Here is a 55,786-nt window from a genome sequence, read left to right on the forward strand (position 1 = left end):
CAAGGGAAGGTAAAAGTGTTCGCCATGAGGGTCTGCGTTCACGCATGTGAACTTATCGCATCAGCTCCCCCGCGTTGACCAGCAACGACTGCCCCGTGAGGGAGCGTGCCCGGTCCGACGCCAGGAACACCACCGCGTCCGCAACGTCCCCGTCCGTGGCGAGATCGGGCAACGCCATCCGTCCGGTCAGCCGCCTCAGTACGTCGTCCTCGGGTACGCCCTCCGTCTGTGCCGTGAACCGGACGTACGCCCGCACCGGAGGCCCCCACATCCAGCCCGGCAGCACGGTGTTCACCCGGATCCGGTGCGGGCCCAACTCCCGGGCCAGCGAGTACATCGCGCTCGTCAGCGCCCCCTTCGACGCCGCGTACGCCGCCTGCCGCACCTGCGAGGGGGCGGCGACCGAGGACTGCGTCCCGATGAAGACGACCGAGCCCCCGCGCTCCTTGAGCGCCGGCAGACAGGCCCGAGTCATCCTCAGCGACCCCAGCAGGTTCACGTCGATCACCGACTGCCAGGTGGTGAAGTCGGCGTCCTCAAGACCGCCGAAGTAGGAGTCCCGGGCGGCCACATGGACCACCCCGTCGATCCCCCCGAACCGCTCCCGCGCGAGCGCGGCCAGCGCCTCGCACTGCGCCTCGTCGGTGATGTCGGTGGCCCGGTACGCCGTGTGCGCTCCGTTCGGATCGATCTCGGCCGCGCTCTTGGCGAGGTTGGCCTCCGTGCGCGCCCCGAGGACCGCGTTCCCGCCGTCGCGCACCACCGTGGCGGCGACCTGGTGACCGAGCCCGGCGCCCACTCCCGACACGACGACGGTCTTGCCCGCGAGCAGTGACATTCCGCTGCCTCCCGACTCTGGACGCATATCTGACGGCCCGTCAGAGTATGGGTGACCGCAGGAAAGGGGAACCGCATGAGCGAGGACACCCGCAGCGAGACGTACGCCGAACTGGCCGCCGTCGGCCCGTACGGGGTCCACCCGGGCCACGCCCTGATCACCATGGTCGAACCGCACCCGGGCCACGAGTACGCCTACAACCGCTGGTACGAGGACGACCACTACTACGCCGGCGCGATGGCCATGCCCTGGATGTACGCGGGCCGCCGCTGGGTGGCGACCCGGGACCTCCAACTCCTGCGCCACCCCGAGAAGTCGGCGATCGCCCAGCCGGTCACCGCCGGCTGCTACCTCTCCACGTACTGGATCACCGCGGGCCGCTACGCCGACCACATGCGCTGGACGGTCGCCATCAACAAGCGCCTCAACCGTGACGCCCGCGTCTACCAGGACCGCACCCACGTCTTCACGGCGTTCCAGGACCACGAGGCCACGGTGTACCGCGACGGCGCGGCCGGCCCCCGCGACTTCCACGCCCTGGACCACCCCTACGCGGGCTTGGTGATGCAGGTCATCGACGCGGACTCACCGGAGCGGCGCGCCGAACTGCTGGAGTGGCTGCGCGCCCGTCACCTCCCGAAGCGCCTCGCGGGCTCCCCGACGGCCATGGTGACGATCTTCCGCCCCACACCGCTCCCGCTCGACCGCATGTCGTACGTCAAGCAGGTCGAGGGCGTGGACACCCGGCTGACGCTGCTGTGGTTCTTGGAGGCCGACCCGAGGGAGTGCTGGGAGGGCCACTTCGCGGGGCTGGACACGGCGGTGGAGGAGTCGGGGTGCGGGAGGGTGGAGCTGGTGGCGCCGTTCATCCCGACGGTCCCGGGGACGGACAGGTACGTGGACCAGCTGCGCTGACGGGCTTGCTCAGCGCAACTCCTCCGGGCAGGGCGTGCCCCGCGAGAAGTTGTACGGCGCCGCCAGCCGGTACTCGCCCGCCCGCGGAGCGACGAGCATCGTCCACTTGTCGCCCTGCGCGTCCTCCTCCGTCTCCATCAGACAGCCGTTGACGTTGGCGTACGACTTCGGCTGGTCGTCGGGACGGTCCTTGGACGCCTCCGTCTCCTTCGGCGGGTCCAGCTTCTTGCCGTCGGCGTCGACCAGGCCCAGCCAGGGCGAGTAGGGGATGCGGATGAGGACCCGGCCCGGCTTGTTCACCCGCATCGTCATCTCGCCCTGCTCGGCCCGCTCGACGACGGCGTTCGGCTCGGCGAGCGGCGCCGGGTCGGTCACCTGGAACAGCTGCCAGTTGGCGTCGCCCCACACCTGCTTCAGATACGGCATCCCGCGCCGCAGCAGCTCCCGCTCGCGCTCGGCGCCCGTGGGGTCCGGCTCGTCCTTGGGCAGGACCACGAAGTGCACCGCCCAGCGCTGGAGCCACTCGTGGTAGTTCGCGGAGTTCAGGGTGTCGTCGTAGAAGAGCGGGTTGCGCTCCATGTCGGCCTGGCGGTTCCAGCCACGGGCCAGATTGAAGTACGGCGCGAGAGCGGCGGCCTCCCGGTGGGAGCGGGCGGGCACGACCTCCACCCGGCCCTTCTCGGCGCCGACCTCCTGGAGCTCGTTGACCAGCGGGGCCAGCTCGCGCGCCCAGGACGCCTCCGGGGCGGCGTGGATGATGTCGTCGACCGTCTTGTAGCCGATCCAGCCGGCGAAGGTGAGCAGCGCCAGCACGCCCGTGTACCACTTGCGCGAGCGCGGCACCGTGAAGGGCAGCGCGGCCACCAGGGCCGTCCCGCCGAAGAGCATCGCCAGGCGCGTGATGTTGGAACCGATCTGCGAGCTGATCACCCAGACCAGGACGACCGAGAGGCCGTAGACCGCGGACACCAGCCGGATCGTCTTCCAGTCCTCGGGCACGAGCACGAAGGTGACGACGGCGATCAGCAGCGGCAGCAGCACCGAGCCGATCACCATCGGCTGCGTGCCGGAGAAGGGGAACAGCCAGGCCGAGACGGCCACGACCGCGGTCGGCGCCAGCCCCAGCGCCCAGGCGCCCGGCCGCCGCTTCTGCAGGAACAGCGCCACCGCCACGAAGCCCACGAACAGCCCCGCCACCGGCGACGCCATGGTGGCCAGCGCGGCCAGCGGGGCGGCGCACAGCGCCTTCGCCCAGCGTTTGTAGCGCCAGCGGTACGGCCAGCAGAACACCACGGCGACCGCGCCCAGCGCGAACATCGTGCCAAGCCCGAAGGTCACGCGCCCCGAGATCGCGTTGGCGATCAGCCCGAAGACCCCGGCGAGCGACGCCCACAGAGGGTTCCGCACCGAGCGGCTGCGCAGCAGGACCAGTGTCAGCAGGCCCGCGGAGATGGTCCCCGCGATCATCATCGTCGTACGGACACCGAGGACCGACATCAGATACGGCGACACCACGCTGTACGACACCGGGTGCATCCCGCCGTACCAGGCCAGGTTGTACGCCGAGTCCGGATGCCGGCCGACGAACTCGGCCCAGGCGTCCTGGGCCGCGAGGTCGCCGCCGCTGCTGGCGAAGGTGAAGAACCAGATGACGTGGAGCAGCCCGGCCAGGGTCGTGATCGACAGCACCGGGTGACGCAACAGACGCTCACGCAGGGCCTGGACGGCGGCGGTCAGACGCGACGGCGGTCTGTCCTCCGTACGGCGTCCTCCGTCTCCCTGACGTGGCGCGGGTACGCGTATTCGCGGACCGGCTCCCCGTCCCGGATCGGCGTCGTCGGCGCGTGTCGGCTCCGCAGTGGCCACGTGTGAGGCACTCCCCGTGCTGTCTTCTGTTCTGGCCGCGTCCCGTTTCCCGCGTGTTGTCGGCCCTGTCCCTGAAGGTTCTCCGGCCGCGCCTTGTGAGCGACGGCCTGCCCGTTTCGTGACGCTAGCACGCAGCCCGCCGACGAGACCTGTCGGCGGGCTGCGGTGCCGTGCTGCGTCGCCCTCCCCGGGTCAGCCGACGCGGGTCAGCTTGTCCGTGAAGCCCGGTTCGGCGAGGTCCGCCTTGAGGGCGACCGGGATCTTGACCGCGCCGCTGCTGCCGTCACCCACGGTGAGCGTGCCCACCTTGGTGCCGGCCTTCGCGGTGTGCGGCACCTCGTCGGGGGCGAAGGTCAGCTTCACCTTCAGCCCGGACCAGCCGACCGCCTTGACGTCCTTCGTGGCGACGACCGGCGTACGGCCGCCGAGACCGTCGTCGACGTACCCGACGACGGCGCCCTTCTTGAGGATCGTCGCCGACTCCAGCGCGTCCTGTGCGGCGCGGATGAGCTGGTCGCCGGAGTCGAGAGCGGCGGCGAGGATGCCGCCGCCCGCGTCCGGCTGGCGCACCACGGCGCCGACGACGGTCCGCGTCTCGCCGCCGATCTCCTTCTTCGCGGCGAACACCAGGTTGCCGAGGGCGGAGGTGGTGGTGCCGGTCTTGATGCCGACGACGTTGTTCTTGCCGACCAACTGGTTCCAGTTGCCGTGGTTGTGGCCCTTGTAGTCGTCGTACGACATCATCGCGGCGACCTCGCGGAAGGCGGGCTCCTTCATCGCCGCCTTGGCCAGCTTCACCTGGTCCACGGCCGTGCTCACGGTGGTGTTGTTCAGGCCGGAGGGGTCGGTGTACGTGGTGTTCGCCATACCGAGGTCCTCGGCGGTGGCGTTCATCTTCGCCACGAACGCCTTCTCGGAACCGGCGTCCCAACGGGCGAGGAGACGGGCGACGTTGTTCGCGGATGCGATCAGGATGCTTTCGAGGGCCTCGCGCTGGGTGATCTTGTCGCCCTTGGTCACGTTGACGGTCGACTCCTGGCCCGCGTCGGACTGGTCCTCGGCGGCCTGGTCGATCTCGATCTTCGGGCCCACGGCGCCGCTGTCGAGCCTGTGCTCGCGCAGGATGACGTACGCCGTCATGACCTTGGCGACGCTGGCGATCGGCACGGGCTTCTGGTCGCCGGAGGAGCCGAAGGTGCCGATGCCGTCGACGTCGAGCGCGGCCTGGCCCTGCGCGGGCCACGGGATGTCGACCTTGCTGCCGTCGAAGGTGTAGCTGTCCTCGGCGGTGAGGTCGAGGGTGGGGGCCGGGAGCGGGCGCATGCTCTGTACGACCGCGAAGACGATCGCGAGCAGCAGCACGAGGGGGGTCCAGATCTTGACCCGCCGCAGGGCCGTGCGGACGGGGGTGTCCGGGGGCGGGGGCGTGTTGGTCAGCTCGGCGAGCAGGTCGAGCGGGGGCCTGGGCGGCAGGGGCTGCTGCGTGGTGCGCTCGGGGCCGACCTGGGGGACGGCGGCGGTGACGTCGGGGGCGGTCGGCGGTTTGGGGGTGTCCGGCTTGATGTCGGGCTTGATGTCGGGCTTGAGCGCGACGAACTTGCTGGTGCGCTCGGAGGGGGTCTCGGCGTCGGGCTTGGGGGCCTTCAGCATGGTGGTGGGCTGGTCGACGGGGGGGTCGGCGGGGCGTACGGCCTTGAAGACGGCGGTGGGCTGGTCGACGGCCTTGGCTTCGCCGGGGGCTGCGGGTGCGGATGCGGGTGCGTCGTCGTCCGCGCCCTCGGCTTCGCCTTCGGTCTCGGTGTTCCCACCCGCACTGCCTGTGCGGCTCTCGTTGTCGGGTGCGGGTGGCCCCTGCGGGGCGTCCTCGCCGTCAGCGGCCGCGGGTGCGTCGTCGTCCGCGTCCTCGGCGGCCGCCGGTGCGTCGTCGTCCGCGTCCGCGTCCTCGGCTTCGCCTTCGGTCTCGGTGTTCCCGCCGGTACCGCCTGTGCGGCTCTCGTTGTCGGGTGCGGGTGGCCCCTGCGGGGCGTCCTCGCCGTCGGCGGCCGCCGGTGCGTCGTCGGTCTCGTCGGCGTCCGTGACGTCCTCGTCGCGCGCGTCGGCGTCCTGAGCGCCCTCTTCCGCGCCTTCCGAGCCTTCAGCGTCCTCGTCGGCGCCGTCAGCGTCCCCGGAGGCCACCCAAGCCGCCACAGCCGCCTTCAGTCGATCGTCGTCCTTGCCCTCAGCGCTCTCAGCGCTCTCGGCGCCCTCAGCGCTCTCGGCAGCACCTTCGGCGTCCTCGGCGTCGGCCTCGGCCTTCGCGTCCTCAGGGGCCTCGGCGTTCTCGGCCTCGGCGGCCTCCGCGCTTGTGTCCTCCGTGACCTCCGCCTCGGGGGACTCAGGGGCCTCGGCGTCCTCGGTGTCCCCCGCGTCGGCGTCCTCGGGCTTCTCCGTCTTCGCCCTCACCGCGTCCAGTTCCTGGCGTGACAGGACCCTCGTCGCCGTGTCCACGCCACCCCGTCGCGCGGCATCGCGGGTGACCGCCAGGCGCGGGTCGGGGCGCTCGGGGGCGTCCGCTCGGGTGGGGGTGTCGGGGTCGGGTCGGGATTCGGGAACCGGGACCGCGCTCCCCGACGTCGGTTCTGCCGACGACTCGCGCTGCTTCGACCTGTCGGGGGACTCGCCCGCCACCGATGCCTCCTCCATGTGCTGCCGCACGCCCTGCGTGCGTCTGCCGAACCGTGAGCCGTCGCCCGGACACCGTGCCCGTACGACCCCCCGTGCCGCTGTCCGAACATCTACCAGTGTCCTGTGCGCGGCCCTCATCTCATGCGGTAGACGAGAACGACATACCTACCGGTTCCCTTACGAACCGGTCACGCACCCTCGACAGATGAATGTGAGAGGGGTCACCCTGTCTTTCATCCACGCGGGGAGGCATGGATGGGCAGGAGCCGCAGAACGATTCCGGAGGAGCTTCTGCTGCTGGCGTTGGACCCGACCACGGGCACCACCGCACAGCCGCAGTCGCTCGACCTTGGTCTGGCCGGAGCGCAGCTAGTGGAGCTGGCGCTGGCCGGACGGATAGCCCCAGACGGGGATCGTATCGCCGTGGTGGCACCACGGCCGACTGGAGATCCGACATTGGACTGCGCGTTGGAGTTGCTGCGAAGGCGTGGCGCTCCCGTGCGTGCCGTCCACTGGATCGGCGGGCCCCGCCTGGGGCTGCGCCAGACCTACCTCTCGCATCTGGAACGGTGCGGCATGGTGCATGCCGTAGAGGGCCAGATGTGCGGGGTGTTGCCGACGACTCGCTACCAGGCGACGGACAACGAGATCAGCCGGGAGATCAGGGCCCGGCTGGATTCGGCGATCCGCACCGGCGTACCGCCGGACCCGCGGACCGCGGCGCTCGCCGCCCTGGCACACGCGGTAGGTCTCGGCAAGCACCTGTATCCGGGGAATGAGGGGCGTTCCTCTCGCTCCCGGCTGCGGGATCTGATCAGGCACGACCCCATGGGCGGTCTCGTCGCGCACGCCGTGATGGACGTCCAGAACGGCGCGGCGGCCCAGCCGCGTCGCAGCCCGGCCCCGGCCGGCCGTCAGGCCGCCCCCGGAGGCAGGGCCGCAGCGGAACCCGCCCGTGGTGTTCCGGTGCAGCCGCGCCGCGGATCCATGGCGCGTGTCGTGGCCCACTGAGCCGCAGTTCCACGACCCGCACCACCGGGCCCATCGCAGTGAAGGGCCTTCGCGTCATCGGGCCCGTCGCTCGACCAGCACCACCCGCACTGCACGCATCACCTGCACCGCACGCACGCACCACATGCTCCATACGCACGCCACGCGCAGCGCCGCACCGCAGTCCCCATGACCGGTTCGGGAGCCGCTGTCCGCGCGGGGTGACGGGACCGTACGTCCGGACGACGACCGGGTCCCGTCGCCCCGCGCGGCCGTATGTGCCGGGGTTTTGCCGGGGGTGTCCCCGAACTGGCGTGTATCCAGCGCATATCCACCGTTTGCCAGCGGTAGTAAGCACCTTGGTGGCAGTCTGCTCAACAGCAGATACGCAAAGTGGCAATCACAGGCAGGCAGCCGGAGGTGCACGTCCCGTGGCGTCCAATGTCAATCCCACCGTCAGGCGACGCCGGCTGGGCCAGGAGCTGCGTCGGCTCCGCGAGCTCAAGGGCATGACGGCCGAAGAGGTGGCCGAGCGTCTGCTGGTGTCGCAGTCGAAGATCAGCCGGTTGGAGAACGGGCGGCGCAGCATCAGCCAGCGCGACGTCCGCGATCTGTGCGGGGTCTACGAGGTGGAGGACCACCGGATCGTCGATTCCCTGATGCAGATGGCCAAGGACTCGCGGCAGCAAGGCTGGTGGCATTCGTTCGGCGACATCCCGTACAGCGTCTATATCGGGCTGGAGACGGATGCGGCGAGTCTGCGGGTGTACGACCCGCAGGTCGTTCCGGGGCTGTTGCAGACGAAGCAGTACGCGGAGGCCCTGATCGCCGGGGCGTTGCCGGAGACGGCGTCGACCGAGATCGAGAAGCGGGTCCAGGTGCGGATGCGCCGACAGGAACGAATCTCCACCGAGGAGAACCCGCTCCGGCTGTGGACCGTCATGGACGAGGCCGCCCTGCGCCGCGTCGTCGGCAACCGCTCCCTCATGCGTGACCAGTTGGAACAACTCGTCGAGCAGTCCCAACTGCCGCACGTCACGGTGCAGGTCATCCCCTTCGAGATGGGCGCGCACCCCGGTCTCAACGGGCAGTACGCGATCCTCGAGTTCCCGGACGCGGCCGACTCCAGCGTCGTCTACATCGAGGGCGTCACCAGCGACCTGTACCTGGAGAAGGCCAACGACGTGCAGAAATACAGCGTGATGTACGAGCACCTGAGGGCGCAGGCCCTGAACGTCGACCAGTCCCGGCAGTTCATCGCGGACATCGCCAAGGAGTACGCGCGCTGAGAAGCGCCGTACGGTACACCTTCCCCCGGCCGGGATGGAAGAGTCCACTGGAATATGCACCCACCCGAGTGAATAGTCGCTTCGTCAGCCGATGTTGGCGAGTAGCGTCGATCACGCCACCCAGCAACAGCGTTGGCGTGAATCGCCCTGCGGGATCCGGAACCGGACGCGCAGTGCGGTGACAGCAACTCACCATCTGGCAATTCGGAGCAAACATGGCAATTCGTCAGGGTGCCACGGACACGTGGACCAAGTCCTCGTACTCCACAGGGAACGGCGCGTGCGTCGAGATCAAGTCGCCGGCCGTAGCGGCCATGGCGGTGCGGGACTCCAAGGTTCCCGAGGGCCCGATCCTGGCGTTCCCCGCGAACGCGTGGAACACCTTCGTGGCGTCGGTCAAGGCGTAAGGGGCGGTTCCGGCTGATCCTCACCCGCAACCGATCGCACGAACAACAACTGCACAAGCACCACAGGAAGAGCCCTCTCGACCAGCCCGCCGTCCTTGCCGAGAGGGCTCGGCTGTGCCCAGGCCCCGGGGCCGGGCCACCCCACGGGGCAGGTCACTTCACCGGGAACGCCACGTCGCACACCGGGTCCTGTGCCCCCGCCGCCTCCCAGTCCGCGAAGTACACCTCCCGGCAGGGGCCCGTCTGCTCCAGGCCCTCCCTGGCGATCCACTCCTCCACCGCCTCGAAGGCGGCCAGGATCTGTGGATGGGCCACCTGCGCCTTGGTGATCCGGGTGTAGGCCAGCCGCTGGGCGGGCTGCACCCGGACCTTCGTCTCCCAGGTACGGCCGTGCTCCTCGGCCCACGCCCGGGCCGCCGCCTCGTCGGCCACCGGCACGCACGACTCGGCCGGACCGTCGCTCTCCATCGACACCTCGGAGTGGTACACGACGAACGGCGGCGCCGTGATCCCGCCGCACGCCTGCGCCGCCGACTCCAGCCGGCCCAGCGACGCCCCGATCCAGGCCGGCAACTCGCCCGCCAGCACATGCCGTACCTCGCTGATCACCACCTGCCCGGGCACGTCCACCGTCTCGACCACGAACTTCCCGTACATCTCGGAGCTCCTCCCCGACAGCCGTCCACGGAGGTACTCGGCCAGCGTCCGCTGCCCCGCCACCCGCGCCTCGACGTCCGCCCAGTACGCGTCGAGCCGGGCGGCGGCCGCCGCCCCGTCCGGCGCCTCGACCACCTCCGCGATCCGTGCGAGGGGCATGTCCAGCTGGCGCAGCAGCGCCACCAGACGGGCGCGTTCGATCTGGTCGGCGCGGTAGTAGCGGTAACCGCTGACCTCGTCGACATGCGTCGGGGCCAGCAGTCCCAGGCGGTCGTACAGGCGCAGGGCCTTGGCCGACAGCCTGGCCCGCGCGGCGAACGCGCCGATGGTGAGCAGTTCGTCGTCCACGGCCTCATCCTCCGTCACCAGGCGGCTCTTCCGCCCGGTGAGAAGGAGGTTCGACCCTGCCCCTGGGGCAAGGTCAACGCCGGTCAGGCGAGCGCGCCCTCGACCGCCGACACGAGCTCGGCCGACTCCGGCTCGGTCTGCGGCGAGAAGCGGGCGACGACCTCGCCGTCCCGGCCGATCAGGAACTTCTCGAAGTTCCAGCGGATGTCGCCGCTGTGCCCCTCGGCGTCCGCGAATCCGACCAGACGCTCGTAGAGCGCGTGCCGGCCCTCCCCGTTCACCTCGACCTTCTCGGTCAGCGGGAAGGTCACGCCGTACGTCGCCGAGCAGAACTCGGCGATCTCCTCGGCGCTGCCGGGCTCCTGGCCGAGGAACTGGTTGCAGGGCACGCCGAGCACGGTGAAGCCGCGCTCCGCGTACTGCTCCTGGAGCTTCTCCAGGCCCGTGTACTGCGGGGTGAGGCCGCACTTGGAGGCCACGTTGACGATGAGGACCGCCTTGCCGGCGTACTGGGCCAGGTTCGCGGGGCCGCCCTGCAGCGTGCCGATCTCGACGTCGAGGGGAGAGGTGCCGTTGTTCTCTGTGGTCGTCATGAGCGGATGCTAGCTCCGGTAGATGACGGACCCGTGGCCCGGTCCCGTCGGCCCGGCCGGTCCCGCGGCCTCCACCACGACCTCCCCGGCCGCCGTCCGCGAGTACAGCACCGACCGCCCCGCCCGCCGCCGCTCCACCAGCCCCGCGTCCAGCAGCACCCGCAGATGCCGTCCGACCGAGCCCAGCCCCTGCCCGGTCACGGCGACCAGCTGGGTGGTGGAGAGAGGGGAGTCGAGGAGGACGAGCACCGCGGCGCGCGCGGCCCCGAGCAGCGTGCCCAGGCTCGCGGGCACGGTCCGGGCCGCGGGGTCGGCGAGGGCGCCCGCGCACGCGTAGACGATCGCGTACCGGTCGGGCTCCTCCCAGGACACCCAGCCGCCCTTCGGCGTGACCGGCACGAAGACGAGCTCGGCACCGGAGATCTCGCGGGGCGGGTACTCGTGCAGGTTCACCTGGAGCCGGTTGTCGCCGAGCCAGCGCGTGCGTCCCGGCCGCAGCGAGTCCACCACGGCCGCCCAGCCGCCCCGGCTCACCTGCGCGGTCCGGGCGACCACATCGGCCTCCAGGACGCGCCGGCGCCGGTCCCAGTCCGGTCGTACGGTCTCGGTCCAGACGTAGGCGAGGAGCGCGGCGGCGCGTTCCGGCAGGTCGTCCCGGTCCAGTACGGCGGGGAGCGGGCCGGCGCGGGAGACGGTGAGGTGGGCGCGGGCCTGGCCGGGGTCGGCCGCGCGGACCCGTGACAGGCCCTCCTCGATGGTCTCCCCGTCCCTCGGGGTGGGGGTGAGGAAGTCGGCGATCCAGTCCTTGCCGAGCCCGGCGCGGACGAGGTGCGCGGTGACCGGGTCGGCGGCGAGGCGGGCCCGGTAGCCGGGGAGCCGGTCGTCCAGCCAGGCGCGTTCGCCGGGGTGGGTGGCCGTCCCCGAGTGCAGCAGCTTCAGCGCGGCGAAGGTCTCCGCGAACGGGGAGATGAGGAATCGGCTTCCGGCGAGGGTGTCGGCGTTGATCTGCCACCAGCCCATCGGCCACCGCCGCCTTTCGCGTCTCCGCGAAACAATAACGACCTCTCGCCGGTCCTCACAGACTCGGCGCATGCGCAGCTACCGACAGCTCTTCCGCACCCCTGAGTTCACCCCGCTCTTCCTCGCCTCCTCGGCCAACGTGCTGGCCCAGACGGTCAGTGGTCTGGCGCTGGCCACGCTGGTCTTCCAGGCGACGGACTCGCCCCTGCTGTCGGCGGTGAGCATGTTCGGGCCGTCGCTGACGCAGGTGATCGGGGCGACGTTCCTGCTGTCGGGCGCCGACCGCCTGCCCCCGCGGTCCACCCTCACCGGCATCGCTCTCGCCTTCGCCGCCGCCACGGCCGTACTCGCGCTGCCCGCGCTGCCCCTCTGGGCCGTCTTCGTCGTCCTCTTCGGCAAGGGGCTGGTCGCCTCGCTCGGCGGGGGAGTGCGCTGGGGGCTGGTGAACGAGATCCTCTCCAAGGACGGCTTCATGCTGGGGCGTTCGGTCTTCAACATGATGGCCGGGATCGCGCAGATCCTCGGTTTCGCCACCGGCGGCATCCTGGTGACGGTCCTCTCCCCGCGGGTGTGTCTGCTGCTCGCTGCGGCGCTGTACGTCGTGTCGGCGGTCGTGGTCCGCCTCTGCCTGACCGCGCGCCCGCCCCGCGCCCAGGGTCGCCCGTCCGTCGCGGCGACCTGGCGCGCCAACGCCCTGCTGTGGTCCTCCCGCCCCCGCCGCCACGTCCTGCTGGGCCTGTGGCTCCCCAACGGTCTCGTCGTCGGCTGCGAGTCCCTCTACGTCTCCTACGCTCCCGGGGACGCGGGCGCGCTGCTGGCCTGTGCGGCGCTGGGCATGTTCGTCGGGGACGTGACGGTGGGCCGGCTGGTGCCGCCCGCTGTGCGCGGGCGCCTCGGCACCCCGCTGCTGGTGCTGCTGGCGACGCCGTATCTGCTGTTCTTCCTGAGTCCGCCGCTCCCGCTCGCCGCCGTCGCCGTCACGGTGGCCTCGGTCGGCTTCGGGGCGAGCCTGGTCCAGCAGGAGCGGCTCATGGCCCTGACGCCCACCGAACTCAGCGGCCACGCCCTCGGACTGCACGGCTCCGGAATGCTCACCATGCAGGGCGTGAGCGCCGCCCTGGCCGGTTCGATCGCCCAACTGACCTCTCCTGCGACGGCGATGACAGTCATGGCGGTCACCTCGCTGACGGTGACCGTGACGTTGGGCGTGGTGAGCCGCGGGGATGCGCGGGCCGGCGAGAGGGCACTTCTTCCCACCGACGCCCCGCCCCGACTGTCGCCGGAATGAGGGCACCGCGAACAGCTGCGCGAGGTCATGGAATGGGTGGCCCGGGGCCGCTCCGACGCGCGGATCGCGCAGGGGCTGTTCATCACCTCCGACAGATGGCCAGAACGTTACGGTGCGTTAGATGTGTCTGCGTCATATCCACGCCAACTCGCCTATGGGCAAAGGGAGTTGGCTTAGGTTGGGTGCTTCCCCGACCTCACAGGAGCCCACCGTGTCCGACCCCCACACCCTGATCGACACCTCCACACCGCATTCGGCCCGCTTCTGGAACTACTTCGTCGGCGGCGAGGACCACTACGAGGTCGACCGGCGGCTCGGCGACGAGATCAAGGAGATCTTCCCGGGCCTGGCCGATGTGGCCGTCACCAGCCGCCACTTCCTGGGCCGCGCCGTACGCCACCTGGCCGGCGAGGCGGGCATACGGCAGTTCCTGGACGTCGGCACCGGCCTGCCGACCGCCGACAACACCCACCAGGTCGCCCAGCGCGTGGCCCCGGACGCCCGGATCGTCTACGTCGACAACGACCCCGTCGTCCTCGCCCACGCGAGCGCCCTGCTCACCAGCACCCCGCAGGGCATGACCGCGTTCCTGGACGCCGACCTCTACGCACCCGAGGCGGTCCTGGAGGCCGCCGCGGCCACGCTGGACCTCTCCCGGCCGGTCGCCCTGATGATCCTCAACACCCTCGGCCACGTCGCCGACCACGATCAGGCCTGCGACCTGGTGCGCCGCCTCCTGGCCGGCCTCCCCTCGGGCAGCCACCTGGTGATCAGCGACAGCACGGCGACGAGCGAGGGCGTGATCGCCGCGTCGGAGGCGTACAACGCGAGCGGCGCGGTGCCGTACCACGTGCGCAGCATCGGCGAGATCGCCGCCTACTTCGACGGCCTCGACCTGGTGGACCCCGGCATCGTCCAGGTACCCGAGTGGCGCCCCGCCGCCCAGGGGCCCACGGATCCGGCTACGGCGGCCGTGGACGCGTACTGCGGGGTGGGGCGCAAGGTCTGAACGGCGGCACGGCCCTGCGGGTGTCCCGGGGTCCGGGGGAGGGCCGGGGGCTGGGTGTCCGGGGGTCCGGGCGTTCCAGCGGGCTGGGAGACAGGGCGAAGGTGCCGAGCAGGACGTGACAGGTTGCATCCGCAACTGGCATGCTCACGGTCGCGATCATTGTCGACATCGGGGGAACGATGACCACAGGGTCCCAGGCTGGAGGGTTCTCGGCGAGAGCCGAGTCCGTCGACGGCAGTTCGCACCTCCTGAACGAGCTGGCCGGCCTGCTGTACGCCGGGCGCATGGACGGCGAGAACGCCACGCAGTGCCGCGTGCCGCGCTCACATCCCCAAGTGGCCGAAGCGGTCTCCGACTTCGCCCGGTACGCGCAGGACCAGTACGGGGACCTGGTGACGCTGCTGTCGGCCCTGTCGACGAAGCTCCAGGCGACGGGAAACGCCTACGTGAAGGCCGACGCCGGTGCGCAGCGGGCGATGGACGACCTGCTCGACAAGGGGCGTTACGTCGCGCCCGAGGACCGGTGAGCGAGCGCCATGGCCTACCGCGCGGACGTGGAATTCCTCGACGTGTCGAGCCCGCAGCTGATCGAACGGACCGCGGCCGAGTACGGCCGACTGCACACCCTCCTGGCCTCGTGTGACGACGACCTCCGCAAGGCCGGGAAGGTGGAGTGGGAGAGCGAGTACCGGGAGCGGTACACCAAGCGGCTGAAGGAGGCACTCGACCTGGCGGAGCACCTCTCCGCAGCCTTCAGGCGCGTACGTAAGGCGCTGGACGACTACGCCACGGCTGTCGATCGGGCGAAGGGGCACTTCACGAGCGGGCAGACCGCGGAGGGCCGTCTGGTCGAGGTGATGTCCCGTGAGGCCGACGCGATCACTCCCACGGCGCGTGCCGCGGAACCCCTGCGTCAGTGGGAGGACCTGCGAGCCACGACCGGATTCCTCGACCGGGTGGCGGAACTCACCGTGGACGTGGACGCGATCCGTGAAGAGGCCGAGCACTACTACCACGCCACCAGGAACCACTACGGCGACGCCGAGCGTGTGGAGTCCGCGGCCCGGGAGGACTGCGTGCACGAGATACGGGCGGCCCTGCGGTCCTTGCCGGACTTCCACGGCGGAGACCGTGACCTCCCCGCCCTGCTGGTCGGCGCCGTGGACGCGCTGCGCCGTGAGGTGGGCGACGCCGGCCGCAACCCGAACACACAGCTTCCCGGCACCGGCATGAAGATCGACGCGATCTCCGGGGTGTCGAGCGACACCCCCGTCTCGCCGTCGCTCCAGCGCATACGGGACAGGCTCGCGCGACTGCCGGGCGCGCAGGACCACTACCTGTATCTGCCGTCCGACGACGACGCCGGCCGCCGCGCGTACATCTCGGGGAACAAGGCGCTGATCAACGACGCCGCGCGCAACTCCGGTCTGCCGCCCGAGATGGTGGCGGGCATCGCCTGGCGGGAGGTCGAAGGTGACCCCTCCTGGATCGACGAGGCCGCCTACGGGGTCCGTCGCCACATACCCGGCACGGGAGAGGCGGACCAGACCTCCATGGGGCCGATCGCCATCCAGGTGCGCCGGTCTGCCGAAGTGCTCGGCTACGACCCGGAAAACCTCACCGACGCACAACGTGAGGAGGTGCTCGACGCGACCAAGGACCCGGGCCAGAACATCTACATCGCTTCGGAATACCTCGCCCAGCTCAAGGCCGAGAGCGAGTTCGCCGACGTACCGCCGGAGCGGATGACGAGAGAGCAGATGCAAGAACTCGCGGCACGTTACAACGGTGGCCCCTACTACCGGAGCGATGACGCCCAGGCATACGGCCGTGGATTCGACAGGAACTTCGACGACGCGAAGCGGGCACTCGAATCATGACCGCGCAACAGGCGGCAGGGGCTCCACGGGGGGCACGGGCGTCAAAGGCTCCTCGACTCAAAGGCATCGCCTGCGCATTCCTCCTGGCCATCGGCCTCCTCGTGGCCGGCGCCGCCACCGGTATCGCCTACTTGTCGAATCCGCTCGGCCCCTGGGACCACCAGGCCTTCGACCACGTTCAACTGTTCGCAAAGATCGGGCTCGCCTTCGCTCTGCTCACCGCACCGGTGGCCGCTCTCGCCGTAGCACGCCGCTGGCTACGGCCGTGGTGGATCGTTCCGTGTCTCGTGATCACGATGGCGGCGTGGGGACGCCTCACCGTCTTCTTTCCAGCTCGCTGACCGGGAGAGGCGCCGGCAGAAGCGTCGGGAGAGGGCTGCGCAGGGATACCTGCAAGACCTCGAACGGGCTTGTCCGACACATCTCCGCACCAGGAAGATCGTCGATCATGAGCCTCGACGAACTCAACGCTCCCGAACGCCGGTTGTGGGACTCCTTCTCGAAAGGACGCACCGTCGACGTCCGGGACGATCCGGCCTCGGCGCAAGCAGTGGTCCGGGCCGACGTCATCGCGGCACTGCTGCTGGACGCCGGTGTCGACCACGCTCCGGGTGACCGCCCCGCACTGCGCCTGACCGGTGCGCGTGTCACAGGCCGTCTGGATCTCCGGTTCACCGAGATCGCCGCGCCCGTGGTCCTGACCGACTGCCGCTTCGACGAACCACCCCAGCTGCGGGGCGCCCGGACCCGGGAGTTGGTCATGAGCGGCTGTGACCTGCCCGGTCTCGTCGCCGACACGGCGCAGATCGACGCCCGGCTGGTGCTCTCCCGTTGCCACCTGACGGGGCCCCTCGTGCTCACCCGCACCCAGATCAACGGTGATCTGGACCTGCGCGACACGGTGATCACAGCTCCCGGCGGCGAGGCGCTGGCCGCCGTCCACGTCAAGGTGGTGGGCGATGTTCTGTGCGCCGACCTGGCTGTCGCAGGGTGCTTCCGGCTGTCCGGTGCGTCGATCGACGGCGAGTTCGACCTGGAAGGCGCTTCGCTACGGAACCCCGGCGGCCACGCCCTGGACGCCTACCACGTCCAGGTCGCCCAGGACTTCACCTGCCATCCGGGATTCACGGCCGAAGGGCGGATCATCCTCTCCGGCGCCACGGTCGCGGCAGCCATCGGCTTCTGCGGCGCCCGACTGAGCAACCCCGGCGACATCGCCCTTGAGGCGGTCGATGTCACGGTCAGCCGCAACTTCGATCTCGGCCGCGGGCTCACCGTCGACGGCGGCATCAAACTCGACGGCAGCCGCATCGGTACGGAACTCAGCCTCCGCGACGCCGCACTGACCCACGCCGACGGCAACGGCACCGCCCTGTCCCTGCGCGCGATCCAGGCCCGGGAGACCGACCTGCGCACCCAGCGGCCGATCGACGGCGTGGTGGACGCACGCAACGCCCGGCTCGGCACGCTGTACGACGCCCCCGACACCTGGCCCGCCGACCTCCGGCTGGCCGAGACGACGTACGACGCCCTCGCGTTCCCCCTGACGGCGGCCGAGCGAGTCCGGTGGATCCGGCGCACCAGCGGCGGCTACCTCCCACAGCCGTACGAGCAACTCGCGGCGGCCTGCCGAAAGGTCGGGCACGAGGACGAAGCGCGTACGGTGCTCCTCGCCAAACAACGCCACCGCCGCACCACCCTCTCCCTGCCCACCCGCGCCTGGGGGCACGTCCAGGACATGGCCGTCGGCTACGGCTACCGGCCCATTCGCGCAGGTCTGTGGCTGATGGCCCTGCTCGCCTGCGGCGCACTGTTCTTCGCCCTGCATCCGCCCGCCCCGCTCGAAGCCGGCAAGGCACCGGATTTCAACGCCGTCTTCTACACACTCGATCTGCTGGTGCCGATCATCACGTTCGGGCAGGAAGGCGCCTTCGCGCCACGCGGTGGCGGGCAATGGCTGGCCTACGGGCTGATCGCGGCCGGCTGGATCCTGGCCACCACGGTCACCGCCGGAATATCCCGCGCGATCAGCCGGCAGTGACCGATTCCCCAGCTTCGTAGGGGCAGTTCGACGCATGGCCTGAACGGATCGGGCCCACCCGCCGTATTCTTACCCGATCGAGGTGCGCATTTGACCGAATTCCCTCGGTCTTCATGGGGTTTGTGCATACGGCCGCGAGTGCTGCGGCCACGGGGGATGTGAGGCAACCATGGCGGCGACGAGTAACACGGTGCGCGGCGGCACCGTCCTTCCGGCAGACGCGGCGCGCTGGGCGATGTGGACTTTCGTCGTCGTCAACGCGGTGATCGTCGAGGCGCTGTTCCTCAGCGCCGGCTCGGGCAAGAACGGGGTGCTCACAGTCGCGAAGTTCTTCGGACTGCACGCGGCCCTGCTGATGCTGTTCCAACTGCTGCTGGTGGCCCGGCTGCCGTGGCTGGACCGCCGTATCGGGATGGACCGGCTCACGGTGTGGCACCGCTGGGTCGGCTTCTCCCTGCTGTGGACCGTCCTCACCCACGCCACGCTCGTGGTGCTCGGCTACGCGACGCTCGACGACACGTCCATGGGGAAGACGTTCCTCGCCCTGAGCGGGGTACCGGCCTCCCTGCTGGGCATGCTCGCCGCGACGATCATCCTCCTGATCGCCGTGATCTCCACCCGTTCCCTGCGACGGCGCCTGCGGTACGAGGTCTGGCACGGTCTGCATCTGCTGCTCTACGTGGCCCTGGGCCTGGCGTTCGTCCACCAGTTGCAGGAGACCACGACCTTCACGTCCTCCGCGTTCGCCACGGCCTACTGGTGGATCCTGTGGCTGTTCGCCTTCGGCTCCCTGCTGACCGGGCGGGTCGCCATGCCGCTGTGGCGCAACGCCTACCACCGGTTCCGTGTCACGGCCGTGGTACCGGAGTCGGACCACGTGGTGTCCGTGTACGTCACCGGCCGACACCTCGACAAACTCCCCGCCCGCGCGGGCCAGTTCTGCATCTGGCGGTTCCCCGGGCACAACCACTGGTGGCTGGCCAACCCCTTCTCCCTGTCGGCGGCGCCCGACGGCCGGGGACTGCGCCTCACGGCGAAGGCGGCCGGCAGCACCAGTGCCGGCCTGCGCAACGTCCCGGTCGGCAGCCGCGCCTTCGTCGAGGGACCGTACGGCGCGTTCACCTCACTGCACCGGACCCGGCCCGGCGCCCTGCTGATCGCAGGCGGCGTGGGGATCACGCCCGTGCGGGCGATGCTGGAGGACCAGGCGACCGGTGACGTCGTAGTGCTGTACCGGGTTCGCGGCGAGGCCGACGCCGTGCTGCTGAACGAGGTGCGCCACCTGGTCGCGCTGCGGGGCGGGCGGCTGCACCTGCTCACGGGCAGGACCGCCGAGGGCGCCGCCCCGCCGTTCGCCCCGGGCAGCCTGCACCGGCTGGTCCCCGACGTCACCGAACGCGACGTGTACGTCTGCGGCCCACCCGCCATGACCGCGGCCGTGCTTTCCAGCCTGCGAGCCCTGAACGTCCCCGCGCGCCAGGTACACGCCGAGAGGTTCGGCCTGGCCTGACCGCGGTGAACCCTGTGATCAGCCGCCGAAGGCGGGTGCGTCGTCGTGTGCCCAGTCGGCGAAGGTGAGTGCGGGCCGGCCCAGCGAATGCGTCCACCGGCTGGGCGACATGACACCTCCGAACCAGCTGATCTTGACCGGGTCGACGACGTCCGCGATCAGGACGAGGACGGGCCGCATCGTCGGCAGTCACGCCGCCAACATGGCCGAGGCACACGAGGCCGACCGCTTGCCGCGCCTGGGCATGATCGCGCCGACCCTGTCGGTGACCTATTCCCTCACCGAGGCCGACGGGGCAACCAGGGCCGTTCGGCTCGGCGAGCACGTCGGCAAGGTCAGCATCAGCTGCCTGGCACCGAGCGACGGTCTCGGCGTGGAGGATCACGCCCCCTGACGACGCCTTCGAACGGCCCCGGCAGGTGACGGGCTGAAGTATTCGTTCCCTGCCGGGCGCCTGAGGCCTCCTGCGCATAGGTTGTCGAGTGAAACGCAGGCCAACTCGGGGAGCTCCCATGCCACTTGACGCATCACTCATCAACAGCAACGTGCCGCATTCGGCCCGTATCTGGAACTACTGGCTGGGCGGCAAGGACTGCTACGAGGTCGACCGTCAGGTCGGCGATCAGATCGTTGAGGCCAATCCGCACATACTCGACATCGCCCGGGCCCAGCGGGCGTTCCTCGTCCGCGCCGTGGAGTACCTCGTCGGCCAGGCCGGCATACGCCAGTTCCTGGACGTCGGCACTGGTCTGCCCACCGCCGACAACACCCACGAGGTGGCCCAGCGAGCGGCCCCCGAGTCGCGGATCGTCTATGTCGACCATGACCCGATCGTGCTGGCCCACGCCGAGGCGTTGCTGACCAGTACGCCGGTGGGCAGGACGGACTACATCGACGCTGACATGCGCGATCCCGTCGGCATCTTGGAAGGCGCGGCCAAGACCCTGGATTTCACCCAGCCCGTGGCGCTGATGCTGCTGGGTATCGCCGCGCACGTCACCGACGACTCCGCCTACGACATCGTGGGCCGCCTGGTCGACTCCCTGCCGTCCGGCAGCTACCTCGTGTTCTGCGACAGCACCGAGGCCATTCACCCCGAACAGCAGCGCGCGATGATCAAGCAGTGGAACGAAGCGAGCGGCAATCCGCGTGTCAACCGCAGCCCGGAGGCACTCGCCCGGTTCTTCGAGGGCCTGGCGTTGCTGGACCCAGGATTGGTCTCGGTCTCCCGCTGGCGCCCCGAGCCGACCGGATCCGAACTGCCTTCGGAGGTCGACAGCTTCGGCGGCGTGGCACGCAAGCCGTAGGCGTCACGGAGGACGGCAGGCGCCGTCACATCCCACGCGGTGGGCGTTCCTCGTACAAGGAGCGCCCCTCGTTCCGCGGTCGCTCCTCGGACAGATCGAAGAGGTTGCCGCGCTGGACGACGCACAGGGCCCAGATGACGAACCCCGAAATGGTGATCATCACGACCGACCACACCGGGTAGTACGGCAGCGAGAGGAAGTTGGCGATGATGACGAGTCCGCCGATGGCGACGCCGGCGACGCGCGCCCATGTCGCGGTACGGAGCAGCCCGAAGCTGACGATCACAGCGAGCGCGCCCAGGGCGAGGTGGATCCAGCCCCAGCTGGTCAGGTCGAACTCGAACACGTAGTTGCGCGTCGTGACGAAGATGTCGTCCTCGGCGATCGCCATGATGCCCCGGAAGATGTCGAGCAGGCCGACGAGGAGGAGCATCACGGCCGCGAAGGCCGTCAGGCCGCCCGCCCATTCCTGCTTCGCCGTCTGTGGCCGGGAGTGTGTCGCAGTCATCTTGCGCCTCGTTTCGCGTAGTCCGGAGGCTCAGCGACCGGTGGGGGTGGCCGAGCCCGAGCGTCCCGCACTGTGACCGGTCAGGACCAGCTCCTTCGCCCTGCGGAACTCCTCGTCCGGAGCGCGGCCCGCCATGCGAGGGCGACCACCGCCTCGGCCAGGCCGAGCAGGACGAGCCACAGTCCGAGCAGCCGGGTCAGGGCGCGGGCCGACTCGGCCGGCATGGCGAGCACCACGATCCCCGCGACGATGCCGAGCACCGCGGCGCCCAGGACAACGCCACGGTGTGGCAGATCCTTGGTGGCGATGGCCGTGTAGAGGGTGAGGACGCCGGGGGGCCTTCCAGCTCACCGCCCGGTCGGCCTCGGGCTCCTGCCCGGCGCGCGCCGCCGGACCACCCGGCATGGTCATGGCGCCTCCTCGCGTGATCGAGTGCTCGCTTCCGGACCGCCGCCGGGGCGGTGCGTGAGGGACGGCGTGCGAGCGCCCGACCGCTCCCAGGGTCATACCTGCCGCCGGGTGCCGGGATCACCCAGCACGGGTGATCCATCGACGCCGCCGGGCGGTGAGCTGGAAGGCCCCCCGGCGTCCGGCCCGTCCACCTTCAGGCCGGACCGCACGAGAAGACACGCGATGAGCGATCCGAGCATGCCCGGACGGGCAGCGCCCGGTTCCGGCCGGACGCCCACGGTGACGCCCACGGTCGGCCCCCCGCCGGTGGGTGGCGGTCCTCGCCGTCATCCGCGCCGTGCTCATCGCCGTCGGCCGTTGCTCACGGACCTCCCCGGCCGATCCGGTACGGCGCGCCTCCCGGTTCTGTCACTCCGGAAGCTGCCGCATCTCCATGACACGCAGTCCCAGCGACTGGCAGCGCGCCAGGAGCCCATACAGATGCGCCTCGTCCACGACAGGGCCGAACAGTACGGTCTGGCCGGACATCACCACGTGGCCCAGCTCCGGAAAGGCTTTGGCCAGTGTTTCGGACAGGTGTCCCTCGATCCGGATCTCGTAGCGCACGAGCTGTCCTTCCGAGGACTGCTGCGGACAGGCGGATGGCGTCCTTCTCTGCGATCCTCCGCCTCCGCGCTTCTAGGGACCTCACCCGGTACAGGTGACCGTCGCCGGCAACTGAACGCCACGGATCAATGCTTCAGGACGATCTTGAAGGAGATGATCAGCAGACCGAGCAGGAGGTTGACCGCGGCGGTGGCCGCCATGAGCCGTGGCGTAGCACCCGCGCGGCGTGCCGCGGCCACGGACCAGCCCACCTGGCCGGCCACGGCGACGGAGAGAGCGAGCCAGAGGGCACCTCGTACGTCCAGGCCCAGGAGCGGACTGACGGCAACCGCGGTCGCAGGCGGGACGGCGGCCTTGACGATCGGCCACTCGTCACGGCACGCGCGGAGCACGACCCGGCGGTCCGGGGCCTGCTGCGCCAGACGGGCCCCGAACAGCTGGGCATGCACGTGCGCGATCCAGAACACCACCCCGGTGAGCAGCAGCAACAGCACCAGCTCGGTACGGGGGAACGAGCCCAGGGAGCCGGCGCCGATCACCACGGAGGCCGCGAGCATGGAGCCGTAGACGCCGCCCGTGTAGTCCGCCTGTGCCCGGCGTTCGGCACGGCGCTCCGCGCGGGCCGTCGCCGGGCCGGCCACGGTTCTGCTTCTGGTTCTGGTCACCGGTGACTCCCTCCGGACTCAGGGGGGCGATCCGGTCGCTCCGGCCGGAGCGTCGGCGTCCGGCTGCCGCGGACGGCTTGGCCGGGCGGTCGGCAGGTGCGGTGTGACCAGGAAACTGGCGAGAGCGATGCCGCCGGTGGCCAGGATCGCCGCCTTCAGGCCGTCCAGCTGCGCGGAGGCGTAGGTGTCCGTGACGGCCTCGACCTGGGACGATGGCAATCCGGCACGCTCGGCGGCCGAGTGCACCTGATCGGTGGAGACGAAGGTGATCCCCGCCTGGAGAGCGACACCGACCTGCTCGCGGGTCTGTTCGGACAGCTGCGGATTGTCGTCCACCTGCGTGGTGAAGGCGTGGGCCAGCGCACCGATGAGGATCGACCCGATGAGCGCGGTGCCCAGAGCCGAGCCCAGATTCTGTGCCGTGAACTGGAGCCCTCCGGCCTCACTGCGTTCCTCCTCGCCGACGCCGGACTGGACGACGTTGCCCAGCTGCGAGGCGAGCAGGCCGACGCCCACGCCCAGCAGGGCCATGGCGCCGGCGAACTGCGCGTCGTCGATGACCGGGTCGATGGTGGCCAGCAGCCACACGATGGCCGCCACCAGGGTCGCCAGGGCCAGCCGAACCACCCGGCGCGGCCCCCACAGCCGTCCCAGAGAGGACGCGGACAGGGAGGTCACCAGCATGGTGGCGGACACCGGGAGCAGGCGCAGCCCCGTCTCGAAAGCGTCGAATCCCTGAACCACCTGCAGGTACAGCGGGATGGTGAAGAACAGTCCCAGCAGGATGAGGTTCTGGCTCAGCAGCGTCATCAGGCCGGACCGCAGCACGGGCCTGCCCAGCAGGGACAGGTGTACGAGGGGGTCGGCGCCCTGATGCTCCCGCCGCCGCTCCCAGTGCCGGAAGAGGGCCAGGACGGCCGCCCCGGCGCCGACGACGAACAGCGTCGGTGCGAAGCCGAGGACGGTGAAGGGAGGGTTGCGGGGCTGCACCCATCCCCAGGTGCTGCTCTGCAGCACCCCGAGCACGCCCAGCCCCAGACCGGCCGCGGAGAGCGCCGCGCCGACCCCGTCCAGCCGGGGGCGCGGACCGGTCGGGGCGGGCGTCGCGATCACCCGGCGGCACAGCAGGACGGCCACGACGACCACCACCTCGCCGGCGAAGACCAGCCGCCAGGTCAGATACGTCGTCACCCAGCCGCCGAGCAGGGGGCCGACCGCGATCCCGGCGCCGGCGAGCCCGCCGATGACCGCGTAGGCGACGGCCCGGTCCTTCCCGCGGTACGACTCCGCGACGAGGGCGGCCATGGCCGGCAGCACCATGGCCGCTCCGAGCCCCTCGATGACGGACCAGCCCAGTGCGAGGACCCACAGGGTGGGTGCCGCGGCGGTCAGGGCCGACCCCACGCCGTAGACGACCAGCCCGAGCAGGAACATGCGGCGACGCCCCAGGATGTCCCCGAACCTGCCGCCGATGATCATGAACGCGGCCATGACCAGCGCGTACAGGGTGATGACGGCCTGGATGGCCGTGACCTCCGTGTCGAAGTCCTCGACCAGCTGACTGATGGACACGTTCATGACGGAGGTGTCCAGGACCATGAGGAACTGGGCCGTGCCGAGGACGATCAGAGCCCGCCAGTGCTTCACGGTGTCCACCTCGCAGAGGGCCGGCGCACGCCTCGCCGCTCCCCCCATCGCATCCCAGGCACGCGCCCCGTGCCTCACCCGCAATGGGGGAAGGGCTGCGCCGCGGCGCTGTCTGCTGATGGAGAGGGCGGACAGGGGTACCAGACACGACTAGTCGAAAACCCCTCCGCATCGCGCCCCTTCGCCGCATCTACCGATCCTTCGCGTCGCCGAGGTGGCCGGCCTCCACGTCATCCGCCTCCACGACGCCCGCCACGGAACGGCCACCCCGCTCAGGGCGGCCGGAGTGGCACCCCGCGTCGTGATGGAGATCCTCGGGCACAGCCAGATCAGCACCGCGAAGCCATGAGCCGCATGGACCGGCTACTGCGAAAGCGGCGGCTCGGTTGCGAGTGACCGGCCCCCGTTGATGTCAGGAGTAGATGTCAAAGGCCCCGGACCATGATCGGTCCGGGGCCAGGGGGGGGCAGCGTGGCCCGGCGCACGCAAACGGCCCCGGACGAGGAGCCCGGGGCCGAGTGGAACGCCTCCCTGGGGCGGAATCCCAGCTCGGCGACGTAATGCGTGATGCCCCCGGCCCGCCAGCCGTCTCGACGGGATGCCGGGCGCGGGATGTCCCCCGCTGTCCGCACCGACTCTCAGTGCACGATCGCGGCGGGCGGTTCTGCTGCACGGACCGCCGTGTCGCTCGCGGGGCCGCGTAGCCGCACCTTCTGTAACCGTTCCAGTTCGCACTGTTGACACCCCGCGCGCATACCTTTAACGTCGCGCCAATATTTCGAACATGTGACTATATTTCGAACGTTGAAAGGCGAATGCCCTGTGCGTTGCCGGAATCAGCACGCATGTGGTCGGAACGCGGCACCGATTCGAACCCTGTGTCGGGCCGCCCCGACCCTGACGACCTCGGCGGCTATGCGTGGATCCACGAGGGCGCCGAACTGATCCGTCACGGCGCACGGCGCTGTCCGAGGTTCGGTCTGTCCAGGGCGCCCGGGGGCCTGCCTGTGCGGCCTCCCATCTGCGGGACCTGACCCTCGACACCGCCCGGGAACGGGTGCGGCGTGTCCCACTCGCTCTCGACCTGCCTGCCGACTGCCGCTCCACCGCTTCCCCTCGACGGCTGATACGCCGTCATCCCCTCAACGACGAGAAGGACAAGGAACGAATCACCATGTTCAATCGAAGAACCGTCCTCGCCGGAGTCGCCTCCCTCGGCCTCACTCTGTCCGCCTGCAGTAAGGGCGGCGCGGGCGGCTCAGGGGGCAGCTCCGAGGGCGGTACCGTCGGTGTCGCCATGCCGACCCGGTCCTCCGAGCGCTGGCTCACCGACGGCAGGAGCGTCGTCGAGGGCCTCAAGGCCATGGGGTACAAGACCAAGCTGGTCTACGGCGACGACGACCCGAAAGCCCAGGTCTCACAGATCGAGAAACTGATCCAGCAGGGCGTCGACGCCCTGATCATCGCGGCCATCGACAACAGGTCGCTGAACGACGTGCTTCAACAGGCCGCCGACGCGGACATTCCGGTGGTCTCCTACGATCGGCTCATCCTCGGCACCAAGAACGTCGACTACTACGTTTCCTTCGACAACGAGATGGTCGGCATGATCCAGGCCCGCTACATCATCGACAAGCTCGGCCTCGACGACGGCAAAGGCCCGTTCAACATCGAGTTGTTCGCCGGTTCCCCCGACGACAACAACACCAAGTACTTCTTCGACGGCTCGATGACGCACCTGCAGTCGTTTCTGGACAGCAGGCAGTTGGTCGTCCGGTCCGGCGAGACCAAGCTCAACCAGATCACCACACCTCGCTGGGACGGGCCCACCGCGCAAAGGCGCATGAGCGACATCCTCACCAAGTGGTACCGCAGTGAGCGGGTCGACGCGGTCCTGTCGCCGTACGACGGCATCTCGAGGGGCGTCCTGTCCGCGCTGAAGTCGGGCGGCTACGGCTCCGGCGTCGAGCCCCTCCCGGTCATCACCGGTCAGGACGCCGAACTGGAGTCGGTGAAGTCGATCATCGCGGGTGAGCAGTCGCAGACCGTCTACAAGGACGTCCGTCTGCTCGCCGAGGCCGCCGCGACCATGGTCGACGACCTGCTCAAGGACAGAGTGCCGTGGGTGGACGACGCCGTGGGTTACAACAACGGAGTCAAGGCCGTGCCCGCCGTCCTGCTGCAGCCCGCGGGCGTCGACAAGACCAACTACGAAACCCTTGTCGAGGACGGCTACTTCACCGCCGGCGAGCTCAAGTAGCGGCACGGCCCCCTTCACGACAACGCGTGCACGACGCTCGTCGTGACACTGACACCCCCCTCCCAGCCGTGAGTTGCCGGCTTTCAGCGTGCCGAAGGCCGGCTTGAGGTAGTCGCGGATGATGCCTCAGTCCGCTCGTACGACGACCGGGTGATGGTGCGTGGCAGCGTCCGCTTCTTTGTCGACCACACGCCCGGCATGACCGCCGCGGGTGAGGCCGCGGAGGGAGCAGAGGCCGTGGAACTCGCCCGCCATGAACGGCCGGACGTCGTGCCGATGGACGATCGCATGCCGAAACCGGACGGCAACGAGGCGACCCGCCGTCCGCGTCCTCATCCTCACCACCTTCGACTTGGACGAGTACGCCTACGCCGCCCTGTGCGCGGGAACCGTTCGCTGCCCTTGATCCCGCACCACTCCTGGCCCCTTGCGCGTGTGCGGCTTGTGGTGGGCCGCGTCGTTCCCGTCGCCCGAGCTGTCGTAGGCCACTCGCTGACGGTTGCGGTAGCGGTAGCGGTAGCGGGACCAGGGGGAGACCGTGCGGTGCGAGTTCACCTTTCACCGACTTGCCGTTGAGGCTGTTGAGGTCCGTCTATCCTGTGGCCCGAATCGCCGGGCGGGGGAAGGATTCGGGCACGTGCCGCTGAGTGAGGATGACCCGCGGTCAGTCGGTGAATACGTGCTGGTCGACCGGCTCGGGTCCGGCGGTATGGGTGTCGTGTATCTGGGCCGGTCGCGTTCCGGGCGTGACGTCGCCGTCAAGGTGGTGCACGGACAGTACGCCCATGACGAGGTCTTCCGCACTCGCTTCCGGCAGGAGATCGATGCGGTCCGCAAGGTGAGCGGGGTGTTCACCGCGCCAGTTGTGGACGCGGACCCGGCGGCCGTACGGCCGTGGATGGCCACCCAGTATGTGCCGGGCCCGTCCCTGGCCGACCGCGTCCGCAAGGACGGACCGCTGGGCGCTGCCGAACTGCGGCGGCTGGCGCTGGGGCTTGTGGAGGCGTTGCGAGACATTCACCGGGCCGGGGTCGTCCACCGGGACCTGAAGCCGGCGAACGTCCTGATCGCCCAGGACGGTCCTCGAGTCATCGACTTCGGGATCTCGCGTACGGCGGAGAACCTGACGCTGACCCAGACCGGGCACATGATCGGCACCCCGCCGTTCATGTCCCCGGAGCAACTCAGGGACTCCCGGTCGGTGGTACCGGCCTCGGACGTCTTCTCGCTGGGGGCATTGCTGGTGTACGCGGCGACGGGGAGGGGGCCGTTCGACGCTGAGAGCCCGTACATGGCGGCGTACCGGGTGATGAATGAGGAGCCCGACCTGGCGGGGGTGGCAGAGCCGCTGCGGGGGATCGTTGCGCGCTGCCTGGCGAAGGAGCAGGGAGAACGGCCGGAACTCGGCGAACTGGCAAGGGAGTTCCAGGCGCTGTCTGCGGGGGAGTCGGTAGTCGCATCGCGCGCCACCGGACCTGCCGCGTCGGAGATGCCGCACGCGAGCGGCGGCGGGCGCTTGCGCTCACGCGTGAGCCTGGCTGTCACCATCGGGGCTGTCGCCTTGGGCGCCCTCGGACTCACGGCGTATCTCGTGCTTGGCGAGCGGGACGCGGACTGGGCGAAGAACGGAACCGGTGCGGGACACCTGAAGCCCGCGTCGCCGTCCGCCAGCCCTCGCTGGGGGCCGCCGCCCAGCGGCTGGCGGCCCTGGCTGACGACGGTGAACGCGCCCGCCGCGGTCGGCCCCGACCAGACGGTCACGACCGTGGACGGTGGGGAAGAAACGTACTGCGTGCTGAGCGACGGCGCCGTCTACTGCGGGGGAACGGGTGTGCTCCCGATGCGCGTCGACGCGGCGACCGGCGCGCTTGCATGGCGCGCCACCTCCACGCGAACGGTCGCTAGGTACGCGCTGTACCGGACGAAGGTTCTCGGGGTACGGGACGGCTTGGTGCTCGTGGTGGAGACGCTCGGTGGGGAGAGCGGGGACGAGAAGCACACCCTCCTGGCACTGGATCCCGACAGTGGCGGACGCCGCTGGAGCCAACCTCTGGGCGCCGGCTACGGCGGGGGCATCCTCTCCGGCGACCTGGTCCTGACCGCGAGTACGGACGGGCGCGTGGTGACGGCCCGGTCGGCGCGCAGCGGTGCAGTGCGGTGGACAAGGCCCCTGCCCGAAAGGAACGTGTGCCGCTTCACGGACAGCGACCGGGGCGTGTACCTGCTCTGTCAGGAGCTGGAGGACCTCAGTGGCAGAGTATCCGTCCTGACCCTTGATCTGACCGACGGCAGTGCGCACCGCTCGGAGACTCAGTTCGACAGTGCCTGGGACGGAGTGGACGGAACGTACGACGGCAGGCTGGTCTTCGTGCAAAGACACGGAGACGGGACCGGCAGCGACTTCGAGGACCAGATCTACACCCGTGTCGTACTGGTCGACCCCGAAACCGGCTCCCGTAGTGCGACGAACATCGCGGAGGAAGTGCGCGGATGGCCGACGCTGCTGGACGGTCGGCTCTACTTCGTGCGCTCCAACGGCGAGGTGACGGCCGTGTCATTGCAGACCGGCATGCAGCTATGGCGGACTCAGACGACCTTGGAAAACGCGGGGAGGCCGGTGCTCGACAAGGGTGGCCACACGGTCTACCTGGCCAGCACGAGCGGCCGAGTCGTAGCAATCGACGAACGCACGGGCGACAACTTGTGGGAGTCCGCGAGCCGCACCGACCCGTCAACGGCGGGCGACCCCTTCCCCCAAGTCCTTCTCAACCAAGGCGCGTTGATCGTCGTGACCCTGGATGGCACGCTCTTCACCCTCGACCCGAGCCATCCGGACCGGACGTCGGCCACCGCGGCATCGGAATCCTGACGCAGACGGGCACAGAGGCGAGGGCGCACCTGATGGTGCGCCCTCGCCAAGGAGTCCTGGACGGACTCATCGAGGGCTCGGCGGCCTGACAGTCCAGCCAGCGGGATGCCTCCCGATTGGCGGGCCGCACTCCTCCTTGGCGTCAGCGCGACTGCTGACAGCAGGCCGAATGCCCCGAGACACACATCGAAACTGATCCGCGCCGGGGAGCCATCGCCGAATGGGCCGCGCCATCGTCTCATCGCGGAGAAACGGCCCGTTCGGCCTTCTCCTGAATCGGGCGGCCTCCAGTCCAACCGGCACCGCGCCGATCCTGCCGTCGTAACCGCAAAAGGCGCACCGGTACTCGTAGGCGGTCAGCACCAGTTCCCGCATGCGCCGGTCCCGCTGCCTGCGTGCCGTCGAGAGCTGCTCGGTCTCCGCCGGCTCCAGATCCAGGCCGACGGCTTCGCACAATTCGGCATGGAGTGAGGGTGGGAAGTGCAGGTCGAGCAGTAACCGGGCGAGCCTGCCGAGCAGTTGCGGCTCGCGTCGCAGAGCTGCTCTCAGGTCCGGCGTGAGCTGTCCGGTGGCGCCCGTCTCTCTGAGATCCCGTACCCCACTTCCAGGGCTGCCGGGACCGCGATCGGTGCGCACTTCCCATACGCCGTCGCTGACCAGGTGGTGGAAGGGGTAGGCGGGCGTCGTCTTGTTCGGCGGGCCGTACTCGGTCAGCAGCCGCTGCAGATCCAGCTCGACCGCGCTGTAACGCAGGCCGCCCTCCGTATCTTCCTGGAACCGGCCGAGGGCGTACAGGAACAGCAGTGGCTTGTGCGGAGCGCGGGTTCCGCTCCGGGTCCACTGCCTCAGCTTCGCGGTCGCTCCAGCCAGTCCATGGCCGCCGAGCGTAGACGGCCGTCCCGGGACCGGTGACGGCTGGTCACACCAGCTCGGAAGAACGGGCGTGGCAGCCAGAGCCACCGGGCCGGGCGTTCGCAGCGTGTCGTGTACGGCGCAGTGCGCGTCGCCGTAGGAGTGCGACTCCGAGGGCTACCAGGACGACGACGGCTGTGGCAGGGCCGCCCAGAGTGAGGATCCGCTGAAGCGACGTCGCGGCGGCGTAGCCGACGCCAACTTCGGCTGTGGCCCACAGACAGGCGGCAGTGACGCTGTAGGGGGCGATGCGGTGGTAGGGCAGGCGGGTGGCGCCCGCGAAGTGGCCTGGACTGGAGCTGCTCACACAAACGGCCCCGGACGAGGAGTCCGATGACGGTCAGCCTTCCAGGGCGCCGGGCGCCAGCACGGTGGCCCGGCATGTGAAGCCGCGCGCGCAGTGGGAACGTCCCGCCGAACGCAGCCACCGGGCCCGTCCGACCGACTCCTTGTTCAGGCGATGGCGTAGTGGGCGAGAGCTGGTTCCAGCATGTCGAAGGCGTCGGCCGCCTCCGTGGCGATGGTTTCGGCGATCTCGTCGTTGGAGTGTTCGGCCAGGGTGAGGTCCTGGATGCGCTGGAACAGGATGCGGTGGACGGCGCCGAGCAGTCCGGCGGCCGTCTGGACGGAGATGTCGTTCGGCGGTGCGCCGACGGCTGCGGCGAGAGCGTGGGCCAGGGCACGTTCGCGCTGGTCATGCAGGCCACGCAGGCAGGTTGAGAGGGCGGGACTGTCGGCGATCATGCGGGCGAAGGCGGGGCCTGAGAACCCGGAGACCGGATCCGCGGCCGCGGCGGCGTCGGCGAAGGCGCGGCGCAGCGCGGCCAGGGCGGACTCGCCGGGCCGTCGAGCGGTCACTGTGTGTGCCAGGGCCGCGATGAACGCGTCCTGGTGGTCCAGGGCCAGATCCTCCTTGCGTGGGAAGTAGTTGGTCACCGTCTTCTTGGCGACCCGTGCGGCGGCGGCGATCTCGGCGATGGTGGTCCGCTCGAAGCCCTGGGCGAGGAACAGGCGGGTGGCGTGGTCGGAGATGAGCTGACGGGTCTCCTGCTTCTTGGTTTCCCGCAGGCCGGTGGGGGGCGCGGGCGATGTGGTGTCGTCGGTAGCCATGAGGCAATCTTACCCCGGTAGCATTTTTATGTTGACACCCTCGCGCGTCTCGGGCTAATTTTACTCTCGTCGTAAATTTGCGGCGGTGGATCGAAGAGGAGATTCCATGCCCGTACTCAGCTGTGCGTCCCTCGCCCTCACCGCCGACCTCGGTGAGGTCCTCGCCGGGCGTACCGGCAGCGGCCCCGTGCTGACCCCCGCGGCGGTCCCCGCGCCGCGTCGCCCCGACAGGCAGCAACTCGCCCGGACGGCCGCGGCCCGCGCTCGGCGTATCACCCCATCCGTTCGCAGCCTGCCGCGACGCGGCGGCTACTGACCCGCACCCCCCACCGACGATCACGTCCGACCGCCTCGCCCACCAGCGGCCACAGGCGACAGGCTCCGCGAAAAATCCATGAGGAGAACCGTCTTGCAGATCACCGCGTCCACCGTCTCGCTCACCGTCGACGATGTCGCCGCGTCCCAGCGGTTCTTCACCAGCCACCTCGGCTATGTCGAGCAGGCCGCCGCCGATGGGTTTGCCTCCCTGACGCGTGACGATGCCGCGGTGGACATAGTCCTGCTCGCACGTGGCACCGAAGTGCTGCCGGCCGACCAGCGCGACCAGCACGCCTCCGGCCTGATCGTCGCCTTCACCACCACCGGCATCGAGGACGAGGAGAAGCGGCTGCGCGCCGAGGGTGTCGACATCACCATGCCGCTGCGTGAAGAGCCTTGGGGCGAGCGGCTGTTCCAGATCAAGGACCCGAACGGAGTTGTCATCCAGTTCGTCGAGTGGGTCACCCCTTCCGACCCTGCCTGACCGCTCCGCGCCGACCGCTCCGCGCGAAGCCGCGGACGACCCCATCCCGAAGGCCACGGGCCACAGATCCGAAGGACCGTACGTTGTCGCCTGACCCCACCACCGTTCACCCACTGCCGGCGCATGACCGGGTGGTGTTCCTCAAACCACTCGTCACTTCGCCGAAGATCGTCGTGGGCGAGTACACCTACTACGACGACCCGGCCGGCGCGACGGGGTTCGAGCACCTCAACGTCCTGTACGCGTACGGCCCCGAGCGTCTGGTCATCGGCAGGTACTGCGCGATCGCCACGGGAACCAGGTTCCTGATGGCGGGTGCGGAGCATCCGACGATGGGGGTGTCCACGTTCCCGTTCACCATGTTCGGCGGCCGCTGGGCCGAGGAGACCCTGGATATCGTCACGTCCATGCCCAGCCGCGGTGACACGGTGATCGGCAATGATGTCTGGTTCGGTCATCAGGTGACCGTCATGCCCGGCGTACGCATCGGCGACGGCGCGATCATCGCGGCCGGCGCCGTGGTCACCGCCGACGTTCCGCCCTACACGATCGTCGGCGGCAACCCGGCCAGACCGATCCGGCAACGGTTCAGCGACGCCGACGTCGAGCAACTGCTGCGTGCCGCCTGGTGGGACTGGCCCGCCGGCCTCGTCACCGAACACGCCCGCACCATCATGTCCGGAACCCCGGACGACATCGCCCGCATCGCCACCGAGCACGGATTGGGGAAATCTCTGTGACCCAGGTATCCATCGAAGAGCACGCGGTGGCCGACAGCGCGGCCGGACCCTACGCCCTCACGACGGGACCGGACGGCGCGCTGTGGTTCACCCTCGTCCACAGTGGCCGGATCGGCCGGCTCGTCCCCGGCGAGGAGCCGACGAGCCACCGGCTCGACCCCACCTGCGGGCCGACCGTCATCACATCCGGCCCCGACGGTGCGCTGTGGTTCACCGAGTACCGGGCGGACCGGATCGGGCGGATCACCACCGACGGCGTCATCGACGAGTTCGGCGTGCCCACCGCCGGCTGCGGGCCGTTCGGTATCGCGGCGGGCCCCGACGGTGCGCTGTGGTTCACCGAGACCGCCGCGGACCGTATCGGCCGCATCACCGCCGACGGCCGCGTCACCGAGTTCCCGCTCCCCGTCACGGGCGCGTTCCCCTCGGCGATCACCGCCGGTGACGATGACGGGATGTGGTTCACCCTCAACCAGGCGAACGCCCTCGGCCGGATCGGCATGGACGGTGCGGTCACCATCCATCCCCTGCCGACGGAGGCGGCAGCGCCGGTGGGGATCGCCGCAGGCCGCGACGGCGCGCTGTGGTTCGTCGAGATCGCCGCCGGTCAGATCGGACGGATCACTTCCGACGGGCAGATCACCGAGTTCCCGCTCCCCGACCGCACCGCGCGACCGCACGCCGTCACCGTCGACAGTGACGGCACCGCATGGTTCACCGAATGGGGAGGCAACCGCGTCGGCGCGATCACCTCCGACGGCTCCCTCAGCGTCCACGACCTGCCCACCCCCCACTCCGAACCGCACGGCATCGCAACCGGTCCCGACGGCGCCGTGTGGACCGCACTGGAGATCGGTGCGCTCGCCCGCATCGCTCCCATCGCCCCAGCGGACAGCGCCACCTGACCAGGCTGCTGTCCCCCCTCACACGACATCAGCAGAGGCCGCCCGTAAGGCGGCCGGAGAGGAACCCCGTGAAATACGCACTCGTGATCTTCGAAACGGACGAGTCACGCCGCCGGATCCAGGCCGACCGGGCTGCTTACCGCAAGGAATACGAAGCCTGGATCGGCAGCATCGCCGCGGCCGGGAAACTGGTCGGCGGCGAGGCTCTGGAGACCGAGAACATCGCTCCCGCGACGGTGCGCAGAACGGCCGACGGAACATCAGCGGTGACCGACGGGCCCGCGCACGCCGGCGAGGAGACCCTCGGCGGCTGGTTCATCATCGACGTGGCCGACCGCAAGGAAGCCGTCGAACTGGCCAAGAGCCTCCCCACCCCGGAGACCGTCGAGATCCGCCCGATCCTCGAATCCGCCTGAACCGGGCAGGGGACCGGCCCGGTGACCTCAAGGCGAGAGCCCAGGTCGAGCTTCACCTCGTTGTACGGGCGCACGTGGCCCCAGCGATCTGCTGCGACTTCCAGAACGGCGGGACTGCTGCATGAACGGGTGACAGCGGGGTTATGCAGCGAAGGCTGCGGGTGGGGTCATGATGGTTCTTCTGCAGAGTGCGAAGAAGCTCTCCATTGCGGCGTTGTCGCCGGCGGCCCCGACCCGGCCCATCGAGCCGACCAGGCCGTGCCGAGTGAGTACGGCAGCAACCTTCCGTGATCGGAACTGCGAGCCGCGGTCCGAATGCACCACGCATCCGGCCACCTGGCCGCGGCGGGCGACAGCGGACTCCAGGGCTCTCACCGCGAGGCGGGACTGCATCCGGGCGTCGATGGAATAGCCCACGATGCGGCCGGAGTACACGTCCTTGATGGCACACAGATACAGCTTGCCTTCGCCGGTGGGGTGCTCGGTGATGTCCGTGAGCCACAGCCGGTTCGGTCCGTCGGCGGTGAAGTTCCGCCGACCCGGTCATCGTGGACCGGCGGGCCGGCACCGTCGCCAAGCAACTCGTCGTGGACGGCTGGGAGGTGTACGAGGACGACCCCAAGACCGATGCCGGCGCGCGGACCATCGCGCTCGACTCCGAACGGTCCAGGCCCTCAAGCGGCACCGAGCCCAGCAGGACAAGGACCGCAAGGAGTGGGAGAGCGCCTGGGGTGGAGACCGGCCGCGTATTCACCCAGGAGAACGGCGAGATGCTCCACCCTGCCAACGTCACACGGCGGTTCATCGAGCTCTACGAGGAGATCGGCCTCCCGCGGGTCCAGCTCCACGACCTGCGCCACGGTGCGGCGACCCTCGCCCACGCGGCCGGGGCCGACCTGAAGGACATCCAGGAGATGCTCGGCCGCTCCTCGATCACCATCACGGCCGACACGTACACGAGCCTGCTCCCCGAAACGGACCTGGCGATCGCCGAGGCGCAGCCCGGCTCGTACCGCGCGCCCGCGCCACCTCCGAGAACACCACCCCCGAAGCGGAGCCCGAGCCGGACGAGGCCGATGAGGCGCAGGCGGAGTCCGTGCCGGATGGTGCTGATCCGTCGGGAGAAGTATCGGGGCCTGGCGCCCATCCGCTCACGCACCGCTCACGCAAACGGCCCCGGACCAGGAGTCCGAGGCCGAATAGAACGCCTCCCTGGGAGAGAAACCCCAGGTCAGCAGCTTAACGCGTTGTGCCCCCGGCAGGATTCGAACCTGCGACACCCGCTTTAGGAGAGCGGTGCTCTATCCCCTGAGCTACGAAGGCAGGGGCTTGTAAAAAACCTTGGAGAAAACCCAGTGAGTGGATCTTCAGCCAAGGCGCACAAGCCCGCTGGTCAGTGGTGGTGTACCAGGTGCTCGCGACGGTTTCCCGGGCGGACATCCAGCGCGACCTGACCGCTGACGTGAACAGCGTAGCGGATCGGGGCGGGGCGAAGGTGTGGAGTACCGGGGTGGGGCGTGGTGAAGGGCTTGACCTGCAGCCTTCTGCGCAGGGCTGGTTAGTGTTCGACTCGGTCTGCGGGTGGCGGTGGCTCGGTTTGTCCGTTTCGTCGCGGACGCGGAGCCGAGGTCGTTTCAGGTGGAGGAGTGATCGCCGCCGGCCCTTTCGCGGCGAAGCGTGTCGGGTCAGACCGCCTGCGCCTGGCTGATGCCGAGGCGCGAATCGCTGGGGGCCCCGCGCACCCCACCCGGCCGACATCGACCCGCCGAGCCTGCTGATCTACACCTCGCGCGGCATCGGCACGCCCAAGGACGTGATGTACAGCGAGCGCATGGTGCTCGGTCTGTGGGGCGGCGGGCTCATGCCCGGTGAGGAGGCGCGGCCGGAGGCCGTCAGCTAGCTGTCGAGGAGCCGACATCGCCGCGGCGCAGCAGATGGGCGAGGACGTAGATCGCGGACAAGGGCGGAAGCGGAAGCTTCGGAGCCGGAGCCGGAGCCGGAGCCGGAGCCGGAGCCGGAGTCGAGGCCGGGGCCGGGGCCGGAGTCGAGGCCGGGGCCGGATCTGGAGTCGTAGTCGGCGCCGGTGCCGCAGTCGTACTCGAAGCCGTCAAAGTCAGGATCTGTTGGTTCCACGGACGGTGCCCGCTCGCCGGGGCAGGGGAAGATGGCGTAATTGTGAACGCTCGGCCCCGCGTTGGCGACGAGGGGCGGGCTTCGGGACATGAGGGTGGGGGAGCGTCAAGCGCGACCCGCGCTGCAATCAGCCATCGTCTGCGACGGGATCCCGTGGGCGGGTGTGGTCCACGGCACTTTCGTGCGCTTCGGTGTGCGGTGCTCAAGTCGCCGAACGGGTCCGATTTGCGTTGTTATTTAACAGGCTGGAAACGTGGGCGGGCACGGTATCACCCCTGCCCGGGGCGCCCGCAAAGCCAGCGCAAAGAAAGTATGAAGCGGTGCGTGGGGAATGGATGGCGACCCATGGCCATTTTTGGTCTCCCGGAAGGCTCCTCGCTGGAAGGAACTTGACTGGCGAGAGTGGCTGAATTTAGCGTTCTGTGTGGGTCGGCTCCCCGGGGTGGGGAAGTGGTGTGACACGTGCACGGGGGGAAATTAGTGTCACGCGGCCGATCTCTTTGTCGCGCATTCAATCACCATGCGTGCAGTCGCTTCGGTGTCGTGTCGAATTCCGGGACCGTGCCGAATTCGCCGGACGAAATCAACATGAGACCGCGGCAGCTACCTCGACCGAGGGGGCAGCGCCGCGGACTCCGCGATGCAAACGAAACAGAAACGGGGTTGCCGTGGGAACGACAGAACTTCAGAAGCCGCAGACCGATTTACTTCGGGACAAGAAGATCGCGGTGGTGTACGGTGCCGTATCCGAGGAGGACGGCCTGTACATACGCAACGTACCGCGCGAGAAGTGGTCGCTGGTTGCGATTATGGATGCTCTTTCGAGCCTTGGTTTGCATGCGGAGCATGTGGACCCCACGCAAGATGATTTCATCGAGCGTATCCGGCGGTTCGACGTGGCTTTCCTCAATGTGCACGGGCCGTACGGTGAGGATGGCAGGATTCAGGGTCTCCTCGATTATCTGTCCATCCCCTACACTTCTTCCGGGGTCCTGGCCAGCAGTATCGGGATGGACAAGATAGCCAGCAAGGCGATATTCGCCTACCTCGGCCTGTCCGTTCCCCGTGGCGTTCCCCTTCTTCGCTCCCGGAACGCAGAGATACCCGCGAGTTTCCCCTTCCCCGCCATGCTCAAGGCGGTGGACGGCGGCAGCAGCGTCGGCATGGCGCTGATCAACGACCCGGCGGACCTGCCCAAGGAAATCGATGTCCTGCGTCGGCGAGGGTTCAAGAGGCTCTTCCTTGAGGAGTACATCCAGGGTCGAGCGGTGACGGTGAGCGTCATGGAATCGGCGGAGGGTGCGGACCCTGTCGTGCTCGCCCCTCTCGAATTCATCACCGAGTCCGAGTACTACGACGAGTCGACGAAGCTCGGCGGCCCCGGGGCGCCGAGCGCCGAGTACGTCGTCCCGGACGATCTGGCGCCGCACGTCTTCAAGGACCTGTCCGAGTCGACGAGGGCCATCTATGAATTCCTGGCGTGCCGGGGCGCCATACGAGTCGACTACATGATCGACCAGAGCGGCACGATCTACCCGCTCGAAATCAACACGATCCCGGGCTTGCAGCAGCAGAGCAACCTCCCGGTTTCGTGCGGACTTGAGGGGATCGCATACCCGCGACTCATCGAGAGCCTGCTCGTCAGTGCCGTCGAGTCCTTCGAACCCGCTCCATGGGCGGTCCGGTGATTTCCAGGCTCCACCTCCTCCCGCCGCCGGGGGGTTTGCGGCGGTTCGCCGTCGCCAACCTCATCAACACCATCGGCAGCGGGCTGTACATCACCAGCGGCACGCTGTTCTTCACGAGAGCCGTCGGCCTGACCGTCGAGCAGACGGCTCTCGGGCTGACTGTGGGAACGGGGGTCGGCCTCGCTCTGATGATGGTGTTCGGGCGGCTCGCCGACCGGTTCGGGCCCAAGCGCGTCTATATCTCGCTGCTGGTGGCCCAGGCGCTCATGATGGCGGCTTTCACGCAGGTGCGGAGTTTCTCCTGGTTCCTCGTGGTGGCGACCGCCAGCGGCATCGCGGATCGCGGGATCTCCGGCACGGTCGGTTCTCTGATCCACGCCATGAGCGACAAGGAGAACCGGATCACGGCCAGGGCCCAGCTCAGGACCGCCACCAACGTGGGTCTGGGCGTGGGCACCCTGATAGCGGGGGTGTCGCTGCTGCTGGACACGGCGGCGGCATACACCTTCGTGGTGGCGGGCAACGCCGTTCTCTTCGCCGTCGCCGCGGCGATGCTGGCCAACGTGAGCGTCGAGCCCCGCCAGGCCCGGGTCCCGCAGCCCGCCGACGCGGGCGCCGCCCGCCGTTCGGGACCGCTGCGCGACCGCCGCTATCTCGCCGTGACCGCCGCGAACGGGCTCCTCGCCCTGCATGTGAGCGTGTTGAGCTTCGCGCTGCCGCTCTGGGTGGCCGACCACACGGAAGCGCCCAAGTGGTCCATCGCCCTGATCATGGTCGTGAACACGGTCCTCGTGGTCCTCCTCCAGGTCCGGGCCGGCCGTCGCGCGTCCGACGTCCCCCGGGCGGCACGGATGGCACGGGTGACCGGTGTCGTCTTCGCCCTGGCCTGCCTGACGATGGCGACCACCGAGTCGCTGGGGCCGGTGCTCTGCGTCGGCGTACTCCTGCTGTGGACCGCGATCTACACCGCCGGCGAACTGTGGCAGACCTCCGCCGAGTTCTGCTTCGGGTTCGAGTTGGCACCCGACGACGCCCAGGGCGCCTACCAGAGCGTCTTCGCCCTGGGACCGGGCGTGATGCGAGCCGTGGCGCCGACTCTGCTGGCCACTCTGGTCCTCGGCAACGGAACCACGGGATGGATCGGGCTCGCGGGGTTCTTCCTGGTGTCCGGGCTCCTGGTCTCCGGCGCGGCCCTGTCGGCGCACCGTAACCGGGACGTGAACGGGGACGTGTTCCCGCGGTTTGCCGAGACCGCCCATGCGGAGTCCCCGGAACGGGCGGAGACCCCGGAACGGAGCGTGGTCCCTTCATGAAGTCCCTTAGAGCGAGACCACGGTTGACCATGCCGTTGACCGTCCGGCGCTATGCCCAGCACTTCACCGTGGAGGAACAGTCCGACAACGGCTTCGCCTGGCCTCCGGGCGGGCCGGAGGCCTGGGGTGAGAAATGCTGCGGGCTGGCCTGCCTACGCATGATTCTCGACCACTACGGCCTGCCGGTTCCCTCCCAGCGTCGGCTGCTGGGGGAAGGGCTGGAACAGGGCGCCTACACCCCCAACGGGTGGATCCACAGGGGCCTCGTCGAGATCGCCGGCGCACACGGGCTGTCCGGGGCGGCAGCACCCTTCACGTCCGCCGCGCAGCTCCAGAGCATCGCGGAGGCCGGCATTCCGAGCATTGTGTCGTGCACCTTCCGTTTCCCGGAGGACGGCCGTAAGGGCGGGCACCTCGTGGTGTTCTGCGGCGAGGTCGTGAAAGCGGGCCGACGGTACGCCACGTTCGCGGATCCGTCCCGGTGGGGCGCCCAGCACACGGAGCTGCCTGCCGAACGGTTCTGGGCGAGCTGGACGGGACGGGGCGTTCCCCTGTGGCCGCGGGACTGGCCCTCCGAACGGATCGCGGACGAAGTCGGTCCCGAAGTCGCCGGCCTGCTCGGGATTTCTCCCCAGCCCGACGCCTTCCCCCAGACCGACCCACTCGCCCAGCCCGACGCCTTCCACCAGTTCGACAACGTCAGTGTGCGGGGGGTCAGATGAACATCGAGGTGGTGAAGAGTCTCGACGGCGTGGAGAGCGATTCCTGGGACGCGCTCGCGGGCGGCTCGTTCTACGCGAGTCACGCGTGGATGGCGTACCAGGAGAGGGATCCCGCCTCGTCCGTGCGCTATGTGCTGATCCGCGATGCCGAGAAACGGCTCGTCGCAGGAGTCCCGGTCTACCTCGTGGACTCCGAGGCGAGCGGCATGTATGACCCGGCAAGGCTCTTTCCCGACATGCCGCAGCAGAACCGGACCCTGGAACGCACGGTGTTGGTGGGAAACCGGCGCGGCTACGCGAACCGAATTCCCACGGTCGAGGGCCTGGCACAGCGTCAAGACGTCATCAGGCAACTCGTCGAAGCCGTCAATCTCATCGCGGCGGAAGAGGCCGACGGCCAGGCGTGGTGGCTCTACCTCAACGAATCGGACGCGGAGGCCCTGTCGCCGTACGCGTCGGACTCGCTGCCCAGACTGCTTGCCGCGGACTGCGCGATCGCACTGCCCGGAACCAGCTTCGAGGACTATCTCGGATCCGGTTCGAGCAATATGAGGCGACAGGTCCGCAAGGACCGCCAGGCGTTCACGGCTGCCGGTTACAGCTGTTCGGAACAGCCGTTCGCCGACTGCTGGGACGACATCAGTCCGCTGATCGCCTCGCATCAGCAGCACCACGGCGAGCCGGCCGATCCCGATTTCATCCGTGCCCTCATGCGGGATCAGTCCGAGGCGACCCAGGACACAGGCGTCGTGCACGCTTGCCACAAGGGCGGCCGGATGGTCGGTTGCACGCTCACGTACGTGACGACACGTGAAGTCACGTCCAGGGCCTATGGGTTCGATCACCGGCAGCCGGCGGACGCGGCGGAGTACTTCGAGCTCCTCTACTACCGCCCCATGGAGGCGGCCTACCGGACTGGCGCGTCCCGTCTCCACCTGGGAATCGGCACCCTTCAACCGAAAATCCGTCGCGGGGCGGACGTCTTCCTCCTGTGGGGACTGAGGACCGGAACGGCACTCGACGACGATCCCGGCGCGGCACGCGCCCACAACAGTGCCCGCTGGCAACGGCTCGCCGGGGAAATGGGCAGGGCGGCGGAGAAAGCAGCGTCGCCCTTCCTCACGACAGCACTTTGATCCGTACAGCAGCACTCTGATCCGCACAGCAGCACCTGCATCCGCACAGCAGCACTCTGGTTCTTGATCAATCGCGAAAAATGGGGGGAACAATGCCGACAAGTAACGGCTGGATAGTTTTCGTGGAGTTGCACACCCTTCCCGGAGGCGGCCGGGGCCGGCTGCATTCCGGTGCGGCCGTAACGGCCCCGTGCCGTGCTCAGCTGGAAGCCGCCAAGCGGCTGGGGTTCCGGACGGCCGTAGCCGCGTCCGACCGTGATTCCTACGGCAGCCAATTCGACGACGTGGTCGACGCATGGCTGCTGACGGACACCAGGGATGCCGCCGGAATCGTGCACGTCATGAGGGCGTTGGGCGGCGAGATCGTCGGCGTGTTCAGCTCCGTGGACAGTTTCGTCGGGGTTGCGGCGGCGGTTGCCGCCAAGGTCGGGCTCGCGGGACCTTCGCCTCTGGGGGCCGGCATCGCACGGGACAAGGCCGTGGCCCGCGCCGCGCTGGCGGCTGCCGGGGTCCCCGACATCCGGTGGGGCGTCAGGTCCGCGCACGACGACGACCTGGACTCGCCCATCGGGTACCCCTGCGTCGTCAAGCCCGTGGACGGAGCGTCCAGTTGGGACGTGGCACTGGCGGAGGACGCCCAGACCGTACGTGACGTGGCGGCCCGGCACCTGAAGCGCGCCTACGGCAGGCGGGTGCGCCCTCAGCGCAAGCTCCTGTTCGAGGAGGTGCTCGTCGGCCCGCTGCTGAGCGCGGAGGGCTTCGTCGACGGCGGCGAGGTGCGCATCATCGGCTACTCGGACCGGGTGCTGTCCGCTCCGCCGCGATTCGTGGAGCTCGCCGTCCGTTTCGCGGCCGAGCGCCCCTTCGACGGTGCGGACGACTACGTGGCCGAGACGCTGGCCGCGTTGGAGTACGACTTCGGCGCCTTCCACCTGGAGTTCATCCTCACGTCGGACGGCCCCCGCCTGGTCGAGCTCAACCCCCGTTTCGTCGGCGCCGGTGTCCAGCACGCCATCAGTGAGCTCACCGGCGTGACGCCGGCCGAGCTGCTGATGGCGAAGCTCACCGGCGGCAAGGTGCCCGAGTTCCCCCGGGAGGGAGCGGTCACGGAGCTGTATCTGACCGCACCGGCCTCCGGTCGGCTGGAGGGCGTCCGGGGGCTCGACGAAGCGGTGACCACGGAGGGCTGCCGTGCCGCCGGTCTCTACGTCCGCGTGGGGGACGAGGTGAGCAGCGAGGTCGAGTCCAACAGCCAGTACATCGGCTACGTGCACGCCGTGGGGGACAGCCGCGAGGAGTCGTACGAGATCGCCTTGTCGGCGGCGTCGCGCATCGCCTACGAGATCCGATGAGCCGTCGCGGCGGGGTACGGCGCGTCCGCAACGGACGATGTGGACCTTGACCTGCGCCCCGCCGCAGTCACCTCAGACGAGCTCGCTCCCGGAAGCAACGACGACCCCGTACGCGTCCGCGATGGCCGCCAGCGCGCTGCGGTGCAGCTCGTCGGCGGAGACGTCGACGATCGACCTGGTGGCGCAGGTGTCCGCCGGGACCGTGGGCTTGTTGCCGCGCAGGGCCGCGGAGGCGGACGTGTAGGCGACGCACATGTGGGTCATGAACCCGGCGATGATCACGGTGTCGTTGCCGGCTTCGTCGACGAGCTTGCCGAGGTCGGTCCCGTGGAAGGCGTCCGGGGCCTGCTTGACGACCACGGGCTCGCCCTCGATCGGGGCCACGCTGGGGTGTATCCCGCCGATGTCCTGGCGGATGTCGTAGAGCGAACCCTCGCCGTCGTCGTGCTGGACGTGGATGATCCCGGCGCCGGCCGCGCGGGCACGGGACAGCAGGTCCGACGCGGCGTCGAGGGCGGGCTTCCAGCCGTCGAGCTCCATCGCGCCGCGGGTGTAGGTGTTCTGGTAGTCGATGAGCACGAGGGTCGAGGACGCGAGGCTCGCGGTGCTGCTGTCCGCACCGGCGAGTTCGCGCAGCGTCTTGCTTGCCACAGGGCTTCTCCATAGGTCTACAGGGCCGTCAGGTCTACAGGGCCAAGGGGCCGAAGAACCGAAGGGTCAAAGGTCCGAAGGTCCAAAGGTCCGAAGGGCAGGTGGGGATACGGGTGAGGGAAAGCGTGTTCAACAGCCCGTTGACCCCTCATGCGACGCTATGGCCCGAACCGACGCGTCGGCAATGACGCGCTACTTGCAGAAACCGACTCCGGGTGGGGACCGTTGGGGACCGTGAACCAGCCGATCGTGAACCGGCTGATCGTGATCGTGCTGTTCGAAGGCGTCGACCTCCTCGACGTCACCGGTCCGCCGGAGGTGTTCTCCCTCGTCCCGCGCGAAGCCACCGAGCGGGGCGGCTACGAGGTCGTGCTGGCCGCCGAGACACCGGAGCCGGTGACGACGGCGGCCGGCGTGCGGATCATGCCCGACGCCACCTTCGACGAAGTCGGCGCACGGGCGATCGACACCTTGCTGGTGCCCGGCTCCGTCGAGGTCGACAGCGAGCAACGCATCCACCCCGTCGCCGAGCCCGGCACGGTGGCCCGGGTGAAAGCGCTGGCCGCCCGTACCCGCCGGGTGGCCTCGGTCTGCGTCGGTGCGCACATCCTCGCCGCCGCCGGGCTCCTCGACGGCAAGCGGGCCACCACGCACTGGTCGACCGCGCAGCGGCTCGCCGCAGACCATCCGGCGGTGCGGGTCGACCCGGATCCGATCTTCATCCGCCAGCAGGGGGAGGAGGGCGAGGTCTGGACCGGCGCGGGCATCAGCGCCTGCCTCGACCTGTCCCTCGCTCTCGTCGCCGAGGACTTCGGCGAGAGCGTCGCGCTGAGCGTGGCCCGCCGGCTCGTGATGTACCTGAAGCGCCCCGGCGGGCAGTCCCAGTTCAGCGTGCCGTTGGAGCAGGTGTCCACGACGCGGCGCGTGGAGGACCTGCGGCATCACATCCTGAGCCACCTCGACCAGCGCCTCACCGTCCCGGACCTGGCCGCGTACGCGCATGTCAGTGACCGTCAGCTCACCCGGATCTTCAAGACCGAACTCGGCACGACGCCGCACGCCTACGTCGAGTCGGCCCGGGTCGAGAGAGCCGCCAACCTGCTGGAGACCACCGACGACACGCTCGAACGGGTCGCTTCCGTCTGCGGATTCGGCACCGTCGACACCCTCATCCGAGCGTTCCGTCGCCGCCTCGCCACGACGCCGAGCGAGTACCGGGCCAGGTTCCGGATCACCCCGCCGCCCCTGTCCGGCGCGCCACACGGACCGGCTTGACCTCAAGTCAACTTGAGATTTTACGTTGCTTGCACGGACCCACACCGGGCCGAACCCCGGGCCGACCTCGGGCCTGAACCGAGGCCCCGACCCCGGCCCTCCCGACTTCACTTCCCCGAATCGAGGCACACCCATGTCCCAGACGGCCCAGCCCCACCCCCCGCTCAAGATCGGCGTCCTCATCGGCAGCGTCCGCCCCGGCCGATTCGCCGACAAGGTCTCCCAGTGGTTCGTGTCGCGGATCGGCCGGCGCGACGACATGGAGACCCACGTCATCGACCTCTCCGAACCCGCCCTCGCCGACGAGCTCAAGCTCACCCTGGAGCAGTCCGACGCCCCGGGCGACGCACCGACCCTCGCCCAGCGCATCGGGGGACTCGACGGGTTCGTCGTCGTCACGCCCGAGTACAACCACGGCTACCCGGCCGCCCTGAAGCTGGCCATCGACTACGTCTACCGGGAGTGGCGGGCGAAGCCGGTCGGCTTCGTCTCCTACGGCGGTATGGCCGGCGGCCAGCGGGCGGTGGAGCAACTCCGGCAGGTCTTCGCCGAACTGCATGCCGTCACCCTGCGCGACACCGTCAGCTTCCACATGGCCTGGGAGCAGTTCGACGACGAGGGCCGTCCGCACGACCAGGACGGCACCAGCAAGGCCGCCGACGTACTGCTGGACCAGCTGGCCTGGTGGGGCCTGACCCTTCGCGAGGGTCGCGCCGTCAGGCCGTACGACGGCTGAGCCAAGCCCACCGATCTCCGGAAGCCCGGGTCCATGGGGCCAGGGGGCCACGGATCCCCGGGGCCAGGGGCCCACGGGGCCAGGTCTAGGAGTCCACGGAGCCAGGGGTTCTCGGGTCCTCGGGTCTACGGATCCCCGGGCCCACGGATCTCCGGGCCCACGCATCTCCAGATCCTCAGGCCATCGCCACCCGCGCGAACCGCCCCGCCACCCGCAGATCCGCCTCCACCCGCCCGGCCGTCTCCATCAACTCCGGCAGCACGTCCCGCACGCACTCCTCCACCGACCGTCGAGCCGCGTGCATCGCCACGTTCACCGCGGCGACCACCCGGCCCGTACGGTCCCGCACCGGTACCGCCACCGACCGCAGTCCCGCCTCCAACTCCTCGTCGACCAAGGCGTATCCCCGTGTCCGGGCGTCCTCCAGGGCGCCCAGCAGGGTCGCGGGGTCCGTGGTCGTACGTGGAGTGAGCGGGGCCAGATCGTCCAACTTCCGCTCCGCGGGCGGGAGATCCGCCAGCAGTACCCGGCCCAGTGACGTCGCGTACGCGGGCAGCCGTGTGCCGACGGTGATGTTGACGCTCATCACCCGGCTGGTGGCGGCCCGGGCCGTGTACTGGATCTCCTCGCCCGACGGCGTCAGCACCGCCAGGGACGCCGACTCGTGCACGCGGTCCGCCAGTTCGGCCAGGTGGGGCGTCGCGATCTGGGCGAGTGACGTACGGGAAAGGGGCGGGTAGCCGAGGGACAGCACGCTTGGGGTCAGCGCGAAGCCCCGGTTTCCCGACTGCCGTACCAGGCCCAGATGCTCGTAGGTGATGAGTGCCCGGCGTGCCGTGGCCCGGGCCAGCCCGGTCGCGCGGGCCACGTCCGTGAGCGTCAGCTCGGCCCGTCCCTCGCCGAAGGCGGTCAGTACGGTCAGCCCGCGCGCCAGCGACTCGACGAACTCCCTGCCGAGTTCCTGCTTGGAGGCTCCCGTCCAGACGGCGAGGCCCGCCGGAGCCGCCGCGGGCCGGGCGTCCGGCGCCTCGCGCAGCTCGCGTTCCATCTCCGCGACCGCCGCCCGCAGGCGGGGGAGGAGCGTGTCCCGCAGATCCGCGGCGGTGTGCCGGCTCGTGTGGCTGACGACGTTCGCCACGCAGGCGATCCCGCCGCCACCCGCACGCGGATCCCGTACCGGTACGGACACCGCGACCAACCCCGGCTCGATCAACTGGTCGTCCAGCGCCCAGCCGTCCTTCCGCGCCCGCGCCGCCCGGCGTTCGAAGTCCGCGTCGGAGGACAGGTGCTCCCGGGGCGGTACGGCCACAAAGCCCCGGTCCTCCGGGTCCGCCGCCCGGCGTTCGCGCCAGGACCGCCACTGCGCGTCCGTCCACTCCGTCGCGAACAGCGGGCCCGGCGCGGTGCGTTCGGCCGGGAGCAGGTCGCCGATGCGGAAGCTGAGGGACATCGCACGGCGGCGGGTGGCCTGGTGGATGAAGCGGATGCCGTCGCGGTCGCCGACCGCCAGCGACACCGACTCGTCCAGCGCGTCGGCGAGCGCGTCGGCGTGGGCGGAGAGCAGGGCGGGCAGACCGAGGGCGGCCAGGTAGGCGTTGCCCAGGGCCATGACGGGGGGCGCCAGCACCACGTCGCGGCCGTCGAGACGGACGTACCCCATGCGCGCGAGCGTGGCGGCGATCCGGTCCACCGTGGAGCGCGCGAGCCCGGTGGCCCGCTCCAGCCCGCTCGCGCTCAGCGTCCCGCCGGCCTCCGTCAGCTGCCGCAACACCGCGACGCCACGGATCAGCGGCGTGACCGCCTCGGTGGGCACGGCACGGTCGTCCAGGGTCGTCATCGCGGGCATCGGCTCTCCGGTACGGCGTTCTGCGGCAGGCCCAACCGTAGGTGGTTCTCGCCCCCGCCGCCCCTGCCCTCCCGCCCCCAGGGGGTCTGCCCCCTGGAACCCCGCTCCTCGAACGCCGGAGGGGCTGGTGATTCCGGCCCCTACCCCCGCGTCACCCGCACCCGGTACCCCCCGTCCAGACCGGCCTCCACCACCGCCACCCGCACCCCCCGCTTCTCATCCCGGAACTCCTCCCCCGGCACGAACGTCGCGTCCGAGAGCTCGGCGTGGACGTTCGGGCTGCGGGTGCAGCCGCCGCTGTCCTCGTGGGAGTCGAGGACCCGCACCGGGCCCATTCCGGTGTCGACGTCCGCGTCGACCTTGTAGATCAGGACGCCGGGGCGGCACACGGCCTCGTCGTTGCCCTCGCGGGTGCGCAGTTCGACGGCGTATCCGGTACGGCTGTCCAGCGGCACGAACACCAGCTTCGGGCCGCCCGCGCGGGCCAGCGGTGTCAGGGCGTACTCGGCCGTGCCGGGGACGGCCGCGCACCGGACCTGGGCGGCGTCCAGCCAGCCCAGCTTCCACTTGTGCCAGCCGAGCAGGTCGTTGTTGGCGCCCCAGTCCTCGCTCATGATGTCCCAGTGGCCGACCGCGCCCCCGCCCTCGGCGGTGTAGAGGTCGGGCAGGCCGAAGACATGGCCGTTCTCGTGGGGGAGGACCCGGTAGCCGGTGCGGTGGTAGGTGCCGGAGCCGTCGTCCTGGCGGGAGTAGACGAAGGACGCGTTGGTCACCGAGACGCCGTCGGCCACCGGGGCCTCCGCGTTGCCCGCGAAGGTCACCGACAGGACCGTGTCCAGAGCCGACGGGCCCGCGTTCGGGGTCACGAGCACGTTCAGGAAGTCGTACGACCGGAAGTCCACCTTGGGATCGGCCGCGACCACGAGGTCCTGGACCAGCTTCCGGTACCCCGGATCGAAGGGCGCGCCGCGCTCTATGCCGTACGCCCGGAACGACTTGGGCATCCGGAGCCAGCGGGGGATCGGGGTCTCGGGGCGGTAGTCGAGGCGGCCGTAGGAGCTGGTGCGAAACCACTTCTGGGTCTGCGGGAAGAACTCCGCGAAACGGTCGAGCGCCTTGCCCGGACCGGGGGCGTCGGGGAAGTCGACCATCAGGGTGAGGGCGCGGACCGTGCCGGTGGAGCGGGCGTAGCCGCGCGCCGTCGGCACGCCCTCCGACATCTGGATGGTCGGCCGGCCGCTGATCATGCAGGGGCCGAGTACGGAGGAGTGGAGCGGAGGGTCCGGGCTCGCTCCGGCCGCCGTCGAGGTTCCCGCCGTGAGGTGTCCGGTGCCTGCCGAGGTGCTGACCGCCAGGGTCAGGACGGTCACGGAGGCGAGGGCGGCCACACGGCGGGGGCGTATCCGACGGCTCGGCTGCATGCACGGGCCCTTCAGTCCATGGCAGCCCGCCGGACTGCGCGCTGCACCCTCTCGATCACCCTGTGTCGAGGGGCGCCGGGGGCGCGCGTTGGAGGAGACCGAACGTGGGTTCTTCGGACCGAGTTATGTGACTCAGGTCACAAGAAATCTCTTCCTGGGCGGGAAATAACCGGGGATCCCTTCCCCGTTTAGCCATGTGTCCGAGCGAAACGGGGACGCCTTCCCCGGATCGCCACCCAGCAGCATCAGGAGTACGCCGTGCAGACCGCAACCCCCGCACCGCGCAAGGCGACCCGGCAGCGCGCCGACGCCGTGCGCAACCGGGAGCGGATCGTCACCGCCGCCCGGGAGATGTTCGTCGAGTTCGGCCCGGACGTTCCGCTCGACGAGATCGCCCGCCGGGCCGGCGTCGGCAACGCCACGGTGTACCGCAACTTCCCCGACCGCGACGCGCTGGTCCGTGAGGTCGTCTGCTCCGTCATGGACCGTGTGTCGGAGGCGGCCGAGCTGGCGCTCGCGGAGACCGGGGACGCCTTCGGAGCGCTGGAGCGCTTCGTGCACACCTCCGCCGACGAGCGGATCAGCGCGCTGTGCCCGATGGTCCAGAGCACCTTCGACCAGCACCACCCCGACCTGGAAGCCGCGCGCGATCGGTGCGAGCAGCTCGTCGAGCAGCTCATGGACCGGGGCAAGGCGACCGGTCAGCTCCGCCCCGACGTGAGCGCCGGTGACCTGATGGTCGCCGTGTCGCAGCTGTCCCGGCCCCCGGCCGGCACGGGCTGCGGCACCGCCGACCGTTTCGTGCACCGAACTCTCCAGCTGTTCCTGGACGGGCTGCGGGCACCGGCCCGCTCCGTCCTGCCGGGCACGGCCGTGACCATGGAGGACCTCCGCCAGTCCTGACCGACCAGTTCAGTACCGAACTTCACCGACCTTTACCGACTCTCACCGGCCTTTACCGACTTTCACCGGCCGTCGCCGACGACGCGTCGTCCCCTTTCGTTCGCTTTTTCCGTCACGAAGTCCCGAAGTGGGTATCCCCATGTCTGAAACAGCCTCAAAGGCTCCCGGCGTCCTGGAGAAGTCCGGCGACGCCAACCGCTGGAAGGCGCTCGTGTTCATCGCGCTCGCCCAGCTGATGGTCGTGCTCGACGCCACCATCGTGAACATCGCCCTGCCGTCAGCCCAGGTGGACCTCGGCATCTCCGACGGCAACCGGCAGTGGGTCGTCACGGCCTACGCCCTGGCCTTCGGCGGTCTGCTGCTGTTCGGCGGCCGGATAGCCGACCTGTGGGGCCGCAAGCGGGCCTTCGTCGTCGGCCTGGTCGGCTTCGCCGGCGCCTCCGCGCTCGGTGGCGCCGCCACCAACGAGGCGATGATGTTCGGCGCCCGCGCCCTCCAGGGCGTCTTCGGCGCCCTGCTCGCGCCCGCCGCGCTCTCCCTGCTCGCCGTGATGTTCACGGACGCCAAGGAACGTGCCAAGGCGTTCGGCATCTACGGCGCGATCGCCGGTGGCGGTGGCGCCGTCGGCTTCATCCTCGGCGGCGTGCTGACCGAGTACATGGACTGGCGCTGGACGTTCTTCGTCAACATCCCGTTCGCGATCGTCGCGGCGGCCGGCGCGTACTTCGTCATCCGTGAGCCCGAGGGCGGCCGCAACCGCAACCCGCTCGACATCCCCGGCGTCCTGCTGTCCACCCTGGGCCTGGTCGCGCTGGTCTACGGCTTCACCCGCGCCGAGTCCGACGGCTGGGGCGACTCCATGACGGTCGGCATGTTCGTCGCCTCGGCGGTCCTGCTGCTCGCGTTCGTCGTCACCGAGGCCAAGGTCAAGGCCCCGCTGCTGCCCCTGCGCGTGGTCACCGACCGCAACCGCGGCGGCGTCTACCTCTCGCTCGGTATCGCGATCATCGCGATGTTCGGCACGTTCCTCTTCCTGACCTACTACCTGCAGATCGTGAAGGGCTACACGCCGATCAAGACCGGCTTCGCCTTCATGCCGATGATCGTCGGCATGATGGTCGGCTCGACCCAGATCGGCACCCGCCTGATGACCCGCGTCCCGGCGCGGCTGCTGATGGCCCCCGGCTTCCTGGTCGCCGCGGTCGGCATGCTCCTGATGACCCAGCTGGAGATCGGCTCGTCGTACGCCTCGACGATCCTGCCGGCGATGCTGCTGCTCGGCCTCGGCATGGGTACGGCGTTCATGCCCGCCATGTCCCTGGCCACCCTGGGTGTCGAGCCCCGGGACTCCGGTGTCGCCTCCGCGATGGTCAACACCTCGCAGCAGGTGGGCGGCGCGATCGGAACGGCCCTGCTGAACACGATCGCCGCCTCGGCCACGACCTCCTACATCGCCGACCACATCGGCGCCGCGGGCTCCCGCTCGCAGCAGCAGCTGGTCCAGCTGGAAGGCATGGTGCACGGCTACACCAACGCGATCTGGTTCGCCGTCGGCATGCTGGTGCTCGCCGCGCTCATCGTCGTGACCTTCGTCAACGCCGGCCGCCCGGACGGTACGACGGTGGCGTCCTCCGAGGAGGGCGCCGAGGACGAGCTGCCGGTGCCGGTCGTCGCGCACTGAGCCGACGACGACCGACCGGTCGTACCCCTTCGGGACCAGGTGTACGTACGGGGATGGGGACGCTCCGTACGTACGACCCCCAGGACCTGCCCCGGCTCCGCCGAACGCTTCTTGAACGAGCGGATCAGCGGAGCCAGGGCAGGTCCGCACCCGCTTCGCTCGGCTGCAGGCCCTCGGCGACGATCCGCATGATCTCGCCGAGGGCCTTCTGCTGTTCGGTGGTGAGCCGGTCGAACACCGCCTGGCGTACGGCCTCCACATGGCCCGGCGCGGTCTGCTGCAGCACCTCCTGGCCCGCGTCGGTCAGCACCGCGAACTGGCCCCGCTTGTCGTCGGGGCAGTCCTCGCGCCGCACCCAGCCGTTCTTCTCCAGCCGGGCGACGGCGTGCGAGAGACGGGAGCGGGTGATCTTGGCGTACATCGCGAGCTCGGTCATCCGCAGCCGGCGGTGCGGGGACTCCGCGAGCTTGACCAGAAGGCCGTAGTAGACGTGCGGCATGCCCGCGTCCCGCTGGAGCTGGCGGTCCAGGTGGTCCTCAAGGAGGGTGGTCGCGTCGATGTAGGAGCGCCATACGCGCTGCTCCTCGTCGTTGAGCCAGCGCGGTTCCGAGGTCGATGCCGTATTCATGTACTCCACTGTACGAGAGCTCTCCTTGAACTTTTAACTACCTGAGCGTACGGTCTTCGGTGAGGAAGCTTTAGATTTGAAGCAAATGACGTGAAGCAAGCAACGCCTCAAGCCTCCGGAGGGAGCCGCCGCCATGTCCGCCGCCACGCAGGAGCGCATGCCTGCCCTCTATCTCAGCCACGGCGCACCGCCGCTCGCGGACGACCCGATCTGGCCCGGTGAACTCGCCGCCTGGTCCGCCGGCCTGCCCCGCCCGAAGGCGATCCTCATGGTCTCCGCCCACTGGGAGGAGGCTCCGCTCGCCATCGGTGCCACCGAGACCGTTCCTCTCGTCTACGACTTCTGGGGATTCCCCGAGCACTACTACCAGGTGACCTATACGGCTCCCGGCGCTCCGCAACTCGCCGAGTCCGTACGGAAGCTGCTGCGCGCCCCCGGTACACCCGTGCAGGACATCCCGGACCGCGGCCTCGACCACGGTGCCTACGTCCCGCTCGTCGAGATGTACCCCGCGGCAGACATCCCTGTCCTCCAGATCTCCATGCCGACCCTCGACCCGGTGAAGCTCATGGAGATCGGCCGCAAGCTGGCACCGCTGCGGGACGAGGGCGTGCTGATCGTCGGCTCCGGCTTCTTCACCCACAACCTGGCCGCACTCCGGCAGAGCGGTATCCCCGCCTGGTCCGTGGAGTTCGACGACTGGGGCCGCCGGGCACTGGAGAACCGCGACTGGGACTCACTCCTGGACTTCCTCCACAAGGCCCCGGCCGGCCGCTACGCCCACCCCCGCACCGAGCACTTCGCCCCGCTGTTCGTGACGATGGGCGCGGCGGACGCGGCAGGCGAGCTCGAGGCCGCGCAGAAGTCGGTGATCGACGGCTTCTGGATGGGCTTGGCGAAGCGCTCGGTGCAGTTCGGCTGAGCCTTTCGCCGTCTCACAGCTCCTTCTCGTACCAGGCGACGTCCCAGTACCGGCCGAACTTGCGCCCCACCTCGCGGTAGGTGCCGACGTACCGGAAGCCGAAGCCCTCGTGCAGGCGCGTGGACGCCTCGTTCGGCGGGACGATCCCCGCGTAGGCGCGATGCACGTCCTCCTCCGCCAGGGCCTCGAACAGGGCCTTGTAGAGGAGGGTGCCGATGCCCCGGCGGCCGGCGTCCGGCGCGAGGTAGACGGTCACCTCCACCGAGGTGCCGTACGCGGGCTTCGGCCGGAAGGCGCTGGATGTGGCGTAGCCGAGAATCCGCTGTGAGTTGCGCCCGGGACCGGCCTCCGCGGCAACCATCAATCGATGCGGGCCGTCTTCAGGATGGGAGAGCAGCCAAGGGCGGCGCTCTTCCGGCGTGAAGACGGCTGTGTCGAACGTGATGGGCGTCTCACGTACATAGTGGTTGTAGATGTCGGTGAGGGCATCGAGGTCACTCTCGACTCCCGGCCTGACCTGCACCTCTGTACGTTCCGGCAGCATCGGTCCTCCTCAGGTGGCCGGACAGGGTACTGCAAGATCAGAAAAATAGGGGGGCGGCTTGGGAATTCTGTCCTGATTCCAGTCGTTGTTTCCATCGGATGCCGGGCACTCGACAAGAGTCCCAAGCGTTCAAGAACCACCCGCCCGCCCACATCGCAAGGGAGCACGCATGGCAACCCGTGCCGTCGCCCGTCGTCAGTCCGCCACAGGCGAGGCCGTCGACGCGGCAAGCAGTGTTCGCGCCCATGGCGGCGAGATCGCGGACCGCGACCTGGTCGGCATGTACCTCGACGAGATCGCGCGTACGCCGCTTCTCGACGCAGCCAAAGAGGTCGAGCTGTCGCAGATCATCGAGGCGGGTGTGTTCGCAAGGCAGGTCCTCGACGGATACGAGGAGGCCAAGGCGGACGCCACCCGCGAAGAGCTGGAAGCCCTGGTCGCCGACGGAGAGCGGGCCAAGGACGTCTTCATCCGCTCCAACCTCCGCCTGGTCGTCGCGGTGGCCCGCCGCTACCCGCGCAGCGGCCTGCCCCTCCTCGACCTGATCCAGGAGGGCAACGCCGGTCTGGTGCGCGCGGTGGAGAAGTTCGACTACCGCAAGGGCTTCAAGTTCTCCACCTATGCCACCTGGTGGATCCGCCAGGCCATCACGCGCTCGATAGCCGACCAGTCCCGCACGATCCGCCTCCCCGTTCACCTGGTGGAGGAGCTGGGCCGCATCCGCCGCGTCCAGCGCGAGTTCAACCGGGAGCACGGCCGTGACCCGGAGCCGGCCGAGATCGCCGCCGAGCTCGGCTCGAACGCGGACCGTGTGACGGACGTCCTCGACTGGGCCCGCGACCCGGTCTCCCTCAACATGTCGGTCGACGACGAGGGCGAGACCCAGTTCGGTGACCTCCTGGAGGACACCTCCGCCGTCTCCCCGGAGCAGTCGGTCCTCACCCTCCTGCGCAGCGAGGAACTGGACGACCTGATCGGCCGTCTCGACCAGCGCACGGCCTCCATCATCAAGATGCGTTACGGCATCGAGGACGGCCGCGAGCGCACGCTGACCGAGGTCGGCAAGGAGCACGGCCTGACGCGCGAGCGCATCCGCCAGATCGAGAAGCATGCCCTGCTGGAACTGAAGAAGCTGGCCCGCAGCACCGGTTTCGACGCGGCGGCGTAGCGGACCGGGGGCGTGCGACCGGCGCCACTCGCGTACGCCGGGTGGCGAAAGACCGCGCAAACATGGCGATGTAACGCCGCTTCAACCGCCAGGACCCCGGGAACAAGCCCTAAGGGCAAGGGAGTTCGGGCCCTGAATCCGGGGCCCCGAACGCCCGCCACCCCACACCCACACCAGACCAAGTCCCGACGCACTCCCCCCGGCGCCGGGACTCTCCCCGAGCCGGGCTTCGGCGCCTATCCCCCCTGGGTGCCGGGGCCCGGCTCCTTTTCGGCTCAAAGGCTGGAAGGGCAGGCCACCCCGTACCTGAACCACGGGGTGGCCCACCCGGATGGCAGATTGTGCCACATGGGCATAGCCTGCCGAACGTGAGCAGCCCCACTTCCTCGTCACTCACGGAGCGACGCAAGGCGGCGACCCGTATGGAGATCGCCCGAGCCGCGGCCGGCCTCTTCATGAAGCGGGGCCTACGGGCCACCCGGGCCGAGGACATCGCCCAGGCCGCCGGTATCGCACCGCGCACCTTCTACCGCTACTTCGCCACCAAGGAAGAGGCGGTGGCCCCCCTCTACGCGGCCGGCGCCGACCGCTGGTCCGAGGCAGTCCGCACGGCCCCACCCGAACTCCCCATCTCCCAGGCCCTGGAACACGCGGCCCACCAGACCCTGACCCCGGACGCCGCCATCTCGGCAGCCTCCTGGGAGTGGGTCCGCACCCTGGTCCGCCTGGCCAACTCCAGCCCAGCCCTGCGCAAGGTCTGGGCCGAGGTCTGCCACGAGGCGGAAACAAGCCTGGCGCAAGCACTGGCAGCAAGGGCCCACGACAACGTTGCCGAAGCCCCCCTCCGCTTCGCAGCGGCCGTAGCAGCCGCCTCCGTGCGCGTAGCCGTAGAAACCTGGGCAGCCGGCGACGCCCCCGCCCACGGCCCAGAGGGCCCGGCAGCCCTGGCCATGCACAACCTGTCAACGCTCAGGGACTTCCCATGGGAGGCCATCACAGCCACCTGAACCGGCGCACCCCCACGGCGGCCATCCGCGCCACACACCCCACGGGCGGCCATCCGCGCCACACACCCACGGCGGGGCAGCCGCGTACGGCGGTGAGGGGACGTGCCGGGGGGTGTCCGCCCGCAGAGTCCGGTGTCAAGAAACAGCACCTCCTGGCAATACTCCAGCCACCGGACCGAGGACGGAC

The 55,786-nt window shown here is 69.7% G+C and carries 51 protein-coding genes, 1 tRNA gene and 6 pseudogenes; 36 read left to right on the top strand and 22 right to left on the bottom strand.

Annotation, left to right across the window (positions count from 1 at the left end; genetic code table 11):
* Nucleotides 1-52: 52 nt before the first annotated feature.
* Complete coding sequence (locus ADK36_RS30485) at nt 53-838, bottom strand: SDR family oxidoreductase (RefSeq protein WP_053199694.1); 786 nt, start codon at nt 836-838, stop codon at nt 53-55.
* A gap of 75 nt (nt 839-913) precedes the next feature.
* Between ADK36_RS30485 and ADK36_RS30490 the strand changes: the two genes are divergently transcribed.
* Nucleotides 914-1,753: a hypothetical protein gene (locus tag ADK36_RS30490; protein WP_053199696.1), complete on the top strand. Its 840-nt coding sequence runs from the start codon at nt 914-916 to the stop codon at nt 1,751-1,753.
* A gap of 9 nt (nt 1,754-1,762) precedes the next feature.
* Here the strand turns inward: ADK36_RS30490 and ADK36_RS30495 are convergent, their stop codons facing one another.
* Entirely contained in the window at nt 1,763-3,619 is a 1,857-nt protein-coding gene (locus ADK36_RS30495) for a hypothetical protein (RefSeq protein WP_053199698.1), read from the bottom strand.
* A 192-nt stretch (nt 3,620-3,811) separates the two neighbouring features.
* Entirely contained in the window at nt 3,812-6,301 is a 2,490-nt protein-coding gene (locus ADK36_RS30500) for a serine hydrolase (RefSeq protein ID WP_078942748.1), read from the bottom strand.
* 237 nt (nt 6,302-6,538) lie between these two features.
* On the opposite strand from ADK36_RS30500, the gene ADK36_RS30505 reads away from it, so the two are divergent.
* The 3 genes from ADK36_RS30505 to ADK36_RS30515 all read left to right on the top strand — a co-directional run bounded on the left by ADK36_RS30505 (nt 6,539) and on the right by ADK36_RS30515 (nt 8,969).
* Nucleotides 6,539-7,294 (top strand): GOLPH3/VPS74 family protein, encoded by a 756-nt coding sequence (locus ADK36_RS30505; RefSeq protein ID WP_048585236.1) that lies wholly within the window; start codon nt 6,539-6,541, stop codon nt 7,292-7,294.
* A 410-nt stretch (nt 7,295-7,704) separates the two neighbouring features.
* A complete protein-coding gene (locus tag ADK36_RS30510; RefSeq protein WP_030050569.1) occupies nt 7,705-8,562 on the top strand; it encodes a helix-turn-helix domain-containing protein in 858 nt (285 codons plus the stop codon).
* Nucleotides 8,563-8,777: 215 nt separating this feature from the next.
* Complete coding sequence (locus tag ADK36_RS30515; protein ID WP_030050570.1) at nt 8,778-8,969, top strand: DUF397 domain-containing protein; 192 nt, start codon at nt 8,778-8,780, stop codon at nt 8,967-8,969.
* 153 nt (nt 8,970-9,122) lie between these two features.
* Here ADK36_RS30515 and ADK36_RS30520 read toward each other — a convergent pair whose 3' ends face one another.
* The 3 genes from ADK36_RS30520 to ADK36_RS30530 all read right to left on the bottom strand — a co-directional run bounded on the left by ADK36_RS30520 (nt 9,123) and on the right by ADK36_RS30530 (nt 11,587).
* Entirely contained in the window at nt 9,123-9,992 is an 870-nt protein-coding gene (locus ADK36_RS30520) for a MerR family transcriptional regulator (RefSeq protein WP_053199702.1), read from the bottom strand.
* Between the two features lie 65 nt (nt 9,993-10,057).
* Nucleotides 10,058-10,567, bottom strand: a complete 510-nt coding sequence (locus ADK36_RS30525; RefSeq protein ID WP_048585238.1) for a glutathione peroxidase — start codon at nt 10,565-10,567, stop codon at nt 10,058-10,060.
* Nucleotides 10,568-10,576: 9 nt separating this feature from the next.
* Nucleotides 10,577-11,587 carry an ArsR/SmtB family transcription factor gene (locus tag ADK36_RS30530; protein WP_048585239.1) on the bottom strand — a complete coding sequence of 337 codons (1,011 nt, stop codon included), beginning with the start codon at nt 11,585-11,587 and terminating at the stop codon, nt 10,577-10,579.
* A gap of 70 nt (nt 11,588-11,657) precedes the next feature.
* On the opposite strand from ADK36_RS30530, the gene ADK36_RS30535 reads away from it, so the two are divergent.
* From ADK36_RS30535 to ADK36_RS30565, 7 genes are all read left to right on the top strand, one after another.
* Nucleotides 11,658-12,875 (top strand): MFS transporter, encoded by a 1,218-nt coding sequence (locus ADK36_RS30535; RefSeq protein ID WP_048585240.1) that lies wholly within the window; start codon nt 11,658-11,660, stop codon nt 12,873-12,875.
* A gap of 211 nt (nt 12,876-13,086) precedes the next feature.
* Nucleotides 13,087-13,884 (top strand): SAM-dependent methyltransferase, encoded by a 798-nt coding sequence (locus ADK36_RS30540; protein WP_234329929.1) that lies wholly within the window; start codon nt 13,087-13,089, stop codon nt 13,882-13,884.
* 179 nt (nt 13,885-14,063) lie between these two features.
* Nucleotides 14,064-14,411: a hypothetical protein gene (locus ADK36_RS30545; protein ID WP_048585289.1), complete on the top strand. Its 348-nt coding sequence runs from the start codon at nt 14,064-14,066 to the stop codon at nt 14,409-14,411.
* Nucleotides 14,412-14,420: 9 nt separating this feature from the next.
* On the top strand, nt 14,421-15,764 hold the full coding sequence (locus tag ADK36_RS30550) for a hypothetical protein (protein ID WP_053199703.1): 1,344 nt from the start codon (nt 14,421-14,423) through the stop codon (nt 15,762-15,764).
* Nucleotides 15,761-16,105 (top strand): hypothetical protein, encoded by a 345-nt coding sequence (locus ADK36_RS30555; protein ID WP_048585243.1) that lies wholly within the window; start codon nt 15,761-15,763, stop codon nt 16,103-16,105. Before ADK36_RS30550 ends, ADK36_RS30555 begins: the two co-directional genes overlap by 4 nt.
* A gap of 107 nt (nt 16,106-16,212) precedes the next feature.
* The gene (locus ADK36_RS30560; RefSeq protein ID WP_053199705.1) at nt 16,213-17,805 is read left to right on the top strand and encodes a hypothetical protein; all 1,593 of its coding nucleotides are present in this window, start codon (nt 16,213-16,215) and stop codon (nt 17,803-17,805) included.
* Between the two features lie 169 nt (nt 17,806-17,974).
* Nucleotides 17,975-19,315: a ferredoxin reductase family protein gene (locus ADK36_RS30565; protein ID WP_199830280.1), complete on the top strand. Its 1,341-nt coding sequence runs from the start codon at nt 17,975-17,977 to the stop codon at nt 19,313-19,315.
* Nucleotides 19,316-19,333: 18 nt separating this feature from the next.
* Here the strand turns inward: ADK36_RS30565 and ADK36_RS49110 are convergent, their stop codons facing one another.
* Nucleotides 19,334-19,495, bottom strand: a complete 162-nt coding sequence (locus ADK36_RS49110) for a hypothetical protein (RefSeq protein ID WP_159029280.1) — start codon at nt 19,493-19,495, stop codon at nt 19,334-19,336.
* 22 nt (nt 19,496-19,517) lie between these two features.
* On the opposite strand from ADK36_RS49110, the gene ADK36_RS30570 reads away from it, so the two are divergent.
* A complete protein-coding gene (locus ADK36_RS30570) occupies nt 19,518-19,709 on the top strand; it encodes a hypothetical protein (protein WP_053199706.1) in 192 nt (63 codons plus the stop codon).
* A gap of 118 nt (nt 19,710-19,827) precedes the next feature.
* Entirely contained in the window at nt 19,828-20,622 is a 795-nt protein-coding gene (locus ADK36_RS30575; protein ID WP_053199708.1) for an SAM-dependent methyltransferase, read from the top strand.
* 25 nt (nt 20,623-20,647) lie between these two features.
* Here ADK36_RS30575 and ADK36_RS30580 read toward each other — a convergent pair whose 3' ends face one another.
* The 5 genes and pseudogenes from ADK36_RS30580 to ADK36_RS30600 all read right to left on the bottom strand — a co-directional run bounded on the left by ADK36_RS30580 (nt 20,648) and on the right by ADK36_RS30600 (nt 24,459).
* Nucleotides 20,648-21,130 carry a DUF7144 family membrane protein gene (locus ADK36_RS30580; protein WP_048585247.1) on the bottom strand — a complete coding sequence of 161 codons (483 nt, stop codon included), beginning with the start codon at nt 21,128-21,130 and terminating at the stop codon, nt 20,648-20,650.
* 80 nt (nt 21,131-21,210) lie between these two features.
* Nucleotides 21,211-21,462 (bottom strand): annotated as a pseudogene (locus ADK36_RS30585) (DUF308 domain-containing protein); the annotation flags it as partial.
* A gap of 487 nt (nt 21,463-21,949) precedes the next feature.
* Nucleotides 21,950-22,147 carry a hypothetical protein gene (locus ADK36_RS30590; protein WP_048585248.1) on the bottom strand — a complete coding sequence of 66 codons (198 nt, stop codon included), beginning with the start codon at nt 22,145-22,147 and terminating at the stop codon, nt 21,950-21,952.
* Nucleotides 22,148-22,272: 125 nt separating this feature from the next.
* On the bottom strand, nt 22,273-22,812 hold the full coding sequence (locus ADK36_RS30595; RefSeq protein WP_234329930.1) for a hypothetical protein: 540 nt from the start codon (nt 22,810-22,812) through the stop codon (nt 22,273-22,275).
* Nucleotides 22,813-22,830: 18 nt separating this feature from the next.
* Nucleotides 22,831-24,459: an MFS transporter gene (locus tag ADK36_RS30600; protein ID WP_048585291.1), complete on the bottom strand. Its 1,629-nt coding sequence runs from the start codon at nt 24,457-24,459 to the stop codon at nt 22,831-22,833.
* A 202-nt stretch (nt 24,460-24,661) separates the two neighbouring features.
* Between ADK36_RS30600 and ADK36_RS46910 the strand changes: the two are divergent.
* The 4 genes and pseudogenes from ADK36_RS46910 to ADK36_RS46915 all read left to right on the top strand — a co-directional run.
* A pseudogene (locus ADK36_RS46910) lies at nt 24,662-24,855 on the top strand (tyrosine-type recombinase/integrase); the annotation flags it as partial.
* Between the two features lie 467 nt (nt 24,856-25,322).
* Nucleotides 25,323-25,552 (top strand): annotated as a pseudogene (locus ADK36_RS50585) (hypothetical protein); the annotation flags it as partial.
* 81 nt (nt 25,553-25,633) lie between these two features.
* Nucleotides 25,634-26,719 (top strand): multiple monosaccharide ABC transporter substrate-binding protein, encoded by a 1,086-nt coding sequence (gene chvE / locus ADK36_RS30605; RefSeq protein WP_048585292.1) that lies wholly within the window; start codon nt 25,634-25,636, stop codon nt 26,717-26,719.
* A gap of 153 nt (nt 26,720-26,872) precedes the next feature.
* A pseudogene (locus tag ADK36_RS46915) lies at nt 26,873-27,107 on the top strand (response regulator); the annotation flags it as partial.
* On the opposite strand, the gene ADK36_RS49660 reads toward ADK36_RS46915, so the two are convergent.
* The gene (locus ADK36_RS49660) at nt 27,086-27,274 is read right to left on the bottom strand and encodes a hypothetical protein (RefSeq protein ID WP_199830282.1); all 189 of its coding nucleotides are present in this window, start codon (nt 27,272-27,274) and stop codon (nt 27,086-27,088) included. The pseudogene ADK36_RS46915 and the gene ADK36_RS49660 sit on opposite strands and share 22 nt — an antisense overlap.
* Nucleotides 27,275-27,356: 82 nt before the next feature.
* On the opposite strand from ADK36_RS49660, the gene ADK36_RS30615 reads away from it, so the two are divergent.
* The gene (locus ADK36_RS30615; protein WP_053199713.1) at nt 27,357-29,588 is read left to right on the top strand and encodes a protein kinase domain-containing protein; all 2,232 of its coding nucleotides are present in this window, start codon (nt 27,357-27,359) and stop codon (nt 29,586-29,588) included.
* 270 nt (nt 29,589-29,858) lie between these two features.
* Here the strand turns inward: ADK36_RS30615 and ADK36_RS46920 are convergent.
* Together ADK36_RS46920 and ADK36_RS30620 are read right to left on the bottom strand one after the other, a co-directional pair.
* Nucleotides 29,859-30,463 (bottom strand): annotated as a pseudogene (locus ADK36_RS46920) (phosphorothioated DNA-binding restriction endonuclease); the annotation flags it as partial.
* Nucleotides 30,464-30,953: 490 nt separating this feature from the next.
* Nucleotides 30,954-31,610: a TetR/AcrR family transcriptional regulator gene (locus ADK36_RS30620; RefSeq protein WP_048585252.1), complete on the bottom strand. Its 657-nt coding sequence runs from the start codon at nt 31,608-31,610 to the stop codon at nt 30,954-30,956.
* A gap of 106 nt (nt 31,611-31,716) precedes the next feature.
* Here ADK36_RS30620 and ADK36_RS30625 point away from each other — a divergent pair, with 106 nt between their 5' ends.
* From ADK36_RS30625 to ADK36_RS30645, 5 genes are all read left to right on the top strand, one after another.
* Nucleotides 31,717-31,926 carry a hypothetical protein gene (locus ADK36_RS30625; protein WP_048585253.1) on the top strand — a complete coding sequence of 70 codons (210 nt, stop codon included), beginning with the start codon at nt 31,717-31,719 and terminating at the stop codon, nt 31,924-31,926.
* Between the two features lie 93 nt (nt 31,927-32,019).
* On the top strand, nt 32,020-32,412 hold the full coding sequence (locus tag ADK36_RS30630; protein WP_053199715.1) for a VOC family protein: 393 nt from the start codon (nt 32,020-32,022) through the stop codon (nt 32,410-32,412).
* 83 nt (nt 32,413-32,495) lie between these two features.
* Entirely contained in the window at nt 32,496-33,152 is a 657-nt protein-coding gene (locus ADK36_RS30635; protein WP_053199717.1) for a CatB-related O-acetyltransferase, read from the top strand.
* Nucleotides 33,149-34,057, top strand: a complete 909-nt coding sequence (locus ADK36_RS30640; protein WP_048585256.1) for a virginiamycin B lyase family protein — start codon at nt 33,149-33,151, stop codon at nt 34,055-34,057. The genes ADK36_RS30635 and ADK36_RS30640 overlap by 4 nt, the downstream gene beginning before the upstream one ends.
* 68 nt (nt 34,058-34,125) lie before the next feature.
* Nucleotides 34,126-34,473, top strand: a complete 348-nt coding sequence (locus tag ADK36_RS30645) for a YciI family protein (protein WP_048585257.1) — start codon at nt 34,126-34,128, stop codon at nt 34,471-34,473.
* 168 nt (nt 34,474-34,641) lie between these two features.
* On the opposite strand, the pseudogene ADK36_RS30650 reads toward ADK36_RS30645, so the two are convergent.
* Nucleotides 34,642-35,039, bottom strand: a pseudogene (locus ADK36_RS30650) (DDE-type integrase/transposase/recombinase); the annotation flags it as partial.
* Nucleotides 35,040-35,243: 204 nt separating this feature from the next.
* On the opposite strand from ADK36_RS30650, the gene ADK36_RS30655 reads away from it, so the two are divergent.
* The gene (locus tag ADK36_RS30655) at nt 35,244-35,762 is read left to right on the top strand and encodes a tyrosine-type recombinase/integrase (protein WP_234329934.1); all 519 of its coding nucleotides are present in this window, start codon (nt 35,244-35,246) and stop codon (nt 35,760-35,762) included.
* Here the strand turns inward: ADK36_RS30655 and ADK36_RS30660 are convergent.
* Nucleotides 35,724-35,796: transfer RNA gene (locus ADK36_RS30660), tRNA-Arg, on the bottom strand. The genes ADK36_RS30655 and ADK36_RS30660 overlap by 39 nt on opposite strands.
* Before the next feature lie 1,478 nt (nt 35,797-37,274).
* Here ADK36_RS30660 and ADK36_RS30665 point away from each other — a divergent pair.
* The 5 genes from ADK36_RS30665 (at nt 37,275) to ADK36_RS30685 (ending at nt 42,817) form a co-directional block, all read left to right on the top strand.
* The gene (locus ADK36_RS30665; protein WP_048585273.1) at nt 37,275-38,294 is read left to right on the top strand and encodes a D-alanine--D-alanine ligase family protein; all 1,020 of its coding nucleotides are present in this window, start codon (nt 37,275-37,277) and stop codon (nt 38,292-38,294) included.
* On the top strand, nt 38,291-39,607 hold the full coding sequence (locus ADK36_RS30670) for an MFS transporter (protein ID WP_159391219.1): 1,317 nt from the start codon (nt 38,291-38,293) through the stop codon (nt 39,605-39,607). The genes ADK36_RS30665 and ADK36_RS30670 overlap by 4 nt, the downstream gene beginning before the upstream one ends.
* A 29-nt stretch (nt 39,608-39,636) precedes the next feature.
* The gene (locus ADK36_RS30675; protein ID WP_053199720.1) at nt 39,637-40,329 is read left to right on the top strand and encodes a C39 family peptidase; all 693 of its coding nucleotides are present in this window, start codon (nt 39,637-39,639) and stop codon (nt 40,327-40,329) included.
* Nucleotides 40,326-41,465 (top strand): GNAT family N-acetyltransferase, encoded by a 1,140-nt coding sequence (locus tag ADK36_RS30680; protein ID WP_048585276.1) that lies wholly within the window; start codon nt 40,326-40,328, stop codon nt 41,463-41,465. Before ADK36_RS30675 ends, ADK36_RS30680 begins: the two co-directional genes overlap by 4 nt.
* Nucleotides 41,466-41,557: 92 nt before the next feature.
* Nucleotides 41,558-42,817 carry an ATP-grasp domain-containing protein gene (locus tag ADK36_RS30685; RefSeq protein ID WP_159029285.1) on the top strand — a complete coding sequence of 420 codons (1,260 nt, stop codon included), beginning with the start codon at nt 41,558-41,560 and terminating at the stop codon, nt 42,815-42,817.
* Nucleotides 42,818-42,889: 72 nt separating this feature from the next.
* Here ADK36_RS30685 and ADK36_RS30690 read toward each other — a convergent pair whose 3' ends face one another.
* Complete coding sequence (locus ADK36_RS30690; protein ID WP_048585278.1) at nt 42,890-43,468, bottom strand: cysteine hydrolase family protein; 579 nt, start codon at nt 43,466-43,468, stop codon at nt 42,890-42,892.
* A gap of 234 nt (nt 43,469-43,702) precedes the next feature.
* Between ADK36_RS30690 and ADK36_RS30695 the strand changes: the two genes are divergently transcribed.
* The gene (locus tag ADK36_RS30695) at nt 43,703-44,743 is read left to right on the top strand and encodes a GlxA family transcriptional regulator (protein ID WP_234329931.1); all 1,041 of its coding nucleotides are present in this window, start codon (nt 43,703-43,705) and stop codon (nt 44,741-44,743) included.
* A 133-nt stretch (nt 44,744-44,876) separates the two neighbouring features.
* Nucleotides 44,877-45,479, top strand: coding sequence for an NADPH-dependent FMN reductase (locus ADK36_RS30700; RefSeq protein WP_048585279.1), 603 nt, complete (start codon nt 44,877-44,879; stop codon nt 45,477-45,479).
* Between the two features lie 175 nt (nt 45,480-45,654).
* On the opposite strand, the gene ADK36_RS30705 is transcribed toward ADK36_RS30700, so the two are convergent.
* Entirely contained in the window at nt 45,655-47,325 is a 1,671-nt protein-coding gene (locus ADK36_RS30705; protein ID WP_048585280.1) for an IclR family transcriptional regulator domain-containing protein, read from the bottom strand.
* Between the two features lie 140 nt (nt 47,326-47,465).
* Nucleotides 47,466-48,746: a M6 family metalloprotease domain-containing protein gene (locus ADK36_RS30710; RefSeq protein ID WP_078916573.1), complete on the bottom strand. Its 1,281-nt coding sequence runs from the start codon at nt 48,744-48,746 to the stop codon at nt 47,466-47,468.
* Nucleotides 48,747-49,004: 258 nt separating this feature from the next.
* Here ADK36_RS30710 and ADK36_RS30715 point away from each other — a divergent pair, with 258 nt between their 5' ends.
* Together ADK36_RS30715 and ADK36_RS30720 are read left to right on the top strand one after the other, a co-directional pair.
* Complete coding sequence (locus tag ADK36_RS30715) at nt 49,005-49,649, top strand: TetR/AcrR family transcriptional regulator (RefSeq protein ID WP_048585282.1); 645 nt, start codon at nt 49,005-49,007, stop codon at nt 49,647-49,649.
* A gap of 139 nt (nt 49,650-49,788) precedes the next feature.
* Nucleotides 49,789-51,330 carry an MFS transporter gene (locus ADK36_RS30720; RefSeq protein WP_048585283.1) on the top strand — a complete coding sequence of 514 codons (1,542 nt, stop codon included), beginning with the start codon at nt 49,789-49,791 and terminating at the stop codon, nt 51,328-51,330.
* Nucleotides 51,331-51,454: 124 nt separating this feature from the next.
* On the opposite strand, the gene ADK36_RS30725 is transcribed toward ADK36_RS30720, so the two are convergent.
* Nucleotides 51,455-51,958, bottom strand: coding sequence for a MarR family winged helix-turn-helix transcriptional regulator (locus ADK36_RS30725; RefSeq protein ID WP_048585296.1), 504 nt, complete (start codon nt 51,956-51,958; stop codon nt 51,455-51,457).
* Between the two features lie 133 nt (nt 51,959-52,091).
* Here ADK36_RS30725 and ADK36_RS30730 point away from each other — a divergent pair, with 133 nt between their 5' ends.
* Nucleotides 52,092-52,880, top strand: coding sequence for a dioxygenase family protein (locus ADK36_RS30730; RefSeq protein WP_048585284.1), 789 nt, complete (start codon nt 52,092-52,094; stop codon nt 52,878-52,880).
* Nucleotides 52,881-52,893: 13 nt separating this feature from the next.
* Here the strand turns inward: ADK36_RS30730 and ADK36_RS30735 are convergent, their stop codons facing one another.
* Nucleotides 52,894-53,424, bottom strand: a complete 531-nt coding sequence (locus ADK36_RS30735) for a GNAT family N-acetyltransferase (protein WP_048585285.1) — start codon at nt 53,422-53,424, stop codon at nt 52,894-52,896.
* A 169-nt stretch (nt 53,425-53,593) separates the two neighbouring features.
* On the opposite strand from ADK36_RS30735, the gene ADK36_RS30740 reads away from it, so the two are divergent.
* Both ADK36_RS30740 and ADK36_RS30745 read left to right on the top strand, forming a co-directional pair.
* The gene (locus tag ADK36_RS30740; protein ID WP_048585286.1) at nt 53,594-54,592 is read left to right on the top strand and encodes a sigma-70 family RNA polymerase sigma factor; all 999 of its coding nucleotides are present in this window, start codon (nt 53,594-53,596) and stop codon (nt 54,590-54,592) included.
* 422 nt (nt 54,593-55,014) lie between these two features.
* On the top strand, nt 55,015-55,599 hold the full coding sequence (locus ADK36_RS30745; protein ID WP_048585287.1) for a TetR family transcriptional regulator: 585 nt from the start codon (nt 55,015-55,017) through the stop codon (nt 55,597-55,599).
* Nucleotides 55,600-55,786 lie beyond the last annotated feature (187 nt).

Source organism: Streptomyces viridochromogenes, from assembly GCF_001270495.1.
Taxonomy (GTDB): domain Bacteria; phylum Actinomycetota; class Actinomycetes; order Streptomycetales; family Streptomycetaceae; genus Streptomyces; species Streptomyces viridochromogenes_A.

Excerpts from the sequence above, each read along its gene's own strand:
- ADK36_RS30700 (WP_048585279.1), top strand. The coding sequence starts at position 44,877 with ATGTCCCAGACGGCCCAGCCCCACCCCCCGCTCAAGATCGGCGTCCTC.
- chvE (WP_048585292.1), top strand. The coding sequence starts at position 25,634 with ATGTTCAATCGAAGAACCGTCCTCGCCGGAGTCGCCTCCCTCGGCCTC.
- ADK36_RS30745 (WP_048585287.1), top strand. The coding sequence starts at position 55,015 with ATGGAGATCGCCCGAGCCGCGGCCGGCCTCTTCATGAAGCGGGGCCTA.
- ADK36_RS30730 (WP_048585284.1), top strand. The coding sequence starts at position 52,092 with ATGTCCGCCGCCACGCAGGAGCGCATGCCTGCCCTCTATCTCAGCCAC.
- ADK36_RS30490 (WP_053199696.1), top strand. The coding sequence starts at position 914 with ATGAGCGAGGACACCCGCAGCGAGACGTACGCCGAACTGGCCGCCGTC.
- ADK36_RS30550 (WP_053199703.1), top strand. The coding sequence starts at position 14,421 with ATGGCCTACCGCGCGGACGTGGAATTCCTCGACGTGTCGAGCCCGCAG.
- ADK36_RS30710 (WP_078916573.1), bottom strand. The coding sequence starts at position 48,746 with ATGCAGCCGAGCCGTCGGATACGCCCCCGCCGTGTGGCCGCCCTCGCC.
- ADK36_RS30675 (WP_053199720.1), top strand. The coding sequence starts at position 39,637 with ATGCCGTTGACCGTCCGGCGCTATGCCCAGCACTTCACCGTGGAGGAA.
- ADK36_RS30620 (WP_048585252.1), bottom strand. The coding sequence starts at position 31,610 with ATGGCTACCGACGACACCACATCGCCCGCGCCCCCCACCGGCCTGCGG.
- ADK36_RS49110 (WP_159029280.1), bottom strand. The coding sequence starts at position 19,495 with ATGCGGCCCGTCCTCGTCCTGATCGCGGACGTCGTCGACCCGGTCAAG.
- ADK36_RS30555 (WP_048585243.1), top strand. The coding sequence starts at position 15,761 with ATGACCGCGCAACAGGCGGCAGGGGCTCCACGGGGGGCACGGGCGTCA.
- ADK36_RS30560 (WP_053199705.1), top strand. The coding sequence starts at position 16,213 with ATGAGCCTCGACGAACTCAACGCTCCCGAACGCCGGTTGTGGGACTCC.
- ADK36_RS30485 (WP_053199694.1), bottom strand. The coding sequence starts at position 838 with ATGTCACTGCTCGCGGGCAAGACCGTCGTCGTGTCGGGAGTGGGCGCC.
- ADK36_RS30570 (WP_053199706.1), top strand. The coding sequence starts at position 19,518 with ATGGCCGAGGCACACGAGGCCGACCGCTTGCCGCGCCTGGGCATGATC.
- ADK36_RS30735 (WP_048585285.1), bottom strand. The coding sequence starts at position 53,424 with ATGCTGCCGGAACGTACAGAGGTGCAGGTCAGGCCGGGAGTCGAGAGT.
- ADK36_RS30655 (WP_234329934.1), top strand. The coding sequence starts at position 35,244 with ATGCTCCACCCTGCCAACGTCACACGGCGGTTCATCGAGCTCTACGAG.
- ADK36_RS30515 (WP_030050570.1), top strand. The coding sequence starts at position 8,778 with ATGGCAATTCGTCAGGGTGCCACGGACACGTGGACCAAGTCCTCGTAC.
- ADK36_RS30575 (WP_053199708.1), top strand. The coding sequence starts at position 19,828 with ATGCCACTTGACGCATCACTCATCAACAGCAACGTGCCGCATTCGGCC.
- ADK36_RS30535 (WP_048585240.1), top strand. The coding sequence starts at position 11,658 with ATGCGCAGCTACCGACAGCTCTTCCGCACCCCTGAGTTCACCCCGCTC.
- ADK36_RS30525 (WP_048585238.1), bottom strand. The coding sequence starts at position 10,567 with ATGACGACCACAGAGAACAACGGCACCTCTCCCCTCGACGTCGAGATC.
- ADK36_RS30685 (WP_159029285.1), top strand. The coding sequence starts at position 41,558 with ATGCCGACAAGTAACGGCTGGATAGTTTTCGTGGAGTTGCACACCCTT.
- ADK36_RS30725 (WP_048585296.1), bottom strand. The coding sequence starts at position 51,958 with ATGAATACGGCATCGACCTCGGAACCGCGCTGGCTCAACGACGAGGAG.
- ADK36_RS30580 (WP_048585247.1), bottom strand. The coding sequence starts at position 21,130 with ATGACTGCGACACACTCCCGGCCACAGACGGCGAAGCAGGAATGGGCG.
- ADK36_RS30545 (WP_048585289.1), top strand. The coding sequence starts at position 14,064 with ATGACCACAGGGTCCCAGGCTGGAGGGTTCTCGGCGAGAGCCGAGTCC.
- ADK36_RS30505 (WP_048585236.1), top strand. The coding sequence starts at position 6,539 with ATGGGCAGGAGCCGCAGAACGATTCCGGAGGAGCTTCTGCTGCTGGCG.
- ADK36_RS30720 (WP_048585283.1), top strand. The coding sequence starts at position 49,789 with ATGTCTGAAACAGCCTCAAAGGCTCCCGGCGTCCTGGAGAAGTCCGGC.
- ADK36_RS30740 (WP_048585286.1), top strand. The coding sequence starts at position 53,594 with ATGGCAACCCGTGCCGTCGCCCGTCGTCAGTCCGCCACAGGCGAGGCC.
- ADK36_RS30625 (WP_048585253.1), top strand. The coding sequence starts at position 31,717 with ATGCCCGTACTCAGCTGTGCGTCCCTCGCCCTCACCGCCGACCTCGGT.
- ADK36_RS30530 (WP_048585239.1), bottom strand. The coding sequence starts at position 11,587 with ATGGGCTGGTGGCAGATCAACGCCGACACCCTCGCCGGAAGCCGATTC.
- ADK36_RS30500 (WP_078942748.1), bottom strand. The coding sequence starts at position 6,301 with ATGGAGGAGGCATCGGTGGCGGGCGAGTCCCCCGACAGGTCGAAGCAG.
- ADK36_RS30705 (WP_048585280.1), bottom strand. The coding sequence starts at position 47,325 with ATGCCCGCGATGACGACCCTGGACGACCGTGCCGTGCCCACCGAGGCG.
- ADK36_RS30565 (WP_199830280.1), top strand. The coding sequence starts at position 17,975 with ATGGCGGCGACGAGTAACACGGTGCGCGGCGGCACCGTCCTTCCGGCA.
- ADK36_RS30680 (WP_048585276.1), top strand. The coding sequence starts at position 40,326 with ATGAACATCGAGGTGGTGAAGAGTCTCGACGGCGTGGAGAGCGATTCC.